This is a genomic window from Yersinia massiliensis, from assembly GCF_003048255.1.
In the GTDB taxonomy this organism is placed as follows: domain Bacteria; phylum Pseudomonadota; class Gammaproteobacteria; order Enterobacterales; family Enterobacteriaceae; genus Yersinia; species Yersinia massiliensis_A.
This window is the reverse complement of record NZ_CP028487.1, coordinates 4,321,700-4,375,506: the sequence shown is the minus strand read 5'-3', so window position 1 is coordinate 4,375,506 and position 53,807 is coordinate 4,321,700. Positions and strand designations below refer to the sequence as shown.

Below are 53,807 nucleotides of genomic sequence, written 5' to 3'. Positions count from 1 at the left end.
CGTCAAAGCCCTGTTAGAAAACGATCCACAGCGTTTCCTTGAAGTTTTTATACTGAAAGGTCGTGATGATCGTCGCCTACAGCCACTTGTCGCTGATTTGGAAGCGGCGGGTTTAGTGATTCAGGTTGCCAGCCGTCAGTGGTTGGATGGGCAGGTTGAAGGCGGCGTCCATCAGGGTATCGTGGCGCGGGTGCGTGAAGGGCGTCAGTATCAAGAAAATGATCTGCCAGCTTTACTAGAAAGCCTAGAGACGCCTTTCCTGTTGGTGCTCGATGGTGTCACTGATCCTCATAATCTGGGGGCATGTTTGCGTAGCGCGGATGCCGCAGGCGTCCATGCGGTTATCGTGCCACGGGATCGCTCCGCACAGCTCAATGCGATTGCTAAGAAAGTGGCCAGCGGTGCAGCAGAAAACGTGCCTTTGATTAAGGTGACGAATCTGGCGCGTACCTTGCGTGTGCTGCAAGATCACAATGTCTGGATTGTGGGGACGGCTGGCGAAGCCGATCACACTCTGTATCAGAGCAAGATGACTGGCCCGATGGCGCTGGTAATGGGCGCAGAAGGTGAAGGTATGCGTCGTTTAACCCGCGAACACTGTGATGAATTGATCAGTATTCCGATGGCAGGAACGGTTTCTTCGTTGAATGTGTCAGTGGCCACCGGTGTCTGCTTATTTGAAGCTGTGCGCCAGAGAGCGCTGAAAGGTTAATTTTTTTCTCTTTATGCTTCGTCAAAAGCCAACATTTATCGATGTTGGCTTTTTTATTTGCGATGTGACGGCGCCATCGCAATTATCTGCGTTAGATAGGGGTTTGATCCCTGTTTGTGATGAGTCTGTCAGCAAAAACTCCCACCTACACCATACTTAATCCTGATTTATGAATGCCGGTTGTACATTCATACCCTGAGTCATTGGCATAACAGGTCGATTAAACCCCCTGTCACTGCTAATCAGAAGGGTAAGTACCGAAATGGAGGAAGGTATGGAGTGGCAGACCCACTTGGTTTTCAATCAACCAGAGCCATTATCGAACAGTAATTTATTTTTATCTGATATGGCATTGCGAGAAGCCGTGATGCGGGAGCATGCGGGTTGGGATGGGGAGGAACTCTCTCTGATTGGGTTACAACTTGGTTCGCAGGAGTCACTGGAATTAGGGCGGTTGGCAAACAATAACCCGCCCGAATTATTACGCTACGATGCCGCCGGTCAGCGGCTAGATCAGGTGCGATTTCACCCCGCGTGGTATGTGTTGATGCAGGAATTGGTTAAGCATCGGGTGCATAACCTACCTTGGCAGGAAGATGCTCGCATCGGCTCTTTTGTGGCTCGAGCGGCACGTTTTATCCTGCATGCTCAAGTTGAGGCCGGAACGTTATGCCCCATCACGATGACATTTGGTGCTATTCCTTTGTTGCAACAATCACTTCCACCGCTTTTTCAAAATTGGCTGCCGCCATTGCTTTCTGATCGCTATGACTCTCATCAGGTCGTTGGTAACCAGAAGCGGGGCTTGCTGATTGGGATGGGCATGACGGAGAAACAGGGAGGCTCTGATGTACTCAGTAATACTACGCGGGCAGAACCGTTGGGCTCACGTGGTCACGGTGAAGCTTATCGTCTGGTGGGGCACAAGTGGTTTTTCTCTGTGCCGCAGAGTGATGCTCATCTGGTACTGGCGCAGGCCGAAGGCGGCTTATCTTGTTTCTTCCTGCCTAAAATATTGCCTGATGGCACCCATAACGCCATTCGATTAGAACGGCTGAAAGATAAGCTGGGTAACCGTTCTAATGCCAGCAGTGAAGTGGAATTTGAAAATGCTAGCGCATGGCTATTGGGTGATGAAGGGGACGGAATCCGCCAAATCTTGAAGATGGGCGGATATACCCGTTTCGATTGCGCATTGGGTAGCCATGGTCTGATGCGACGAGCCTTTTCTGTTGCGCTCTACCATGCTTGGCAGCGGCAAGCATTTGGCAAAGCATTGGTTGAGCAACCTTTAATGCGGCAAGAACTCAGCCGCATGGCATTGCGCCTTGAGGGGCATACCGCGTTACTGATGCGTTTAGCTCGATCATGGGAGAAGCCCAAAGAGGCTCACGAACAGATATTCAGTCGCTTACTGACACCGGCGGCAAAATATCGAGTCTGTGGTCTGGGCAGTGCCTTTGTTGCTGAAGCGATGGAAGTACTTGGCGGGATCGGCTATTGCGAACAAAGTGAACTGCCACGACTTTATCGTGAAATGCCGGTCAACAGCATCTGGGAGGGGTCTGGCAATATCATGTGCCTTGATGTATTGCGTACATTCCGCAAGCTGCCAGCAGCCATCGACATGCTACAACAAGAGTTTTATCCAGTACGTGGGCAGAACCGTTTGTTTGATCGCGCATGGCGGCAATTGCAGCAGCGGTTGAAAGCCCCCAAGGAAGAACAGGGACGAGCACTGACTCAACAACTCTTTGATCTGTGTTGTGCGGCACAATTAATGCGTTTTTCATCGCCTCCTGATTAGACATGAGATAAATACAGGGGTAACCGTGAGATAATTATGGGACTTTAGGGGAAGACTGTGGATTTCGTGGGATACTTTTTGTAAAACGATTACTGTATGTGAAAAGGAGTTAGGCTTACAGTAATCTCCTTTAAAATTCTGCTACCAACTTCAACTGGTAGTATCAGCCGGAAATCCACACCCTACATGGAGAGACTCATGGACAATGATACCTTAGAAACACTGTTGGTGGCCCAGGTTGCTACTTTAGCCCATCAAATTAAACAGGCCAAAGCAGCAAGGGGAACAACAACTACTGATACCTGCGTTGGTGAAGCCGTAAGAATGATTAAGAATCAGCGTCCTGAAATCCTTCGCAAGCTCTGTGAAACTCGCTAGTTTCACAATCGATAAGCATCGTCGCGTCAATCAGCAACACGACCTCGTTTAGCACCTGACGGGCTTGCCCAACTGGCAACCCGCTAAGGTGCTGTTTGATGATGTTTATGGCTAACTTTGAAATTTCCGAATTATCTAAAGCGATACTGCTGTAGCTGGTTTCTGACATGTTTATTTCCTCGTGGATGAATAACCCATGAATATAATGAGCTAAATCGGAAAACAGGGATGGTAAAGCCCTTTAACTATCCATCTTCACCCGAAGCCCCATCCTCAAATAATTTCCCCTGCATCCGATCCAGTTCTTCTCTTTTTACCCGTTTCACAACGCTGTAAATCCACTGAAGCGAAACGCCGAACTTACGGGCCAGTTCGTGATGATTGCGTCCGTCAAACTCCAGGAAGATCTCCCTGTCGCGCTGGCTAACTCTCCAAACCATGCCCATCGGGAAATACACGTTCTGCCCGCCCCAGACCTGCATCATACGGTTGGCCACTGCCTCGCCGATTTGGTCAGCCACGGCGACGTCAATCTCAATGATTTCACGCACCGTGGTAGCTGTATGCTGGGCGAGTTCAACTAGCAATTCAGGCCCTTTACTGCGAAACTGGCTATGGTCGCTCATGATCGTTTCCCCGTTGTCCGGTAATGCCACTTTTTGAGCTTCTCAATAACACTGCTGGCCTGTTCCGAATTCAGCCAGCGCAATCCGTCAACACCTGTTTCCCGTTTAACCCAACGTGCCAGCGAGAGTTCAGAACTGTCACGGATAACGCCTGCTGCAGCCATATCCAGCCAGAGAGCGCGTATTTTTCGGGACTGTGGATGGTCATCCAACGCAATACCAGTTTTAGCATTCCCGCCAGGCTTGACCCTGAATCCTTTCTTTTTCATGGAGTCCAAAACTTTGGTTAGCTGCGGAAGATCCATCCCTTTGGCTGAAGCCCTACCGGTTAGCCCCTGCAACATCTGACGGTAGGTATCTTCGTCCATCTTCAGATCATTACGGGCAATATGAATAAGCTGGATTAATTGTTGTTTAGTCATGGCTGTCGTCTCCAGCAACCAGTTGGCCAATATAATCGACAAAAAGCGGCAAAGTTATTGGCCAGAGCAGGAAGATAACTGACCAGCTTACCCAGCGTTTCGCCCCCTGGTAACGCGAGTAAAAACCCATATAAAGGTGCAAATTAGCGGTACACCAGCCCACAAAGCCATACCAGAACACACCAGATACAATGAACTCTGCCATCATCGTGCCCCCAGTTTCCGCTGTTCCTGTCCGTTTATTGGCTGGTGCAGCCTGATGTTCTCGCCTTCCCTGTAACCAAGGTGGCGGGACATGTCCGCATCACGTGATTTCCCAGCCTCACGGCCCGTGGTTGTGCCTGAATCTGGGTATTTCTGCTCAAGCCAGAGTTTAGCCAGCTCCCGTTCCTCGCGGGACATAGCAAATAAATGAACCTCGCTGCGCACGGCCAGTACCCAGCCTTCGGCAAATTTATCACCTCGACTGGTTTTGGTTTTGTTCTTGATCCTTTTATTCTGCTGCCCGATATAGCTTTTACGTGCCGCTATTAATTGTCTGGCCAGCACCTCCCATGTGTACGAGGCCAGTTCCACACGACCTTTATTACCGTAAAAACCAACGCGGGGGTTAAAGCCGGAATGAATAATAGATTTAACGCCAAATGCCGTTTGGATGATATCCAGCAGGCCCAGCATATAACGTGGGGGATTAACGCTACCTGCAGCCCAGTAGCGACTGATGCTTTCATCAATGTCACTAAGTGCAAGGTCATTTTGGGTAATATTGTATGCCTGCATCAGTTTTTGGGCGCGTTGTAGGGCCAGCGCCGCTTCGTGGGGGTTATCGGATTTAGCCAGCGCCAGCAGTTTTTTTAACTTCTCCAGCACTTTTTCATTATTTTGCTGCATAAGTCACCCCCAGACGTTCGGCAAGGCGTTCCAGCTTTTTCTGCTTATGAAAGTCAATAATCAGCCCCATCCCGTTGAGGCGGAACTGTTCAATCATGATTTCAACGTCAGCCAGTTCGCCAGCTAGGTCAACTTCGTTACCCAGCCCATTCATATTACGAGCAGCGGCAGCGGCCAGTTCGGCAGCTTCTTCTATCAGCTTCAAAGCCTGAGCTTCTGGCCCGAAGGTTTTCAGGGCCAGATTGTAGATCATCGAACGGTTATACAATTTCATGCCTTTCATCTTCTCTTCCCCAAATTAATGGCGTGATACGCCGATAACTTTCACGTGGCCATTCTCAGTTATTTCCAGCTCGTACAGCGGCGGCATTTTTCTCAGGTGGTCACTGGTTGCGTGAAGAACGTAAATGGCCTGATCCAGGCCATTGGTTGCTACGATGGCGTGCGAAGCCATGCTGATTAATTTGATTAATACCTGTCTGATATGAGTGGGTGTTTCACAACCACAGTCGCTGATATATTCCGCGACAATCTCACGGGTGCGTTTTTCGGCCTCTTTAGCGGTAATCATTTCTTTGCCTCGCAAGGGATGAACTCCATGGAAGGGATTTCTACGTAGTAATGCTGGCTGCAGTGAGGGCATACCAACGTGACGAGAACCGCAGGGACACGGTATTTACCGGAGGTAATCACGCTGGCCTCGCTGAACTTAATGGTGGTAATGCCTTTCTGGCAGTTGATACATTTGATGGACATATTTAATTCCTTAAAGCTGTTTTCGGCGTGCAGAAACCCACGGCGCTGACGCCGAAATAAAAGAAAGTGCTAATTAAATTAAATGGCAGAGATATTTAACGGGATATTAATTAGCTCTCCGCTTTCATCTTTTTTTTCCCGAAAATTAATATATGTTTTAGATACGGCAATCTGTAATGATTCAGATATGGCATCCATCGCTTTATTCCAGCGGTCATCCGTAATTTTGACTCGGCGCAAAGAAAGGATGCGTCCAGTATTAAGCTGCCCCTCTTTATCCACCTGGAAGGCATCGCTGATGATAGCCCGAAGGTTATCATTCGCACCTTCCGACCACTCGGTGACACACTCATCAATAAGGTCTTTAGCTATCTGCAATTCCGGCCCAAAGGCCAAAGAATCCTGCACTTTTATGGTAATTTGTAAACTGCCGTCAAAGCTGCTGAAGGACACATTACCTTTAGCTCCACCACGAGTACGTCCGTACTTCTCAGCAACGAGATCAAGCCAGGCATAACATTCATCAAAAGCACGGCGCTTAAAATCGCGTAATTCCGCGCTTTTGACCTTTGCTGCCGCCACTTGCTCTTTGACGAAAGAGTCCATCGCCAGATCGTAATCAGATACGTGTGCAATCGGCACCAAACGGCCTTTGCGGTCTTTCATATATTCTTCTTTATCTACTTCGCTCATTTTTGTTCACCTTGTGGTTAATGTAATGATTCTGACCAGGTAATCCGGCAGCCATGCAGTTCAAATACCCCCTGACGGAAACGGCCAGAGCCGTCGTGACCGAAATGGATATAGCTTGCTTTTCCCTGCTCTAGCAGGCGGAGGCAGTGACCATTTCTGGCTATACGGATAACCGGCTTACTGCCTAAAATCATGATGCTCTGAACGGTGCTGTTCATGGCGTTCAGCGCGGCTATGGCAGACTGCAAATGGTGCATCTGCTGGTTGATATCGGTGATGGATTTCATGGTTACACCCCCTTAACGACATCGGCATTGACCTGCGGAACCCCAATTTCAGCAGCGAGGTTCATGGCGGCTATCACCAAGTTACTGACAGCCAGTGGATACAGCAGGCTGATCATGCTTTTACGGTTGCTACCCAGATTGCTCAAGCGGGTGCGAATGGCGTCCACCGCGCTGGCGTCCATGACGTCGGCCAGCTGCTTCCCAGCCCGCTGCAGTTTGAAGGCCAGAAAATCTTCCAGACTGTTATCCAGCGGTAGCAGCTCAATGACTTCACAACGCTGTACCACTTCGCGCACTTCCATGTTGCGTTCGGACAGTTTTTCCGCCAGTTCAGGCTGGCCAATCAGCACGATGGACAACAACCGTTTAAAACCGGACTCCAACTCAAAGAAGCGCTTGAGATGTTTCAGGGTCGGGATGGGCAGACTGTGGGCCTCCTCAATCACCAGAACGTGGCTGAAACCCGCCTGGCTGCTGTCTTTCAGCACACGGTGCAACTGGCGAAAACGGGCATCCTGGCTGCGTTTAATGTTCTCTAACGGCGCAATGGTGCTGACAATGGCCTCGGCGATAGCCGCCGCCTTCAGGGTTTTCCCTTTCACATCGTTGTCTTCCATAGCGATGATGTAAGGTTCAATGACTACCACTGGCGCATTCTCACGGTTGATGCGTTCAATCAGGTCGCGGCGCAACGTGGATTTACCCGCACCGGACTCACCGATAACCGCCATAAAGCCACCGTGGCGGGCGGTCTGGTACAGAGCCTCACGCACGTAACGAATATCGGGTGTGGTGAACACATCCTCCGCGCCCTGCATGGCATCATCGGCAAACGGGTCTCGGAAAAGACCAAACGCTTTTTTTGTTGCTGGAAATAACACCTGCTTTTTGAGTAACATGTTCTCTTCCTCACTGAGGTTGGTTTTATCGGTAGTGCCCGCTGTACGGGGCGTGACAGCGCCCTGTGCAGCACCAAAACTCTTCGTTGTATCAATCCCCTGACTTTCCAGATAAGACGCCAAACGCTGGCGTACCTCCTCCGGGCGGGTGCGGGGCCACTCGTTATGGTTCACAATCTGGGCCAGCGTGGCCTCGGAAACGGCAACGGCTCTTGCCACCACCGCCTGCGGGATACGGGCCTCTTTCAGTTGGTGCTTCAGTACCAGCATGTTTTCCTCCTCAGTTGCCGTTAACGATGCTGATAACGCTGCTGCGGGCCGGAGTGGTCATAGCGGTCATCACCTCATCCAACACAACTTCCGGTACGCCATTTGGGTACTGTGCTGTTAGCTGGCGATAATGTTCCGGTGTCCAGGTATGACCGTTAGCGCTGAACTTCTCGCGTAGGGCTTTCGCCGCTTCCACATGGGTCAACGGACGCTGCTCAACACGTGGGCCGCGTACTTCTGACACCTGACCGCGTTTAGGCATGTAGGCAGGAAGCGTGGCGTCGTCGATATGTTTGTAAGGGTCAAGCCTGCCGCCGAACGGCAGTGCCTTCGCTTTACGTGCCGCAGCGGCATCAGTGGCGTTATCTGTTTCGGTGACAAGCTGTTCAATCTCTTTTGCTGCTGTCTGGGCTGGGGTGTCTGCCACGGCTTTATGGCTTGCGCCAAACACAGCCGCACTTTCAGCAAAGCCAAATTCGTTCTTTTTAACCTCGTCAACAAGGAAGAACATTTCGTGGCCGCCTTCCCCCGTCAGCACAACCTGTGCGGCATCGGTACGCCATGGATTGCGGGTAATCATCAGCTTTTCGCCAACCATCACGCCCGGTACCGCAGAGACGTCGTACTCGATTCCTCGGAACGGCACCCGTAGCTTTGATGTCACTTTGCGGCTCTCCGGCGCGGCTACCGCGAGTTCGCGGCACACTTCAGCAGTTGGCGCTTTCAACAGTTGGTCGGCGGTGATTTTCAACCAGATATCCGTTCGGGTTTTACGATGGCGGCTGTGAATTGCCGTTGCGTTAAAGTGGCTGCGCCATTTGGCGGCCAGTGCGTTCAGCTCTTCTAGGCTGCTGACCGGCTGGAACTTGAGCCCCGGCTCTAGCTTGCGTTCGATAATGTCTCGGGCTTTTTCTACCTGACCAGTCGCACGGGCGTTATGTGGTTTATGTGCGATCAGATTGATACCCAGTGACCGGCACATGTTTTTAGTCATGCCAGCGGTGTTTGCCGAACCGGGGTCGAGGTAGAGAATTTTCGGCACACCGTGCAACACATCCGCACCACCGCGTTCCTGCATCGCGTTGATGAGAACGGAACAGAGGTTCTCACCTGATTCCGCGCCCATCACGTACTCAACGTAAATCCAGCCGCTGGTGTGGTCGGTAAGCTCATAACTCCACACACGGTCACTGGCGATGCGGGCAATATTGGCAGGCTTGTTCTTATAGAATTTTGCACTGTCCATCACCTGCAATCCCTTGTGGCCGTTGCTCAGGTAATAAAGGGTGCAGAGTGAAGCATCAATCTCCCAGACGTGGTTAGGGTGCAGGCTGGCCATTTCTGAAGACGGGGCTGGGGCGTCCAGTTGTTCTGGGTGCAGGCCGTAGTTACGCAGGGCGCGGCTGATGGTGTCCTCAGACAGCGGAAAGAATTCGCCGGTTTCTTCATCCGTTCTGCCTGCGGTGATAAAGCCATTAGTACGTAGGGTCTCCACCGCATCAGAGATGGAATAAAGACGTTTGCCGTTTTTACGGGTTGCTTCACGCAGAGTCGCAGATATCAGCGCGGCTTCGTCGCGGCTCAGGGCGCTGCGCCCGGCATCAGCGCGTTTTTTACGTTTGTCAGTCACTGAAACCTCCTTTAGCTTGCGCAGTAGCGTTGCGCGGGACAAGCCCAGTTCAATACAGGCTGCGTCATATACTGCACCGCGTTTACCATGCCCCGCGTCACGCGCCGCGCGGGCAACAGAAACCAGTCGTTCAGTCAGGGCGGCGCTCATCGGTTACGCCTCCTGCCGGTTAATCTCAGGTTCTGGCTCAGTCAGCCAGGCTGGAGCAGCATTGCCTGTCGGGGTATCTGGAAGGTCAAAGGTCGAGCGAAGGCTGCGGGCAGCATGTTCCAGCTCACAAATAAGCCCTGTCATAAAGTCTTTCGGCGTATCAATCTGATTTTCTGCGCAATATGCGCACAGCGTTTCAAAGGCGCTGAACAGGCGAACAGTGATGGCTGATTCAGCTTCGGTGGAGAGTGCTGTCACTTCAGCCCGCAGTTTCTTCACCTCTTCATCAGGTTTGGGCGGCTGAATACGGGACTTTTTCTCCAGTTTGGTGGAGAGCACGTCAATCTTTTCATTCTTGTCTGCGAGAACACGCTGCTGTGCTGAGTTGGTTTCGCGGGCTTCGCGCAATGCAGCTTTCAGTTCACGGCTGGTCATGCGATCGATATCGTCAAGTGTCATACCGGCAACAGTGCCACCATCAGCCAATTCGACCAGATCGTCATCATCTTCGGTCATCAACTCGAAGAGTTTTGTTTTTCCCAAAAGCGCAAGCGCTTGCGCTTTTGATTCAAGTTTTGGGGAAAGATATTTGAGTGATGCCTGCATCATTACCTGTGCAGTCCGCTTTGGTAGAAATAACTGAGATTCAACTATTTCAATGAAGTCACCATGTGGTTCATTCTCTTTAAGAATAACAAGCCTTTTGCCCGCTTCCAGCATGGCTTCCGCACTCTGCGCCATGTAAAAACGTGTCTCATGTACGATACGATCTCGTTCATACGGCAGGCCATCACCAAACTGCTGCATGATTTCAAGGCGATGCTCAGTCATGGCATTAATATTGATGTCGAGGTCATCAGTCAGTGGGGTATCTTCAATCAATTCAATTGGTTGTGTTTTGGTACGTCCCATTTCAACTCCTTAGCGACTGCCAGCCATAACGCGCTGGTTAATTTCATTGATGCGATCTTGTGCCCTAGCCATCTCGCTGCTGTGCGCCATGGCGATTTGTAAAAGCTGCACGCCTGGCGCAAAGCGCCCGTTATCAAGTTTCAGGGCTAGCCCTTCTTCGATAAGAGTGTTCAGCGCCCGATTGATATTTGCTGGTGACTCACCGAGTGCTGATGCCAGTTCGCCATTTGAAACGCCGTTCAAAGCATGACCACGCAGCGCTTTAAGTACCCGTAGGATGCGAGAGCCAGAACTGGAGATATTTGTCTTAGTCATGCCACATTCCCCTTTTTGCAATATGTGATAACCTGTTACGCAGGTTAAAATTTCAGGCAGCTTGAGCTGAAGGTTTAAGTCCCAGCTTTACAGCAATTTCATGGGATTTGCCGTAGTGAGCTTTGGCTTGACCATTAAGAACCCGGTAGACCTCATTACGGGTATAGCCATTTTCTTCAGCCCAGCGGGTAAATGTGACCCCACGCTGACGGAAGAGAGTTTTAACTTGTTCTGCAGTCATCGTTGTCTCCTTGGTTGATGCAATGATGTTTGGTTTATATGTGATAGATTATGTGATCAATACATCACATAGTCAAGGTGGTTTTGTGACTAATAAGTCAATATTTGAGCGTCTCAAAGAAGAGCGAAAAAAACTAAAGCTGACTCAGGCCACAGCAGCATTGCTCGCGGGAGTTAAGCGCGAGACGTGGAGTCGATATGAGTCTGGTCTTATGTCACCAGGAATGGAGGTTCTCGCTGCATTAGCTACTGCAGGGGCTAACATTCAATACATTCTGACGGGGGAGTCATCAGGAACAACCCTTTCCAGAGATGAAATGGAGTTACTGCAGCGTTACCGGGAGGCACCTCTTCAGGTCAAAGGGTCGGTGTTATCAGCATTAACGACGGGTTCTTCCAAAGAACGAGCAGAACAGGTAATCCACGGAGATGTTCTCGGGAACGTTATTAAAGGTAATGTGACGATGGGAGCTGGGACAGTAATGAATAAAAACACGAAGAGAAAATGAGCGAACCAAAACAAACAGTTAACGGAGATGTAGGTAACGTTGTCAGCGGTGACGTAACCATTAATAACTACTCTGGTGAAGTTTCAACTGCTACCCAGCAGCCAATTTCGCTGCTACAGAAGCGCGATTTGCACAGGTTGATGGATGAGTTAGTGGACGCTGGTGAAAGCAAGCGAGAAATGTGGTTGCTGCTCCATACCAGACTTAACACCACTACCGTCAACGAGATGACGGCCGCTGATTATCATGGCGCAGTTGAGATCCTTCAGGGGTATGCTCAGCGTATAAAGTACCTCAAAGACTGTAATATTCTGGTTGCCAAAGTAATAAGCATTACTGATCCCGCTTACCGTAAAGATAGAGACAGATATTGCCTGAAGCATTTCGGTACAACTCATCTCAAGGGAATGAGTAAAGAACAGCTTCAGGAAATATTTGGTTATTTTGATGAGTTACTGGATGTTTGTGACGACTGTGAAGTGTTGCCGTTGCCAAAGGATACTGTGCCGCAGCCAGCAAAAACGACGGTTCTAACAAAAAGAAAACCGCTCGTTATCTTAGGGGGCGGAGTTATCATCGTTGCCGCAGCTCTGGTTGGGTTCGTGAGTTATTCTGACAGATGGGCTTCAGCAAAAGAGACCAGAACGAGCGAAGAAAATATTTTTATTGTCGAGACAAATGACAATATAATAAATGCTTCAATTCCCGCTTTGCGCAGTATATTTCCTGGACTAAACAAGTACAAAGCAGATTTCCTCTCAGTTTCAAGTTACAGGCAGAAATCTGGTTGGCGCACAATTGTCTTACCCATCGCTGATGACGCACCAGTTCGAGCCAAGTACAATCTTGACCAAAATAAATGCTATATCAACATATCCCCAGATGGGGATTACGCCAAGGTACTCAATACATCATGTCTAAAACTTCTGATTGATAGTTCAGAAAGTCAGGGCAAAGCACCTAGATATCGTTTGAAATAGCAAAAAAATTGAAGCGAGAATTAGAATATTAGTTCTAAATAGTTAGAGATTTTATATATAACGAATAACAATGAATGGAGTCATAATGAACGAATTTTTAGCTTTAATTGCAGCGGTAGCCATCTGGGTCATCGTGGGTAAACTCTTGTCACGGCATTTTATCCGAAAAGGTCATAAGGTATGGTTGAGCAAAACCAGCGGAACTATTGTTGGTGCAGTAGTTGCGCTGTTTTTCTTAATTTTACTGATTCCAACCCAAGATAACGATAATCCCAAAACAGCAGCGATTGACACAAGTACAGCCCAAACTCATGCACAACCTAAGGAAGGATCTGTTGAATTAGCCCCCAAAGTTGTAAATGAACCAGTAGATATTGAGCCTAAAAAGACCTTAGAAATAACACCTGAAGTCTTCGCCAAACGAATGAATGCTAATCTTAAAGAGACCGGAAGCTTATTTAGACTAAGAGTTCATGTTAAAAGTGGTGAAGTCAATGATACTTTCAATTATACATTCAATGATCATTTAGCCATCGTGGGAACTGTCGATAAGGTAAGTCAAAAACTGTCTGGCATCACCCTAATCACCAGCGGTGATGGTACCACTAAGTCTGGTATAGATGTTATGGCCATTGTTGTATCGGCATACTCTGCAGCATTGGGTGAAAACACAATGAAAACTGGAGAGCCAGCTAAACTAATGATGAAGTTGGTTGAATTGGATAAGAAAGTTTCAGAAGGGGAATCGGCAGTTTCAACAATATTCAATGGCATAAAATTCAGTTTTATGAGTAGTGATACTATTGGTAATTGGTTCACTGCTGAGCCAATTTAACTTTTGAGGGGCAGGCCACAATGCCCCTCAAGTCAAATAATGACAAGTAGACAGTTTTAGAAATTACAAATCACTAATTCTTTCCGAGACGCCGCTTTCCCAGTGACTTTCAGGTTATAGCTAATATCCACCGTCTGAAAATTTAGACCGTTGAATGCACGCCGCATTTCCGGGATATCGTTCACCGAAATAATCATCTTTCCTTTGATGCTATGTGCCAGCTCCGCCATGTGGTCATAGTTTTCCAGCCCAAACTCCACGCCGTAGCCTTCCGTTCCCCAGTATGGAGGGTCGCAGTAAAACAGTGTATGGGGACGGTCATAGCGCTCAATACACTTGTGCCAGTCCAGATGCTCAATCAGCGTTCTAGATAGACGCAGGTGCGCCATCGACAATTCTTCCTCGATGCGCAGCAGGTTAAAGCGCGGTGCACTGGTAGTGGAGATGCCGAAGGTGTGCTCGGCGACTTTGCCGCCAAATGCCTGCTTTTGAAGGTAGTAGAACCGGGCGGCACGCTGGATGTCGGTTAGTGTCTCTTCCGGCGTGTCCTGCAACCATTTATAGATCTGGCGACTCACCAGCGCCCATTTGAACTGCCGGACAAACTCTTCCAGATGGTGTTTTACTACCCTGTATAAGTTCACCAGTTCCCCGTTGATATCGTTAATGACCTCGGTCTTGCTGGGGGTCTTGAGAAAATACAAAGCAGCTGCGCCGCTGAACGGCTCTACATAGCAGGTGTGGGTTGGAAACAGTGGCAAAATATGTTTAGCCAGACGGCGTTTACCGCCGATCCATGGAACGATGGGTAAAGATTGTTGTTTCATCATCCGTAAGCCTTTTGCAATCAGTGAAAATATGGCAGGCTAGTCTGGTCTCGCGAGACTGACTGAACCTTGGTTGGCTCACAGCTGATGTCTGTGGGTTGATGACCAGTCCGGTGTTAGCGCACCGGGCTGGTCGTTCTTTCAAGGCCATCATGCTGTTTTGTCCCATCGCTTCACTATTAACGCTGTTTAAAATCCATTACCCCTGGCATTTGTGATGCTGTCTCCCACACAACAAGGAGACGCACCATGAAAAACCTGAAAAATATTATTCCCTCTGTTAAAAAACCACGCCTGAGTGGGTGGCTACTGACCGCGGTGCTGCTGCTCGGCACCATCGGTCTTGTATCGCCGCAGCAGTTGCCGGTCGTTATCTACAAACTGTCACTCATCACGCTCGCTGCGGTACTCGGCTACTGGCTCGACCGTTCGCTCTTCCCCAAAGCCCGCCCCGGACAGTATCTCAGGCATGACGTTAAGCTGATGGCTGATGGCCGCTACCCAGTACAGACCGGCCTCCACTTGGTCTTTTCTGCCGCGCTGATCCGCCGTGCTCTGATAGTTGCAGCCGTCTGTCTGGCTGTGGCCACGGGACTGTAACGATGAACTGGCCTCAAATCACACTCATCATTCTGCTGGCCTTCGGTCTGGGCGTAACCGCGATTAAGCATGGCGAACCACGCATCGATAAATACAGCTTCTGGTGGCAGCTCGCAGGCCATCTGGTGATGGCTGGGCTGCTCTGGTGCGGTGGTTTCTTCAGCCAAGCCAGAGCCGCGCAGCCTCCGCAGGCGGCCCTGCAGTACCGTGCCGATGTGATCCGTAATGCGCGCCTCGAATGGGGGATGTCAGCGCCGGTAGCCGATTTTGCCGCGCAGCTGCATCAGGAGAGCGGATGGCGACCCTATGCTATATCGCCAGTAGGCGCTCAGGGAATGGCACAGTTTATGCCTGCTACCGCAGACTGGATTAGCCAGCTGGTACCGGGGCTGAACAGCCGGGAGCCGTTTAATCCGGCATGGGCTATCCGGGCGTTGGTCAGCTATGACCGCTGGTTGTGGCAACGCATCAGCGCTGCCGATGACTGTGAGCGGATGGCCATGACGTTGTCGGGCTATAACGGCGGGCTGGGCTGGGTGCAGCGTGATAAGCGTCTGGCCGTGCAGAAGGGGTTGGACGGTGCCCGCTGGTTTGAACATGTTGCCACGGTGAATGCCGGGCGAAGTGCTGCCAACTGGCGGGAGAACCGTCACTACCCGCAGCGCATCCTGCACGAACTGGCCCCGCGCTATCTCATCTGGGGAGGCAGCAGCTGTGTGGACTAGCCTGATAAAAAAATTGCCGTGGCGCGGCATGTTGCTCGCATTTGTCTTAGTGGGGGGGCTGTATGGCTTGTACCACTGGGGTTATCGCGGTGGTCACAATGACGCAAAACGTGACGGGGATGCGGCGATCAGCACGCTGCAGTCAACATTCGATAAGTACAAAGCGGAACAGACAGCGCTTGAGAACGCAGCACTCCGAGTCTGGGCTAAACGCTATCAGGAACAGGTTGCCGCAGGTCATCAGGCAGAGGCTGATTACCTTGAGCAGGTGGCGCAGCTTGAAAACCAGAACCAACAACTTAAAGAGAAAATTGATGATGTCACACAGCGCTGGATTGATGAAAAAGGCAAGAGTCATCCCATTGAGTGCGTGTTTACTCGCGGTTTCGTGCGTCAGTACAACACAGCGCTCGGATATACCGACGCATCCGTCGACACCGGTCATGCAGGCAGCGCTACCGCCGCTATCCCCGGTGCTAGCACAGCGCCCCGGCCTCCTGAAACCGCTGACACCTGGCTACGCGACTCTGGCGTCTCCCAGCGTGACGTCCTCGTCAACATCATCGACAACGCGAAGCAGTGCCGCGTCTGGCGCAATCAGATAAACGGGCTGCTGGACGAACGAGAAGGATTACAGAAATGACGTTGCAGGTTGAATTCTGGACGGTGGTGGGGTTCCTCATCACCTTCATGAGCTTTGTCGGTGGTATCGCAAAGTGGCTGTTCAGCAAGGCAGAGGATCGTCAGGCGGCACGATTCGCCTCGCTTGAGCAGTCATTGCAGCAATCTGCCTCCAACTGGGGCGAGTTGGAAAAAGAATTTATGCGCTTCCGGGCTGAACTGCCCCTGAACTACGTTCGTCGTGAGGATTACATCCGGGGCCAGACGGTCATCGAGGCCAAGCTGGACGCACTCTACAACAAACTGGAAGTGGTACAACAGTACCGTCATACAGGAGGTCACAATGGTTGATATCACCCGCGTGCGCCGGGAATCCCTGCGCTGGAGTCTGCTGGTCGCTCTGAACAAAACCCGTCCGTACACCGCCAGCGAGACACTGCTGCTGGATGTATCCCGCGCCATCTACCCAGACACTACCCATCTTGAACTGCGTCGGGAGCTGGATTATCTGACTGACCGTAAGATGGTTGATCTGGAGAAGAAGCCTTCCGGCGACTGGTTTGCCGATCTGACCCGCCTCGGGGTTGACCTGGTGGAATATACCGTTGAATGCGGCCCCGGCATTGCCCGCCCGGAAAAGTACTGGAGTGAATGATGGCCAGACGCAGCACCATAGATAAACTGCCGGAAAACGTGCGGCGATGGCTTGAGCGGGCGCTGAATGAATCAGGCTTCAGCGGCTATTCCGAGCTGGAGTCTTTGCTGCGTGAGCAGGGTTACGTCATCAGCAAATCGGCAATCCATCGCTATGGTCAAAAAATTGAGCGCCGCTATGGTGCTATCCGTGCAGCTACCGAAGCGGCCCGTATGCTGACCGAGGGGGCGGCTGACGATCAGGATGCGCGTTCGGAAGCCGTCATTGCCTTGATCCAGACCGAGCTGTTCGAGAGCATCGTCCAGTTGCAGGAAGCGGAAGAAGGCGAAGTCGACCCCAAAGAGCGCGTGGCACTGTTGTCGAAGGTGGCAAAGAACGTGGCTACGTTGTCCCGCGCTTCCGTCAATCTGAAGAAGTTTCAGAGCGAAGTCCGTGACCGCGCCCGACAGGTGGCCAGCAACGCCGAGAAGATTGCCCGCAAAGGTGGTCTGTCAGCCGATGCCGTACAGGCGCTGCGACGTGAAATTCTGGGGATTGCCACATGAGTCAGTTTGCACCGGTACTACCCGATACCTCCGGTTATGATGCACCTCCCGTTCTGTTGCCTTATCAGCAGCGCTGGGTTGCTGATACATCGCCATTCAAGGTGATGGAGAAAAGCCGCCGCACCGGTATCACCTGGGCGGAGGCGTCCGATAACGTGCTGACCGCGGCCTCTTCAGCACCAGCCGGTGGTATGAACGTCTATTACATCGCCTATAACCAGGACATGACCGTCGAGTATATCCAGGCCTGCGCCATGTGGGCGCGGGCCTTCAACTATGCCGCCAGCGAGATTGAAGAAGGTTTCTGGGAAGAGGATGAAGACGACAAACATATCAAGACTTACACCATCAAGTTTCCCGACTCCGGCTTCCGTGTTGTCGCGCTCTCCAGCCGTCCATCCAACCTGCGTGGTCGTCAGGGCGTTATTGTTATCGACGAAGCAGCGTTTCACGAGCAACTGAAAGAGCTGCTGAAAGCGGCGATGGCGATGCTGATCTGGGGCGGTAAGGTGCGGGTTATCTCCACCCACGATAGCGATGATAATGAGTTTAATACCACGATCACCGACATCCGTGCCGGACGTCTGGGTGGTAGTGTTCATCGTGTTACTTTCAAAGAAGCTGTGGCGGAGGGATTGTTCCACCGTGTCTGCCTGCGTACCGGGAAAGAATGGTCGGAGGCATCAGAGCAGGCGTGGATGGCATCGGTGTACAAATTCTACGGCACTGGTGCATCCGAAGAGCTTGACTGTATCCCCGCCAACGGTGGTGGCGCATGGTTGTCCCGCGCCCTGATTGAGTCCCGTATGTCACCTGATACGCCGGTGTTGCGTCTTACCTGCTCGGAGGGGTACGAGCTGAAGCCCGATGCTGAGCGCTTCAGTGAAACGCAAGACTGGCTGGATGAGAATCTGAAACCGCTGCTGGAGGCGCTCCCCGCTGATGCCCGCTCGTTTTTAGGGCGTGACTTTGGCCGCAGCGGTGACCTGTCGGTTGATTACCCCTTATTGCAGCAGAAGAACCTGGTACGCCGCGTCCCGTTCGTGATGGAGCTGCGTAATGTGCCGTTCAAGCAGCAGGAGCAAATCACCTGGTACCTGATGGATGGTCTGCCAAACCTGATGGGCGCGGCACTTGATGCCCGTGGTAACGGCTCATATCTGGCGGAATACGCCATGCAGCGCTACGGCTCCAGCCGCGTGAAACAGGTCATGCCCACCGAGAGCTGGTACCGCGAGCATATGCCACCGGTTAAGGCGGCGCTGGAGGATGGCAACCTGATTGATTTGCCGAAGGATGAAGACACGCTGGATGACCTGCGGGCGGTTCAGGTGGTTAATGGCGTTCCCCGCGTACCGGAACAGCGGTCAAAAGCCAAGTCAGACAGTGGCAAACGCCACGGGGATTCGGCTATCTCGCTGGCGCTGGCGTACTTTGCCAGCCGTGAAATTAACAAAGGGCCGGTGAAAGCAAGCTCACGCCGTCGTCGCCAGTCGGCCCGTATGCTGGAGGGTTACTGATGGCCCGTGGACTCTGGGTATCACCCAATGAATTTGTCAGCTTTGCTGAACCGAATAAGACGCTAACGGAGCAGATTGCGTCACGCAGCCGATCCATCGACTTCTTCGGTCTAGGGATGTACCTGCCCAATCCCGACCCTATTCTCAAATCACAGGGACGGGATATTCGCATCTATCGCGAGCTGCGTACCGACCCGCTGGTTGGTGGCTGTATCCGCAGGCGTAAAGCGGCAGTGAAGTCTCTGGAGCGTGGACTTGAACGTGGTCATGCCCCAGAGCGGGTGTTCAGCTTTATTAACGACATGCTCGACGACTTGGATATCTCCCGCATCATCGGCGAGATGACCGATGCCGTGCTCTACGGATATCAGCCCTGCGAAATCATGTGGGGTCGTTCGGTTAAGTCTTGGGCGGTCACCGATATCGTGGGCAAACCCCCCGAGTGGTTCCAGTTCGACAACGATAACCTGCTGCGCTTCCGAGCCAAAGACACTGGGCTGGAGGGCGAACCCGTACCGCTGAATAAGTTCGTGGTACCGCGTCAGGATGCGACCTACGACAACCCGTATGGCTTCCCCGACTTGTCGATGTGCTTCTGGCCGGTAACGTTCAAAAAAGGCGGGATGAAGTTCTGGGTGCGCTTTGCCGAGAAATTCGGGTCGCCGTGGGTTATCGGTAAGCACCCGCGCGGTACGGCACAGAGTGAGATTGACCTGCTGCTGGACTCGATGGAGGCGATGGTGGAAGACGCCGTGGCGGCGATTCCTGATGATTCCTCCATTGAAATCAAAGAGGCTGCAGGCAAGGCCGACAGCAGCGATATTTACCAGAATCTGATTACGCTCGCCCGCAGTGAAATCTCTATTGCCCTGCTGGGGCAGAACCAGACCACCGAGGCGAACAGTAACCGAGCTTCGGCACAGGCCGGGCTGGAAGTCACCAGTGATATCCGCGATGCCGACGCCGAGATTGTGGTGAGCGCAGTCAATCAGGTTATCCGTCAGGCCGTCTCGCTGAACTTTGGCGATGTGGCCAGCCCCGTCTGGAAGATGTGGGAACAAGGAACGGTCGACGACACGCAGGCCACCCGTGATGAGAAACTCAGCCGCGCCGGTGTGGTATTCACACCGCAATACTTCAAGCGCGAGTACCAGCTGCTGGACGGTGATATTGATGAGACGCCGCCGTCAGAACGCCAGAAGAACAACGCGCTGCCGCTGTCGTTCGCCGAGGCGATTGACGCCGATATTCAGGCGCAGCAGAGCCTTGATGATGCGCTGGATATTTTGGTGAACGGCGGCTCGTTAAACGGCGTGCTTGAGCCGGTGCTGGCACCGCTGTTTAAGCAGGTTGAAAGCGGTGTTAATCCTTCGGAGCTGCTGGGTGTGCTGGCCGAACTGTACCCGCAGATGAACGCGGATGACCTGCAGGAACGGCTGGCCCGTATCCTGTTTGTTTCTACACTCTGGGGGCGTCTGCATGAGCGTGACCACAGCTGAACTGGCGTACTGCATGACGTTACCCCCGAAGCGGGCCATCAGTTACCTGAAATCCAAAGGGTATAAAATTACCTGGGACTGGGAGGAGATGTGGCAGGATGCCCATGCCCGTGCGTTCACCGTGGCCAAAGTCACCCGCTTCGATATTCTGGAGGATATTCGAAGCGCTCTGCAGAAGACTCTCGATGAGGGTAAAACTGACCGCTGGTTCCGAAAGGAACTGGAGCCGGAGCTGCAGCGCAAGGGATGGTGGGGGCCGCGTGACACCACCGACCCAGTAACGGGCGAGCCAGTCACTATCCAGCAGGGTAGCCCGTGGCGTCTCGATACCATCTTTCGCACCAATATGTCCGTGCTTTACAGCGCCGGACGCTGGGCCGAACAGATGGAGAACGTCGACGACAGACCGTATTGGATGTATACCGGCATCAACGACAGTCATACCCGCAAGAGCCATCTGGTGCTGCATGGTCTGGTGCTGCGTTATGATGACCCGTTCTGGCAGGCATTCTACCCGCCGAACGGCTGGCGCTGCCGCTGCGGCGTGATTGCCCTGAGTGCAGCCGACGTCCGTGCCCGTGGTCTGAAGGTAGCGGATTCCGGCACCGCCATGGGCTGGGAGCTGAAACTGGTCTCAGAGAAAACTGGCGAGATGCAGAACGTTGCCACCTTCCAGACCGGTACCACGAAAGTGGCTACCGACGTCGGCTGGTCATATGCACCGGGTGCGGCATACCGTCCCGACCTTGCTCGCTATCAGGGCATGCTTAAACCGCTGGCACAGCAGGAACTGAGAGGGTAATGATGGCTTCCGATAATCTGGTCAACATCACTATTAACGATGAATCCCTGCGCCGGAGTCTGCAAGCGCTGGATTTAGCCGCCACAGACTTGGAACCCGCGATGCGTAAAATCGCCGGAACCCTGCTGACGGAAACGCAGTTTAACTTTCTGGATGAGGGCCGTCCGGGATGGATGCCCTCGCTCGCCGCACAGGATCGTGATGGTGAGACGCTGCAACTCACCGGACGACTGATGGGGTCAGTATCAACAGACCATGACGACAGGCAGGCAGCAGTTGGCACTAATGTCGTTTATGGCCCGATCCACCAGTTCGGCGGCAAAACCGGTCGCAATGAGTCCGTAGAGCTTCCGGCCCGCCCGTTCCTGCCGCTGACGGGGGATGGTGAGCTGCAGCATGATGTGGTTATTCCCATCCTTGATACGATTGTTCGTCATCTTGAATCTGCGGCCCGTCGCTGATGTTAACCCTCCGGGGCGGGCGATTTACCGCGTTACCCGACTCGGAGCCTTTATAAAGGTTTACAGCCCCCTCGTTTACGGCTTTAATTACTCCTGCTTCCCTCTCTGACATCTTCCCCTTATTTTTTCTAAAGCAGATTAAAAGCGCTCTTCGCGGCTTTTCCACAAACTGTCTCCGACAACATCATGCGGGGCAGCAAAATGTCAGCCATTCATATTTTCAAAGCCGGTACTCATACCGACATGCACGGCACGAAACTGCCGTTCACGCAAAGCGACCTTGCCGCCTGCGTAAAAGCCTACGATCCGTCCGTCCATGAAGCACCGCTCGTTATTGGTCATCCCAAAACGGAAGACCCGGCGTGGGGCTGGGTGAAATCCCTGTCACTTAGCGGCGCAGACCTGAATGCCGAGCCGGGTCAGGTCGACCCTCAGTTTGCCGAGATGATAGGTTCCGGGCGCTTCAAGAAGGTCTCCGCCTCGTTCTACCTCCCCGACTCACCGAACAACCCGAAACCCGGCACGCTTTACCTTCGCCACGTCGGTTTTCTGGGGGCGCAGCCTCCCTCTATTAAGGGGCTGAAGCAGGTGTCATTTGGCGAGTCAGAAGAAGGTGTCGTCGAGTTTGCCGACTGGGGCGATATCACGAATGCCTCTCTCTGGGGTCGGCTGCGTGACTTTCTGATTGGCCAGTTCGGGCTGGATGAAACCGACAAGGTACTTCCATCATGGCAGGTCGACTCCCTGCGCGAAGAGGCTTACCGCGATACCGGGAAGTCTGAACCGGACTTCAGCGAACCAAACCCTAACCCTCAACAAGAGAATGACGTGATGACCAAAGAAGAAATTGAAGCCCTTCAGGCGGAAAACACCCGACTGAAGGCAGATGCCACTCAGCGAGCCGCGCTGGATGCGAAGAACAAGCAGGAGAAGCTGCACGCTGACAACGTGTCCTACGCTGAAAAGCTGGTAAGCGGCGGTCAACTGGCCCCGGCAGCGAAGCCCGTTGTTGTCGCCATTCTGGATGCGGTCTCTGCTGGCGATAAGCCGGTGGAATTTGCCGAAGGCGACATCCGCACACCGCTTGCCACGGCGTTCAAGACGCTGCTGGATGGCGCTGCACCGGTGCTGAACTTTAGCGAGCACGCAACCAAAGACCGTGTGGATACCGGTATCTCAACGACTTCAGCAGAGTTTGCCGAAGCCGATCCAGAGCGTCTGGCGCTGCATCAGAAAGCGCTGGATTTGTCGAAAAAAGAAGGCATCAGCTACGACGCTGCTGTCTCACGCTGCCTGTAATTAAGGAGAGAGCATGTCTGATTATTTAAAGGGTAAGCGCGTCGTTGATCCGGTGCTGACCAGCATCGCACGCGGTTATAAAAATGCCGCGTTCATCGGCGAGCACATTTTTCCCATTGTCCAGACTGATAAGGAAGGCGTGACCGTGCCAACCTTTGGCAAGTCGGCTTTTGTGGAGTACGACACCGAACGTGCCGTGGGGGCTGACAGTAACATCCTGGTACGCGAGAAAACCGGCAAACTGGACCTGGTGCTTAACGAGCACGACTTGGCTGCCCCGGTGGATTACCGCGAGCAGGCAGAGTCGATGTTTAACGAGGAAGCCAAAGCCATCCGTCGCGTCACCAGTGGCGTTAACCTGAAGCGCGAGTTATATGCTGCCCGTCTGGCGCAGGACAAAAAGGTCTACCCGGCCTCATCCGTTAAAGTCCTGGGAGCCGCTGAACGCTGGTTGGAGGGTAAAGGCAACCCGATTGCCGTGATCGAAGCTGGTATTGATGTGGTACGTAATAAAACCGGTCTGCGCCCGAATCTGATGACCATGGGTGCCAGCGTCATGTCGCTGCTGAAATTCCATCCGGCGATCCAGTCCGCGATTGGGGCCAACGAGCGCAAGCGTATCACCATCGAAATTCTGAAAGACCTTTTCCAGATGGAAGACGTGGTGATTGGCGAACCGGTATCCATGGCCTCCATGAAAGATGCGCAGGATAAGGACAAAACCCCGTCCGATATCTGGGCCGATAACCTGATGCTGCATTATGTCGGCAAACCACAGCCAGGCACCGACAGCGCCGACGAAAACGAGCCATCGTTTGGTTACACCCTGCGTCGTAAGGGCATGCCTGTTGCAGACAAATATCCAGGCGCAGGCGGCAAGGTGAATTACTGCCGTTATACCGATATCTACAAAGTCGCTGTGGTCGGTGGCGATGCCGGGTATCTCATCACCAACATCGTGAAATAAGGAGACAGTCATGGGGACGACTCAACAGATCATTCTGACTACTACCGTGACGGCCAGTGCGGCGCTAACCCAGCAGCGCTTTGTTGGTGCCGATAATGCCCCCTGTCAGGCCGGAGCCGTGGCACTCGGTGTGGCAGAAATCGATGCCGCTGCCGGTGATTTAACGCCGGTTAACGTTCTGGGTATCATCGCCGTCGAAGTCGGTGCGGCTGTCACAAAAGGCCAAAATGTACAGTCCGATGCCAACGCCTGCGCTATTCCCCAGGTCGCTGCATCGGGCGACACTCCAGCAGGTATCTCTGCCGGGATTGCGCTGGATGAGGCGCTGGCCGAAGGCGATGTTATCCGCATCCTGCGTGGGGTGTGACATGTACTGCACCCTGGCGGACTTGCTGGAGCAGATACCGGAGCGGACGCTTATCCAGTTGACCAACGAGGAGATGGATTTTGACACCCCCGCCACGGTTAACGCAGACATAGTGGCGAGTTGTACCCGCTACGCAGGTGAACTGATTGATGCTCACCTGCGTGGGCGTTACACCCTGCCGCTGGCGGAAGTGCCGACCGTTCTGCGGGATATTGCCATCACGCTGTCTCGTTACCGGCTGTATGCCCGCCGCCCGGAAGGTGATCTGCCCGATACCGTCAAGGATGACAATAAGGAGGCCCGTCGGCAGCTTGAGGCTATTCGTGACGGAAAACTCACGCTGGGGCTGCAGTCTACGCAGAAGGATGTGCCCGAGTCCGGTGAAATCCGGGCACGGGCACGACGCCCCACCTTTGGCGGACGTGATGGTTTACTGGAGAAGTACTGATGAACGTTTTGCCTGTCCTTGATGCTGTGCTGGCCCGGTTACGCGAGAAACTGCCGCAACTGCAGGTGGAATATTTCCCGGAGAAACCGGCTGAGTATCGTCTCAATCATTCTGTCGGCGCGTTGTTGGTCAGTTATGCCGGGTCGCGTTTTGACAAACCGAATGATATCGGTGCGGTGATCCAGCCTCAGATTATCCAGCTGTGCGTCACGGTGGTCTTTCGCCAGCTCAATGGCAAAAGGGGGGCGATTGACGTCCTGGATATCATCCGTCGCATTCTTGGTGGCTACACCCCGCCGAACTGCCGTCGCCGTATCTGGCTGACCCGTGAAGTCTTTATCGGGGAGGTCAAAGGGCTATGGCAGTACGCCCTCGACTTTGCAACAGAAAGCGTCTTTATCGAGGACAGCGACTTACCGTCTGGCCCGCTGTTAACCGAAGTGAACTATGAGGAAAGCGAGTGATGAAAGTATACCGTTATTCCGGCCCGGCCAGCGGCGTCACGCTGTCGGACGGAACCGAAACCCTGCTCTGGCCGGGAAAGAACGTCTCCCTGCCGGAGAACCATGAATATGTGAAGGTACTGGTGGCGCTGAAGCACCTGACGCCAGTACCTGAAGAAACCCAAACCGCCAGCACACCCGCACCTCAGTTACCAAAGCGCAAAAACGGTGTCGACAGCGATGTGAAAACGGAGGACACCCATGTCAGCTAACTATCTGCACGGCGTCGAAACCATTGAGGTGGAAAACGGTGCCCGCCCGGTTAAGACGGTGAAATCTGCCGTCATTGGTCTGATTGGCACCGCCCCGTTGGGCGACGTCAATACGTTGGTGCAGTGCCTGTCTGAGAAGGATGCGGCGGCATTTGGCAGTCAGCTTACCGGCTTTACCATTCCCCAGGCGCTGGACGCTATCTACGATCATGGCGCAGGCACCGTTCTGGTGATTAACGTGCTTGATCCGGCTGTACATAAAACCGCTGTGGCCGATGAAGATGTGACGTTCGATAAAGCAACGGGCAAAGCACAACTGGCCAATCCAGTGGTCGCGCAGCTGGTGCTGAAACCGGACAGTGATGGTCAGCCTTACGTTGAGGGTGAAGACTACTCGCTCAATGCGCAGACCGGCGTAGTGACCAGTCTCGGAAAAAACATTGCGGCGGGCGCAACGGCGACGGCCAGCTATCACTATGCTGACCCGACCAAAGTCACCCCAGTTGATATCATCGGGGCTGTTAACGCGGCGGGCAACCGCACGGGCATGAAGTTGCTTAACGACAGCTTCAACCTGTTTGGCTACTTCGCCAAAATCCTGATTGCCCCGGTGTTCTGCACCCAGAACAGCGTCTCAGTAGAGCTTATCGCCATGGCTGAAAAGCTGGGGGCAGTGACCTACATCGACGCGCCGATTGGCACCACCTTTGCGCAGGCACTGACAGGGCGTGGCCCGGAAGGCACTATTAACTTCAATACCAGCTCCGACCGTGTCCGCCTGTGCTATCCGCACGTCAAGGTGTACGACGCGGCCACCAACAGCGAACGGCTGGAGCCACTGAGTCAACGTGCTGCAGGCTTGCGTGCCAAAGTTGACCTAGATAAGGGGTACTGGTGGTCTTCATCCAACCAGGAAATCATGGGTATCACCGGCGTAGAGCGCCAGTTGTCGGCGATGATTGACGACCCGCAGAGCGAGGTAAACCTGCTTAACGAACAGGGTATCACTACGGTCTTTAGCAGCTACGGAAGTGGTCTGCGTCTGTGGGGGAACCGTATGGCTGCATGGCCAACGGTGACGCATATGCGCAACTTTGAGAATGTGCGCCGCACAGGCGATGTGATCAACGAGTCCCTGCGCTATTTCAGTCAGCAGTACATCGATATGCCCATCACCCAGGCGCTGATTGATGCGCTGACGGAATCAGTCAACGCCTATGGACGTAAGCTGATTGGCGACGGTGCGCTACTGGGCTTTAAATGCTGGTTTGATCCCGCCCGTAATGAAGAGACGGAACTGGCTGCCGGTCACCTGTTACTGAGCTACAAATACACGCCGCCACCGCCGCTGGAAAGGCTGACGTTTGAGACCGAGATCACCTCGGAATACCTGTTAACCCTGAAGGGGAATAGCTGATGGCAAAGATTGAGATCAACCGCATCACCAATGCCAACATCTATCTGGATGGCGCTAACCTGCTGGGGCGGGCCGAGGAGGTCAAACTCCCTGACGTGTCCATGACCATGCAGGAGCACAAAGCGCTGGGGATGGTGGGTAAGGTGGAACTCCCGGCAGGCTTCGACAAAATGGAAGGCGAGATCAAGTGGAATAGCTTCTATCGCGATGCGATGTTGTCTGCCGCTAATCCGTATAAATCGCTGGCCCTGCAGTGCCGATCCAGTGTGCAGCGCTACAGCTCACAGGGGCTGATTGATGAAATCCCGCTGGTGACCTTCCTGACTATCATGTTCAAGAAGAACCCGTTGGGCACGTTCAAACAACACGAGAACGCCGAGTTCTCCAGTAGTTTTACCTGCACGTACATCAAGCAGGTACTGGACGGTGAAGAGCTGCTGGAGCTGGACTATCTGGCCAACATCTTCCGCGTCGGCGGTGTTGACCAGTTGACTGACTACCGCATCAATATCGGGGGGTAATCATGGTGGTACCCAAAATTGAGCGTAAAACGATAGACGGCCTGGTGGCGTCGCTGAATTATCAGACCCACCATTTTCCGGGCACCACGCTGACCATTGCCGTCGCACTGATGCCGGATGGCTTTATGGTCAGCAGTGGATTCAGCGCCACGGCACATCCGGGGCTGTTCGACGAGGAGACCGGCAGGAAGGTGGCCATCGCCAAAGCACAGCATAATGCCAGCGAGGCGTTATGGCAGTTTGAGGGGTATAAGTTGAAGTCTTCGCTGGCTGCAGGGAACAAGGATGACCGTTGAGATTGAAGACAAAGGCGGTCACTGCGGTTCTATCGGCATGGGAAATGGTACCTGGTTCACCATTCTGGATATTCCGGGGGTTGAAAACCTTTTTAATACCCGTAAAACCAATGATCCGATTAACTGTACCCGTTCAAAGGCCCGCAAACTGGCTGATTTGATTGAAGCCTGGACGCCACCCGACCACTGGTTCACTGGCATCGGTAAGGCCGAAGGAAAAGCGCTACTCATTGCGTTCCTGCGCAACTGCAAGGGGTTTCGCACTCACTGATATCACAGGGGCTTCGGCCCCTTTCTTCTTAATCCCCTTTAATATCTGTCGCCCTCCCTAACGGACATACTGCTCTGAACTTACACAGGAGCACGAACATGTCACAAACCAAATCTGAAGCCGAACTCTTTATTCTGAAATATCCTTTCACCACAGCGGCTGGTGAATCAATCCCCCAGCTCACCCTTAAACGCCTGACGGTTAAAGACCTCAAGCAGGTTAAAAAAGTCCACAAAGACCCAAATGACTGGGATGAACCGCTGATCTCCCGCAGCACCGGTCTGCTTCCTGAAGACCTGGATAATATGGATTTAGCGGATTATCTGGATCTACAAAAACGATTTCAGCAAGTCACTGGGCTGGGCAAGAGCAACGAAGACGCTGATGCAGGCGCAGGGGCTACTGGCGAGGTGGTTTAGGTTTCAGCCGGGGGAGATTGATGCCCTCGATACTGACGATCTGGAAATGTGGCTGGATCAGGCTGAAGAGCAAATCAAGAGCGAGTACGGCGACAACCAGTAGTTCTTCAGCCCCGAGCAGCCGCACTTCGCGGCTGTTCTTTATGGTTCCCCACCATTTCCCTCCTGTCTTTTTGCTTTCAGAGGATAACTACCGTGGCCAGTGAGTTTTCAGTCGGCGTCATCATTGGCGGCATTGTCGGGAGCAGCTTTCGCTCCGCCGTCAGCGGTACCCGACGCGCCCTTGACTCTCTCGGTGATACGTCACGCCGCCTTCAGGAGCGTCAGAACGCCTTAACCCGTGCAACAGAACGCTATGGCCAGTTGGGTTCTTCCCGGATGCAACGCCTCAACAGCGATCTGCTGCGCGTGAGTCGCACAATGGAGCAGATTGAACGCCAGCAGCGCCGCCTGTCGGCGGTATCGGCCACCAGTGATGCACTGAAATCCAACCGTATGGCGCTCTATGGTCAGGGGGCAGAGACTTACGGCATCGCCCGAACGCTGGGCGCACCGGTCATGAACTCAGTCAAACAATATTCGTCATTCGAGTCTCAGTTACGAGATATCGGTGTCACCGGTGATCTGGATTCAAGGCAGGAACAGGCCATCGGTACAGCCATTCGTCGGGCATCCCTGCAGGTCAATCAGCTCCAGGAATCCCTGCTGGGGGGCGTGGGTCAACTGGTTGCCGATGGCATGAATCCAGAACAGGCAGCGACCTTTGCCGGGATGCTCGGTAAAGCGGCCACGGCTACCAAGGCGGATATGACCGACCTCGCCAAAATGACCTATGCCTTCAGCGATGCGCTGAAAATTACCGATGCGAAAGAGCTGGAGCAGGCGTTTGGGATTGCGGCAACCGGGGCTAAACTCGGCTCGTTTGAACTCAAGGATATGGCGAAAGCGTTACCCGGTATGGCCAAAGCCTTCGCTGCACGTGGAATTTACGGTAAAGACGCCATAACCCAGATTGTCGCCAGTCTGGAAGTGGGTAAAGGCAGCGGCTCAGCGGAAGAAGCTGTCACCAATATGTCCAACTGGCTGGCGGCAATGGGACGCGGAGATACAACACAGAAATACGCTAAGGCTGGCGTGGATTACCAGGGGTCAATGCAAAATTATGTAGCCCAGGGCCTCTCTCAATATGAAGCCTCACTGATGATTGCCAACCGATTTATCGACGGTAAAGGCAAGGCATTCGTACAGCAATGGAAAGCTGCAGGCTCAAGAGGCGATCAGGAAGGTCAGCAAAAGCTGATGGAGTCCTTCGGACTGGCGGAAGTCTTCACCGATATTCAGACCGTCAACCATCTGCTGTCGATGCGTCAGGGTTGGGATAAATACCAGTCTAATAAGCAGGAAATGAATACTCCTTCTGCAATGTCTACGCTGGACAAGGATGCTGCGAAACAAAATGATACGCTCGAAGGGCGCTGGCGCAGAACGCTGATTGGCTTTAACGACTCGGCTATTAGCATCGGTGAATCATTACGCCCAGCGTTGATCCAGTTAGGGGAAACGTTCATCCCATTAATGAACAGCGCTGGAAAATGGATCGCGGCTAATCCGCAACTCGTGAGCGGTACGATTCAGGTAATCGGTGCATTACTTGCGTTCAAGATGGCAACCATCGGCCTCAAGCTCGGACTGAATCTTCTTATCTCACCTTTCGTTAATGTCTGGAAAAACGCCGTGCTCCTTCGGGCCAACTGGTTGCGGCTATCGCTCGCGCTGGGGGAAGGCGGCAAGCTCCGCTGGCTGGTGACCGGCTTCAGTGCTGCTGCCAAAGGAGCCAGAACCCTTGGCGGCGTGCTAGCTGGGGGGCTGGTTCGCGGCATTATGATCGCCGGGCGTGCCGTTCTCTGGATTGGCCGGGCACTGCTGATGAATCCCATCGGCCTGGCTATCACCGCCGTCGCGGCTGCGGCTTACCTTATTTATCGTAACTGGGGGGCTGTCAGCAGTTGGTTCAAACAGCGCTGGGCTGACATTAAAACGGCCTTTAATGGTGGCATCGTAGGGATAGGTAAACTGTTACTCAACTGGTCGCCGGTTGGGCTGCTGTATAAAGCCTTTGCTGGTGCGCTGAAATACCTAGGCATTGATTTGCCTGCGCAATTCACTACCTTCGGTGGCCATCTTATTGACGGTCTGGTAAACGGTATCAAAAATAAATGGAACGACGTTAAATCTACCGTTACTGACCTCGGCGACAACGTCGGTGGCTGGTTCAAGGAAAAACTGGGCATTCATTCGCCGAGTCGCGTGTTTATGGACTTCGGTGACAATATCGCGCAGGGGGCTGCTATCGGCCTACAACGTACCACACCACTGGCCGCACTGGCGGGTCAGCGCCTGGCCACCGAAATGATCCCCGACGTTCCTCGGCTTCCGTCACCAGAAATTATGGCTGCGGGTTATTCTGGGCGTGGAGCAGCTACCGCTGGCGGAACCTCTGGTGGTATTCAAGTCAGCTTTAATCCCCAGTTTTACCTCAGTGGCAAAGAGATTGCCGCACCTGCTGGGCTGACCGGTGCACTGAATATGAGCCTGCATGAGCTAGAGAAAATGCTGGAGCGCCTGTTGGCTCAGAAGCAACGTCGGAGGTACGAATAATGTTTGCGGTACTGGGTGATATTGAGTTTGAGCTGATTACCTACTGGGACGGCTTCGAGGCTACATTCGGTGTCGATTATGCCGAACATGCCCGCATCGAAGGAAAGCCCGGCTTGCAGTTCGTTGGCGATAAGTTGGACGAAATCCAGATCAGTCTGGTCTTCCATCAGCATTATTGTGTACCCGATGTGGAGCTGGCACGTCTGCGAACGGCGATGAAAGCCCATCAGGCGCTGGCGCTGGTCTTCGGCAATGGCGACTATCGCGGCTGGTTCGTCATTACCGACGTGACCGCAACCAGTGAACAAACCGACAGTACCGGAAACGTGTTGGCCGTCAACGCCACCGCGTCGCTGCGGGAGTACATCGGCGACCCTAAGAACCCGCTGCAGCCACCGGCAATACGCGCGCAGGTTCCTGGTATCGGGGCGGTCTCTGGTGCCGTTCCTTCACCTTCCGGCGTGGCTCAGTATGTTCGCGACGGCGTCAATTATGCCAAACAGGCGCAGTCTGTTCTCCAGAGCACCATTAGTGCTGTTCGGGTGGCGCAGAAGATGAAGGATAACCCCGCCGTCGCGCTGACCCGCGTGCCAGGGCTGATGAGTGGACTGGGCAACGTATCCGGGGCGTTAGGTCAAAGTGTTCCGGCATTTAATGCGCTCTCTGAATCCATGCCCGACGCTATCAGTCTGGCCAGAGCCACCAGTGATGCGGCCACGTATGTGCAGCAGGCGCAGTCCTCACTGAACGGCGTTGACGGCAGCAACATCGCAGCGGCGCTTGATGCCGTCTCCGGTCAGCTGAATTCAGCCAGTACCACCTTCACCCGCATGTCGCCGGGATTAAGCACCATGGCAGCTAAAATTCTGGCAAGGAGTGTGTGATGTTTCTTGAACATATCACCCGTGACGGGGAGCGCTGGGATTCTTTGGCATGGCAGTACTATGGCGACCCACTGGGGTATCCCCGGATTATCGCCGCTAATCCGCATGTGGCCATCACGCCGGTGCTCCCCTCCGGGCTATTGTTACTGATCCCTGTTATCGAGGCCACCGATGCCAGTACAGAAGAGGATATTGCTCCATGGCTGAGGTAAACAGCATCACACAGGCTGCGTCAGCGTTGACTGGCGTCAGTGACGTTCTTAGTCCGGTGTTCACCCTGTGGTATCTGCAGAAGAATATCACTAACGATATCGCACCTTATGTCACCCGCGTGACCTACAGCGACAACATCAAAAGCGAGTCCGACACCATTGAGGTTGAGCTGGACGACACCGATGGTCGGTGGCTGGATAAGTGGTATCCGGGCAAGGGTGACACGTTGACGCTAAAGATGGGCTATCAGGGCGAGAAACTGCTGTCCTGCGGTACGTTCTCGATAGACGAGATCGAAGTGAGTTCGCCCGCGTCCGTTGTCGCTATCCGGGGCGTGGCCACATCGGTTAACAACGCCTTACGGACTAAATCCAGTCGCGGCTTTGAGAACACCACGCTGGCAGCCATTGCTGGGCGTATCGCCAAAAAGCATCAGTTGAAGCTGGTTGGCAGCATTGAATCCATCAAAATTGACCGGGTGACGCAATATGCCGAAACGGATGTCGGTTTCCTGCGACGGTTAGCCAGCGAGTATGGCTATGCGGTGAAGGTCGTCAGTGACCAGCTGATTTTCTCCCATCTGGCCACGCTTCGTGGACAGGAGCCCGTTAAGCAACTGAAACCGCAGGATGTCGCCCGCTTTTCCCTGCGCGACACCATCAACCGGGTCTACAAGTCTGCGAAAGTGAAACACCAGAAAAGCAGCAGTAAAAAGTTGATCGTCTATGAGGCTGACGGCGGCACCAGTGAAAGCGATAAACAGACCAAAGGTGGCAAGGTCACGAGCGCCGACTCACTGAAGGTCAACAGCCGCGTCAGCGACACTGATAGCGCAAAAATCAAGGCGGACTCTGCGCTGGCCAGCCATAACGAATATCAGCAGAACGGCTCCCTGACGCTGATGGGGTCGCCCCAACTGACGGCGGGCAATAAAATTGAACTGGTGGATTTTGGTCAGTTATCCGGGCCATGGCTGATAACCACGGCCCGCCATGCGTTTGACCGCAACGGTGGTTATGTGACGGAACTGGATGTGGCACGGGGGCCAGTGACTCAGGGCAAGGCGAAAAAAGGCAACAAGTCCGGCAAGACCCAGACGCTCACCGTCTACAAACCGGACGGCAGCACCTCAACGGTAATAAAGGAGAAGAAAAAATGACAGGTGTTACCCTCCAGACCGGAACAGTCAGTGCTGTCGATGTTGATGGAGTGAAAGCCCGCGTACGGTTGCCGGAGTGCGACAATATGCGGACCAACTGGCTTGACGTCCTTCAGCGCAACACGCAGAACAACAAAGACTACTGGCTCCCAGATGTGGGAGAGCAGGTCAAAGTGCTGCTGGATGAAAATGGGGAGGATGGTGTTATTCTTGGTGCAGTCTATTCAGACGTCGATAAACCACCGTTCAGCGACAAGAACGTGCGAGGTACCAAATTCAGCGACGAGGCTGAGTTCAGCTATAACCGCGCTTCGCACACCCTCACTATCCGGGGGGGCATCGAACACATGGTGATCGAATGTAGCGCTGACGTGATGGTGAAAACGCAAAAAGCTACGATTGATGCACCTCAGACCGAAGTGACCGGTGACATGCTGGTCAGGGGTAAACTGACTTATGAGGGTGGCATGGCAGGCTCTGGCGGCAAAGGTGCTGCCGCGACAATTAAGGGCAACGTCGAGATTATCGGGAACGCCCACTCAACTGGCAGCATGTTGTCAGACGGCGATAACTCCAACCACCATTCCCACTGATTAAGCAAATACCGAACACCATTTTAAAGCCCGTTAATATGATAGAATTTTGCACTATCACCAATTTAACGGGGACTAACATGCGGTTATCAAGATCCTTATGCAAAGTTGTCGGCGATGTCATCGCGAACACTGGGTCTCATGCAGCTTTAGATTCATTATTTCTATCTTCAGGGGCACCGGGAGAGCCACCTGCTGGCTCTCATAGTACAAAATGGAAGGACTGGTTATACCTAGCGGGTCAAGATCCAGAGACAGATAGTTTGTCTGTGCTCGGCGGGGTCATTGAGGAGTTTATGGATCTTCCTCCAAAAAATGGAAGCCCCGAATATCTGGAATGGAAGGAAAAACGGGAAAAAATTGAAGCAGTACTTGAAGAGAATGGTCTGAGGTATTACCGCTTTGGTCGCGTGCTTCCTCAAGGTCATATACACCCAAATAGCATGAATTACGCCGATACAATAACCACTTATCAACAACCGGTGATGCCAGAAAAAGTCGAGATCTTGCTAGAACGGTTAGTTAAAGGACTACAACGCGCAATGCATCCCCTTACTCACAGAAGGAAAGGGAGCCAATCACTATCTTTTAGTAATGAATATGATGTGCAAGATCTTCTTCATGTGTTGCTCAGACCATGGGTTCAGGACATTCGCCCCGAAGAATTTACACCAAGCTATGCAGGATCTAGCACCCGTATGGATTTTTTGTTACCTGCGCATAAATTAGTTCTGGAGACAAAAATTGTTCGAGATCGTAGTCATGCAAAGAAAATAGGTGACGAACTCATTATCGATATTGAGCATTATCGGCGACATATGGACTGCAAAGACCTCTGGTGTGTCATTTACGATCCGAACCAGCTCATTACAAATTCTGAAGGGCTTAAGTCAGACCTTGAAGGTAAAAGAGCCTCTAAGGATGGAGAATTAATTGTCAAAGTATTCGTGCTCTAGTTCGATCTAAACCATAATAATCTCTTATTAAAATCCTTTAATATCGGTGTTCCCGCGCAGGGGCAATACTGCCCCTATGAAAACAACCTCCGTATTCTGGCAACCGGCCCTGCAGGCCCCCGGCGAAATCGTCCAGGGGCTGGATGATATCTGGCAGGCCATCCAAATCATCCTGCGAACACCTCGTGGCAGCAACCCGCATCGCCCGGAGTTCGGCAGTAATCTGCAACTTTATATCGACTGGCCCATCGACCGGGCTATCCCACATGTGGTGCGAGAGTCCGTCGATGCCATTCGGCGCTGGGAGCCTCGCTGCCAGCTTATGTCGGTTAAACCCGCCGTTGACGGCGAACATCTTACGCTCCGGGTGAGCTGGAAAGGCTCAGACGGACAGACCCGGACTCAGGAGCTGCTATGGCGCTGACAGAACCCGACTTTATTGAACGCGACGCCGATAAAATCACGGCTGAAATGATTGCGCAGTACGAAGCCGCAACCGGAAAAACGGTGTATCCCGCTCAGGCCGAGCGGTTGCTGATTGACCTATGGGCATACCGCGAAATGCTGGTCAGGGTGGCAGCGCAGGAAGCGGCCAAACAGAATTTGGTCGCCTTTGCCCGTGAGCCGATGATTGACTACCTCGGTGAACTGGTCGGTGTGTACCGTCTGGCTGCGCAGCCTGCCTCCATCCCGCTCCAGTTCTCCGTGGATGAGACTCTTGTTATCGATGTGCTGATCCCAGCTGGCACCCGCGTCAGTGCCTCCGATAGCATTATTTTTGCCACCGATACGGACGCAGTGCTGAAGGCCGGGTTACTGCTGGTCAACACCACGGCTACCTGTACCGAACCGGGCGTCGCTGGCAACGGCTGGCAACCTGCGCAAGTGAGCCAGTTGCTTGATGAGATTGATAACGTCGACCTGCAGGTAACCAATCTAGCGGCCAGCTCTGGCGGCTCAGAACAAGAAGACAATGACAGGCTGCGCGAGCGCATCAAGCTGGCCCCAGAATCGTTCACGAATGCTGGGAGCCGACAGGCATACCGGTTTCATGCCATGCAGGCGCATCCCAATATCGTCGACGTTGCAGTGCTATCCCCGGTTCCGGGTATCGTGGAACTGTATCCGCTACTCAGTACCGGCCTGCCTGACGACAGCATCCTCACACTGGTTGAGAGCTTTTGTTCAGACGAGAAAGTCAGGCCGCTCACTGATACCGTGCGGGCTAAAACACCTGTACAGGTGGATTACACCATTGAAGCCAACATCACAATTTACCGTGACCAGGATGCCAACTCGATAAAGGACAGCGCCAACAGCGCTATACAGAACTGGGTGGCGTCACGCACCGCTGCGCTGGGCCGCGATATTGTCCCCAGTCAGATTATCAGCGTGCTGTCCGTTGCTGGGGTCTACCAGGTCGAACTGGTAACACCATCGCTGAGAGTCGTTGCTGAAAGCGAGTGGGCAAACTGTACGGCGATCACTCTCAATATGGCTGGGGTATCCGATGGCTGAGCCACTACAACTCCCGCCACCACTTGAGGGTGATATCAGCCTCAGAGCGTTGGGCAGATTGGCTGGGCGGCTGGACAGCATCGACCTGAGCGCGCTGATGGTCTATCTGGTTGATATTGTCGACAGCTCCGCGCTGCCATGGCTGGGCAAGCAGTTTTCGTTGTTCGGCGATGGCTGGGAGCTGGCGGAGTCGGATGATGTACGTCGCACGCTTATCAAATCCGCCATCGAGCTGCACCGCTACAAAGGGACGCCGTGGTCAATCCGGGAGATTATCCGACGTTTCGGCTTCGGGGAGGTGGATCTGATTGAAGGCACGGGTCAGATAGGCTACGACGGCAAACACACTTACAACGGGCTTTTCGTCCATGGAGATGTTGAAGCATGGGCGGTTTATCGCGTCATTCTCAAGCAGCCCATCACTAACGATCAGGCGGCGCTGTTACGCCAGACACTAGCAGCCTTTGCTCCGGCCCGCTGCCATCTGGCGAGCTTAGAGTATCAGTCTGTCGCGATTCGCTACAACAACACCGTCAACTATGACGGCAGTTATAACCACGGGAGCAGTTAAATATGGCAAACCTACCAGAAACCCCGCAGTGGGAAGACGGCGTCTACCAAATCGAGGTCTCTGACCCCGTTCTGGGCGGGCCTGACGGGATATCTAACCGTCAGGCTAAACAGCTGGCCAGCCGCACAACATACCTTAAACAGAAGGTCGAAAAAGGCGGAACAGACCTTACTTCACACATCGCAGCAGCTGACCCTCACCCCCAGTACGCGCCAAAGGCCAGCCCTGTTTTTACCGGAACGCCAACAGCACCCACGCCTGCCGTTAACGACAACAGCAAAAAACTGGTGACGACAGAGTTTGTGGCAAGAGCGATTGCGGCTCTTGCTGGCACAGCGCCAGAGACATTGGATACGCTGAAAGAGTTAGCCGACGCGCTGGGCAATGACCCAAATTTTGCCACCACGATGACCAACGCCTTGGCCGGAAAAATGGATAAAGCCAAAAATGGTGGTGATATTCAAAATGTAGCAACCTTTATCGCAAACCTTGGTTTGGGAACTGCGGCAACCAAAAATGTCGGAACCGGTGCGGGACAAATACCCGATATGAGCGCCTGGTCATTTGTCAAAAATGCCGATAGTAGTAAATGGACGTTGAGCTTGCCCAACGGTTTTTTACTTCAGAAATGCTCCGTTGTCACTCCGGGCGCGGCGGCAACGGTTAATGCCGTTTGGTTAATCCCATTTCCGATTGAGTGCTTGGGCGTGTGGGGGGTAGATGGCTCATCTGGTGTCGCTGATTTATCGTCTACTAACGCAGCTCAATTACCTGCCGGTCGTATTTATACCATGGGCCAAACAACTACCTATGCTCCTGTTGGCGGCTATGGCGGCATTGATATTTACGCAATAGGACATTAAGAATGAAATATTATTTCTCACCCAGCACACTTGGCCTTTACCGTGAAGAAATGAAACCGCGCTATATTGCGGCCGAATCATGGCCTGGTGATGCAATAGAAGTTACGCAGGATATTTATGACCAATACACCAGCACAGCCCCAACAGGGAAAGAAATAGGTGTTGATAACGCCCAGCCTTGTTGGGTCGATATTCAAACGCCACCGCTAACCCCCGACCAACTAGCGGCAAAGGCTCGCGCCCATCGTGATGATTTTATTATGGCGACTGACCCCATGATGGTCAGTGATTACTCGATTGACGATATGCCACTGACGGCCACGCAACGCACTGAATTAGCTACCGCGCGTGCACTTTATCGCGCATGGCCGACAGTGGAAAACTGGCCGCTGATTGAGTTGCCCGAACTGCCGCAATGGTTATTAGTTGAAGCGGTAAATCAAGGTTATCGCGTGCCTGTCTGGCCGCCGGTATTCTAAAATACAAATCTGGGCTTATCGACGCTTGACCGGTACTTTCCGGTAGATGGCCAGAGGGAAGATAACGCAGCAGGATTGTAATTCTTTTGCAAATATTGAAACGTCGCAGCGATGCCATTTATCTCACGGAAATGGGCGCATTTATCGCGCGGCGCATCAGCCTCCACTGGCTGATGCTTGGTGCCGCATGACACTTGACCATCGTGACCAATATATGTTGCCGGAAGCTATCTGCGCATCGCTATTGAGCCGTGCAACGGGATTATCGGTTTAGCCATTTTGATGGGGATTTATTGATATAACAGCGCATTGGCGTACCAAATGCCTGGGTAAATACTGTCGGACATCATAATAATCAAATAGTAGGGCGCGCCGCTGGCGTTAGCCCTACGCTTTATTTCGGCTTCAACATCCATTGGGCTACCAAATACCTGAGCAGAAACTGTGCCTACTTTTTGTAAATTGAGGCTCTGGGCACGAGTGATTTCTTGCGCATAAGGCTGGATTGCGGGTGGAGGAACAGGCGTGACATGAAAAGCACTGCAAGCCGACAGGACGAAAGTCATCAGTAAAAATAACATCGCGCGTTTGATGGTCATATTTGCCTCTTTGTCAGCACGGTGGCACGGTCATGCTTGTGATTTCTCAAGTGTAACGCTGCCAGCTCAAATCGGCGGGGAATATCTTGGAAGAATTTGATTTAAGACTTTAACTCTTCATTTTGGCAGACTGAATATGGGTATATAAAGGGTTTACGCTGCTCGATAAATAAAGGGTTTTCGTCATGATTGAGATGTCGCTAGAAAATATTAACGGTATTGAGGTGATTCACGCTGCACCGGCAGGCAAACGCCAGCAACCACTACCGACCATTTTTTTCTATCATGGCTATACCTCGTCAAAGGAGGTTTATTCTTATTTCGCCTATGCCTTCGCACAAGCAGGCTTTCGCACCATAGCGCCCGATGCTGATATGCACGGGGCGCGTTTTAATGGCGATGAAACTCAGCGGCTATCTCATTTCTGGGAGATTTTAAAATCAAATATCGATGAGCTGCCAGCATTGAAGCAGCATTATCAACAGGCTGGATTAATTGAGGGTCAGCGTATCGGTGTGGCGGGGGCATCCATGGGGGGAATGACCACCTTAGGGGCTTTCGCCCGTTATCCATGGGTGAGTGCAGCAGCCAATTTTATGGGGTCTGGCTACTTTACTTCACTGGCTCACCGCTTGTTTCCCCCTTTAGACGTGGGCAGGGAGGTGAGCCAAGCGGCATTTGAACGGCGTTTGGCCCCACTGGCAGATTATGATTTGACTCATCAGTTAGAAGCCATCGCTGAGCGGCCATTGTTGGTTTGGCACGGAGAAGCTGACGATGTCGTGCCGGCGATTGAGAGTGAGCGTTTGGTTCGTGCTCTGGCCGCCAGCGGGCGTGATAAGCATCTAACTTATCTGACGGAAGCGGGGATTGGCCATAAAATTACCCCGACAGCCCTCAGCGCAGGGGTGAGATTCTTCACAGAGCATTTATAAGTTAGTCAAAGTCATTGGCGTTGCAAGTAGGCAGTAAATGATTCGGGTGACAGAGCGAAGCTAACACCCCTGCTGCTTCAAGTACGAAGGGGATAAAGAAACCCCCGGTAAACCGGGGGAAGGGCATATCACGGACTTCTGTTTTTTATTGGTCGTCTTATTCGCTGGTGCTGTCTTTGTTCTAGGATCTAACGGTAAATCTCTGCATTCACCCGAATCGAACTATTACTCCCCGGCTCATGCATCTGGGTGATGTGGTAGGCGGTTGCACCGCGTTCATCTGCCATTTTACTGATTTGTGCGACGGCATCATCGGGTGAAACAACATTATGATTCAATGAAATTTCGCCAATGCTGACACGTTGTTGCTGCATGGCTTCCTGACGGCTGATTTCTGTGGCTGCAAAACTGTTGGCGGAGAGAAGTAAACTCAATGTGGTTGCGATGATGAATATACGTTTCATAGGTGACTCCAATATCTTATTTACTTATTTTGTATGACTTTCAACTCGCTGTGCCGCTGATTAAGCGGTGGATATCAATAAGTCTAGTCGCTTTTGGTTATATAAAAACAGATGAAAGTTGATGCTCTTAATCAAAAAAAATGAATAAAACTCATGCTGAGTTAATGATTTAATTGAAAGATTTAGCAGACTAATGGATCGATAACCATTGGTTAATTAATGAACAAAAAGTGCGATTTTTATTGAGTAGTGGTCAGAACAAGAATAAATCCCCGCCTTTCCTTGAGTTTCCTGCCGCTGGCAAGTATAGTGACGCGTCATTTTTCAGCCGCACACAAACACGTTCCTTGCCTCCATGGGCCGCGGTTGACCCTATCAGGAGGCTGAATAATCCGTAAGGAGCAATAATCGATGCGTCATTACGAAATCGTTTTTATGGTCCATCCTGACCAAAGCGAACAGGTTCCGGGCATGATCGAGCGCTATAGTGCAACTATCACTAATGCTGCTGGTACGATCCACCGTCTGGAAGACTGGGGCCGCCGTCAACTGGCTTACCCGATCAATAAACTGCACAAAGCTCACTACGTTCTGCTGAACGTTGAAGCCCCGCAGGAAGCGATCGATGAGCTGGAAACAAACTTCCGCTTCAACGACGCCGTTATCCGTAGCATGGTTATGCGCGTTAAGCACGCGGTAACTGAAGCATCACCAATGGTTAAAGCGAAAGACGAACGCCGTGAGCGTCACGACTTCGCGTCAGAAGCCAATGATGATTCCGAAGCTGGGGATTCTGAAGAGTAATTGCCGTGGTGACCACTAATCGTCTGGTACTCTCTGGCACAGTGTGCAAGACCCCAGTTCGAAAGGTCAGTCCTTCTGGTATCCCGCATTGTCAATTTGTGCTTGAGCATCGATCAACACAGCAGGAAGCCGGATTTAGCCGACAAACATGGTGCAGAATGCCCATCGTTGTTAGCGGGCAAACGTCACAAGCATTAACTCACAGTATAACGGTCGGCAGTCAGTTAACCGTTGAAGGCTTCATTAGCTGCCATCAAGGTCGCAATGGGCTAAACAAACTGGTTCTGCATGCCGAGCAGATTGAATTTATAGATTCTGGAGACTAGCCTAATGGCACGTTATTTCCGTCGTCGCAAGTTCTGCCGTTTCACCGCGGAAGGCGTTGTAGAGATTGATTATAAAGACATCGCTACGCTGAAAAACTATATCACTGAAAGTGGTAAAATTGTCCCGAGCCGTATTACCGGTACTCGTGCAAAATTCCAGCGTCAGCTCGCTCGTTGTATCAAGCGCGCTCGCTACCTGTCTTTGTTGCCGTACACTGATCGTCATCAGTAATCGGCCACTGTCCATTAACGACTTTGAGAGGATAAGGTAATGCAAGTTATTCTGCTTGATAAAGTAGCAAACCTGGGCAGCCTGGGTGACCAAGTGAACGTTAAAGCGGGCTACGCTCGTAACTTCCTGGTTCCACAAGGTAAAGCTGTTCCGGCAACTAAGAAAAACGTTGAGTTCTTTGAAGCACGCCGTGCAGAATTAGAAGCCAAATTGGCTGCGGTTCTGGCTGCTGCTGAAGCTCGCGCAACCAAAATTAACGAACTGGGCAGCGTCACTATCGCTTCTAAATCTGGCGATGAAGGCAAACTGTTCGGCTCTATTGGTACTCGTGACATCGCTGACGCTGTTACTGCAGCTGGCGTTGAAGTGAGCAAGAGCGAAGTTCGTCTGCCGAATGGCGTTCTGCGTACCACTGGTGATCATGAAGTTGATTTCCAAGTACACAGCGACGTATTCGCAAAACTGAACGTGATCGTGGTTGCAGAAGCGTAAGTTACGCTGCTGTTAACCTGCTAAAACGCCAGCCTCGTGCTGGCGTTTTGCTTTCTGGCAAACAGGAAATTTATCGTTTATTAGCGGTTCACTCAGAGGCGTTATGAATCAGAATCCTGTGGTAGCATTTCAAACGTGCACTCCTCGGCAGCTACATCTGTGCAGAGGTAAAGCTCAAACAGCGGCGTTTGGTGGTACTTCCAGTGTGGTTTTCCACTGATAGAGACTAGCCATGCTTTATTTTTATAATACATATCCACCCGCTTATCTTGGGTCTCCAAGTTATAAGTGCATTTCTGAAAATTCCCCTGATCAATGAGATTGCCTTTATCCCGATCACTGTCGAGTATCAAAAGCGCCTCACTGAAATCTTGAATGTCGGCTAACGGGGGGATAGGGTCTTGAAGCGTACCAATCCATTCACCGCCTTCCGTGCTTGTCGCCAAATAGGTCCCCCCTATTCGTGAGATAGAATCAATTGCGGGGCAATGCAGCGTCGCAAATACACTCAATGGTGTCAGTAGTAATGCAAAGGATAACTTATATTTCATATCATAATTACTCCCTTTATTTATGAATGCGGCAGTGTCTTTGGATGGCGTTAACCATCCAGAAGACAACCTAATTCGGGAGTAACTGAGTGACAATATCAAAGAAAATTGGGGGCGAGATAGTAGTGGCTATCGGCAACGGTTAACGGTCACGTCGATAGCTGCCATCACTCTGGCGGGTAAACAACACTTCTGTGTTGGCGGTCGTCTCAATGGCCAGTGCGGCGACAGTGCCTTGAGCATCTAACATGATTTTAACTTCTTGCCCTGCTTTCAGATTACTCAGTGGCTTATCGTTACCTTCAACCTGTGCCATTGCAAAAACTTCATTCACTGGCAAATTATTGTCACGGAATAACTGAGCCAGTGTGGTTCCTGACTGAATCTGATAGCTCTGCCAGTTTCCTTGCAAAGTATCAGGCACTACCTGCTGAGGGGCCACCGTTGGCGGTGGCGGAGCATCAAGATTATCCTGTAACTGGGCCTGTAACGGTACGTCAGTGGACGGTGCGCTAACAGGGAAGGAACGATTGGTATTATCGTGTGATACGGGCCATAGCAGCGCTAATAGCAATATGGCGGTGACGATAATGAGCCAGCGACGGTGGAAGAACGGTAATGGCTCCATCCACTGAAATCCGTCCGGCAAATGCCAGATTTTCAGTAGTAACCCTTTGATGCCTTTTTCTGGCGTTGCAGCTGCCACGGTGGCTTCAGGGGGAACAGGATTATTCGCCACCGCATCCTCAACTGAGGACATGTGTTCGGGCGCACTGGTTTCGGACATCAAGGGTTGATCATCGGCTCCTTTAGGGTCCGGCAAGATCTTCTGCCTAAATGTCAGCCAAGTGTGCAGCAATGGCTGATAAATCCGATTACTCTTCCTTCTCCTGGGCGCGATTCTGCCCATGGTGACCTCTCTTCAACAACGTAAAACAAGATAAAATAAAAATGATGGAGGATGAGTCCATAGGCTTCTAAGTGAGTCAATAGCCTTCTAAGTATAGTGCTAACGGCTAATATAGTGGCTAACTGTCTGATGCCAAAAGGCAGAAGATTATCATACCTAAACTGAGTATTTCCCGTTAGCCTGCTGTCATTGTTTCTTTTTCTACGACAAAAGTCATCATTCACGACGCAAGATTTTACCGCGCTCCCCTGCTGCTGTTATGCTTGCGGCTTCGACATGAAAAAGCCACTAAAGGAAAATCCATGACAACCCCTTCTTTTGATAGCGTTGAAGCGCAAGCGAGCTACGGGATTGGTTTACAAATCGGGCAGCAATTGCAAGAGTCCGGGCTGGAAGGTTTATTGCCAGAAGCACTGTTGGCAGGTTTGCGTGATGCGATGGAAGGGAATACACCGACCGTCCCCGTTGACGTTGTGCATCGTGCACTGCGTGAAGTTCATGAGCGCGCCGATCAAGTGCGTGTTGAGCGTCAGCAGGCATTAGTCGAAGAAGGGAAAACCTTCTTGGAAGATAATGCGAAACGTGATGACGTGACCACCACAGAATCTGGTTTGCAGTTCTCTGTGCTGCAAGCGGGTGATGGCCCAATTCCATCCCGTCAGGATCGTGTGCGTGTTCACTATACTGGTCGTTTGGTCGATGGTACGGTGTTTGATAGCTCAGTCGAGCGTGGTCAGCCAGCAGAGTTCCCAGTCAGTGGTGTTATTCCAGGCTGGATCGAAGCGTTATCTATGATGCCAGTCGGCTCTAAATGGAAGTTATACATTCCACACAATCTGGCTTATGGCGAGCGTGGCGCGGGTGCAACTATCCCACCATTTAGTACGCTGATGTTTGAAGTGGAACTGCTGGAAATTCTGTAATTTCTATTCTCTGACATTTCCATCCGCAGTGTTAAGACCAAGGGCGACATCATGTCGCCCTTTTGCATTTAATGCGAAGTTGCCAAGGCGAGTGGTGAAATCATTCACCTTTTAATGCGCGGGGAAACAGTAAATTGTTTTCCAGATGGATATGTTCCATTAGATCAGTGATGAATTCATTGATGCCGGTGTAAAGTGCGCGCCAAGTATTACAAGCACCCTCTGGTGGCGTCACATTTTGCGTCAGTTGCTTTACCACCTCTAACTGCTGCCCAACAGCATCGTGCTCTGCTTCCATCACGAAGATAGGGCCACCGGCTTGAGTACCCATGCCACGTTGAATCATTGGGAACAAAATCTGTTCCTCTTTGTACATATGTTGGGTCAGTTCTTCCAGAATCGCAGTGAGTTCAACGGCTAACCCACGTGGACATGCTGGTTTTTCGCCATGGACGCGTTCAACTTTTTCAGCCATCAGAATCAATTCCGGCAACTGCTCGCGATGGCGGTTATGGTAGCGGTTGATAATAAAATCAATGAAATTAGTGAGCGGCTGTTGCTGCCAATCTTCAGATGAATGTGGTTCATCTTGCAATGCGCTCAACTGGGCTTCCAGCTCATCAATGTCCAGTGCCAGCTTATTGGCGGCCCGTAAAAGGGTTTGCTTACCTCCACAGCAAAAATCGAGCTGATAATGGCGAAATAGTTTTGTAGCCCGTGGAATGGCAATAGCCAACGCACCCAGAGATTGATTGCGGTAATCCATGATGACACCTCAGTGAGTAATTAAAAACCTATAACATGCATAATAAATACATGTTATAGATTGCGATATAACCACGACGAGGTATTAGCGTTCACCACCGCGCCCCGAAAAGCGCAGTGGTGAACCATTACTTAGGTGACAAAATTACTTGTTTTGCAAATCGAGACGGTAAATCTCAAAACCAATTTCATCAGTCCCTTGCGCTGTCATCGGATACTGTGCTTTTTGTTTAATAAATTCAGCAGCTTTGGCACTTGGTGAAGTTTCAAAACGGATATCCAGTGGCTGCTTGCTTTCAAGTGTCGCTAAGCGCCAGTTGTTATCGGCTTGCGGGGTCACTTGCCCGTGCTTTTTGGTTTCAGCACTAATATAAGCGGACAGTACAGAACGATTTTCATCTGGCGAGGCGAAAGCGATATGACTATCGCCTGTCCCTGCAAACTTACCGCTATAAGCGCGATAGTTATTGGTCGCAACCAAGAATATGGCTTTCGGATCGATAGGTTTGCCGTTAAACGTCAGGTTTTTAATACGCTCAGCTTTATCATTGATCAGCGCGCATTCACCGTCATAACGTGCTGGCTGGCTGACATCAATCTCATAATTTACGCCATCGATGACATCGAAATTATAAGTGCGGAAGCCATCCCAGTTGATCAGTGACTGCGGTTTACTGCTGGTGACATCAATTTGATTAAATTGCGCCGCAGAGCATTCCAGCCACTGCTTCACTTCAGCCCCACTGGCTTTCACCACCACTAACGTGTTCGGATAGAGGTATAAATCAGCGGCATTCCGGAAGGTTAACTCACCTTTTTCAACTTCAACAAAACTGGCAGGGTCATTTTTACGGCCACCGGCTTTAAAGGGGGCTGCGGCAGAGAGCACTGGCAATTCAGCCAAATCAGGATCGCCTTGAATAAAGTGTTCGGTATAGGCGCGTTGTGCATTATTCACGATTTGTACGGTGGGATCGTCTTGGATCAGCGCCAGATAGCTATACATATTATCTGATGCTTTCCCGATCGGTTTGCTCACAAAATCACGCGTACCTTGATGGTCTGCCGCTAGCACTTTAACCAAATTTGCATCTTCTGCCGCCAGCGATTTTTGTGCCGCTTTATCGTAAATAGGACGAGCTTCCGCTTTAGCCTGAGTGACCTGCCATGGGCCTTGGTCGTTATTCAGCACAAAATCGACCACACCTAGATGGTCGCCCCACTGGCCCGGCATGACGGCAGGAATACCGTTTAATGTGCCTTGAGCAATATCTGCGCCTTTAATCGCGGCAAAATCTTTACTTGGGAAAACAGCGTGAGCATGACCGAACATGATGGCATCAATGCCCGGCACTTGGCTGAGGTAATAAACGGAGTTTTCAGCCATGGTCTTATACGGATCACTGGACAGCCCTGAATGCGGGATAGCGACGACCAAATCAGCACCTTGCTTGCGCATTTCCGGTACCCATTTTTTAGCCGTTTCAGTGATATCGTTAACCGTGACTTTGCCGCTTAGATTGGCTTTATCCCAAATCATCACTTGTGGAGGCACAAAACCGATATAGCCGATGCGTAAGTTATGGGTTTTCCCTTCACGATCTTTTACTGGCGTATCGACAATCAAATAAGGCTGGAACAGCGGTTTACCGGTCTTCACATCAATCACGTTGGCATTCACATAAGGGAATTTTGCACCTGCGAGTGATTTCTTCAGATAATCTAGCCCATAGTTGAACTCGTGATTACCGATATTACCGACGGCATAATCCAGTGTGTTCATTGCCTTGTAGACAGGATGAATATCACCCGCTTTTAATCCTTTTGCGGCCATATAGTCGCCAAGCGGACTGCCTTGAATCAAATCACCGTTATCCACTAGCACGCTATTCGTTGCTTGCTGTCGGGCTGCTTCAATCAGACTTGCAGTACGTACCAGGCCGAACTTCTCAGTCGGCTTATCTTTGTAGTAATCGAAATCCATCATGTTGCTATGCAAGTCAGTGGTTTCCAGAACGCGCAAGTCAACGGTGGCGGCCTGTGCTGTCGTCATCGATATTGATGTTGCGACTGCAATTAGGCTGGCAAGGAGGGATAACGTCAGCGGACGCTTGATCATGGCTTTCTCCATTAAAAACTATTAGACGTGTATCGCAAAAGAATATGTAAATTTAAATAATTGCTAAAACAAAGTGTGAAGTTTGGCAGATATCAGCGTTAGATACCGCGCATAAGTTCACAGTTGTTACAGGTTAATGCCGCTGATTTTATTGAATGTTCTTCGGAAGTTATGGTGGTTGGGTCGGAGGTTTGTTTGTCGGTGGGTCAATCGCGGCAAAAGAGGATTCAATATTTTTTTAGTATGGCGTTCTAAACTGTAAGTAACGCGATACTCTTCGGATTTGAGGCTGCTTAATCGCAACATTCATGTGTTGGGTATATCGATTTAAAGAATCATTATCATCTGGTGTATTCTGACTTTCAATATTCGACATAATGCAAAATACCAAGGGGGAATAATGTTAGAGCAAATTTGCCAGCTAGCCCGCGAAGCAGGCGTGGCGATTATGGCGGTCTATCAGGGTGAAATGCCCCTTGATGTGGCCCATAAAAAAGATGATTCACCCGTGACTGCTGCTGATCTTGCTGCTCACCAGATTATTAAGGCGAGATTAGCCGTGTTGACGCCTGATATTCCGTTGTTATCAGAGGAAGATCCACCAGTTTGGGCTGAACGTCAGTATTGGCAGCGTTATTGGTTGGTTGACCCACTAGACGGCACGAAAGAGTTTTTGAATCGCAATGGTGAATTCACCGTGAATATTGCGCTGATCGATAAAGGTGAACCTGTGTTGGGCGTGGTATATGCGCCAGTGACCGATGTGATGTATAGCGCAGAAAACGATCGGGCATGGAAAGAGGAGGGGGGGCGTCGTATGGAGATTCAGGTACGTGACGCACTTCCACCGTTAGTGGTTGTGAGTCGCTCACACAGTGATGCTGAGCTGGAAGATTATCTGGCGCAACTGGGTGAGCATCAGACAGTGGCAGTCGGCTCATCACTTAAATTTTGTTTGGTGGCCGAAGGGAAAGCTCAACTGTATCCCCGTTTCGGGCCAACCAATGTGTGGGATACTGCAGCAGGGCATGCCGTGGCTATTGCGGCTGGGGCACAGGTTCACGATTGGCAGGGTAAACCACTATCTTATACCCCACGTGAATCGTTCCTGAACCCCGGCTTTAGAGTCTCGCTCTTCTAGAAGCATACCTAAGTTCTAGACGAATACTAAGTGCGAGAAGAAAATTACTGCTTAACAAGCTGGTGCAGTTGGTCGATAACCTGCTGCACCTCTTCTGGTGTCAGTGCACCATCTTTGACGAAATTCACATTCCCTTGTTGATCCAACACCACAACAGTAGAGCCTTTATCCGCTAAGCCCCATGCCTTTTTGACATTCCCGTTGCTGTCGACCACAAACTGTGACCAAGGGAACTCACGTTTACTGTCTTCAATGCTGTTGCGTACAAACATAGCTGTACCAATGATTGCGTCATCGGTATTGACGATTGTCGTCGTTTGGTAATGTTCGTGTGGCAGATTAGCGTGCTTGATGGCTTCCACGAGGGGCGCATTCAGCTCTTTTGCAGAAGTACGCCCAGCGATGTGTTGAATTACTCGTACTTTGCCGGGCAATTGCGAGCTATTCCAGTTTTTGTAGCTAAACTGATCAGTAGCTTTATCGTAATCCAGTTCGCCTTTATCGCTGACGCCAACGGGCGGCACTCGTTGGTTATTCTGAATGGAGTGGGCGTTGACAAGCAATGGTGTGAGCAGTAGGGACAATATAAGCAGGCTATTTTTTAACATGTGATGTCCTTGTGGATCTTATGGGTAGAGTCGCCTTATCCCTGAAAACAGTACAGGTTAGCTTCCCAATCATAGGTGCAGATCAGTGGTCTGTCCTGTCAGTTGAAAAAAAATATTTCCGACAGTAACCAGATGGTTATTCTGTTTCTAAGTCTAAATTAATCAGTCTAATACTGTAATTTTGTGTAAATCCAGCAGCAATCACTGAGTTAGGGGGAACTTAACCCCATACTCTAGGTCTATTACTCTGCAATTATCTTACGCTACCTGTGATCTTGGTCGCTAAGGCGCCAAAGGGTGTGTATTGGTGTTATGGAGGAAAGTAAAATAATGAGGATCTTCCAACGTTACAATCCGGCAAAAGTCGCGATGTATGTTAAAACGTTATTCCGTGGCCGTCTGTATATCAAAGATATGGGGGCTTTTGAGTTTGATAAAGGCAAGATTTTAATCCCGAAAGTTAAGGATAAACGCCATTTTGAGGTGATGTCTGAAGTGAATCGGCAAGTGATGCGCCTACAGTCTGAAATGGGCTGATTCCCTTCTCTCATTGCAGTGGCCGCAGGTTAGCAACTCTTGCTGTTTGATGGTCACTCTGATTGTTTAGGGAAGAGATAACTCAGCCAAATTGAACTGCGGCCCCTTGATTGGGGCCGCTAATGTTTTAACGATGGCTTGTGACCTAACTTAACTTATGCATCACTGCTTTCGTGTGGGGCTTTTGGCAGAATGGGTGCGGGTTGATCACTCAGCTTGGTGACCAGTAGCTGATCGATTTTGTAGCTATCGATATCTACAACTTCAAATTTGTAGCCTGCATATTTGACGAAATCAGTGCGTTTCGGGATCTTACGCAGCATATACATCATAAAACCGCCGATGGTTTCATAATTGCCTGATTGCGGGAATTCATCGATATGCAGCACGCGCATCACATCTTCAATCGGGGTTCCCCCCTCAATCAACCATGAGCTTTCATCGCGGGCAACAATTTGTTCTTCTTGCCCCTGACCGACTAAATCTCCCATCAGTGTGGTCATCACGTCATTTAGGGTAATGATACCCACCACCAATGCATATTCATTGAGAATGACAGCAAAATCCTCACCGGCTGTTTTAAAACTCTCTAGCGCCTCAGAGAGAGTCAGGGTATCAGGAACAATCAAGGCTGAGCGTATTTGTACGCCGCTACTTAGCACTAAGCTCTGGTTACCCAATACGCGATTCAGCAGGTCTTTGGAGTCAACATAGCCTACCACTTGATCAATATGGCCGTCACAGACCAAGAATTTTGAGTGGGGATGGGTCGAAATTTTCTCTTTTATGCTGTCTTCACTTTCCCGCAGATCGAAATAGATCACGCTTTCACGGGAGGTCATCGAGGATGGAACGGTGCGAGACTCTAGCTCAAAGACATTTTCAATCAGTTCATGCTCTTGCTTTCGTAGTACTCCCGCCAAAGCCCCAGCCTCCACTACGGCATAGATATCATCAGAGGTGATGTCATCATTACGAACCATTGGTAGTTTGAACAAGCGGAAGATCAGGTTTGCCATTCCATTGAAGAACCAAACCAATGGACGACAAATCAGCAGGCAGAAACGCATTGGGTTGACGATCCGAACAGCGACTGCTTCGGGTGAAATCATGCCGATACGTTTCGGGGTTAAGTCAGCAAAGAGAATAAATAGGCTGGTTACCAGTACAAACGAACAAACAAAGCTGACTTGATCGGCAAGTTCAGGCGACATAAACCGTTCAAACACGATTTTAAAAGTAGGTGAGAACGCAGCATCACCCACGATACCCCCGAGAATAGCGACGGCATTCAAACCAATCTGCACGACGGTAAAGAAAATCCCCGGCGTTTCTTGTAATTTTAGAACCCGCGCGGCATTAACATCACCGTCGTCGGCCAGAAGTTTTAATTTAATTTTGCGAGAGGCTGCTAACGAAATCTCTGATAACGAGAAAAAGGCGCTCACCGCAATTAAAAAAAGAATCAGTAAAATACTGTTTAACATAATCTATCCGTGTCGTACCGACGATGCGCCGGCGATCGTAAGGAAGGGCCATACTGTTTAATTGGATTAATTCAATTAGTGCAATGTTGAATTCTAGATAACGGGCAAAAACCGTTTTCGGGCTGCGTGAACAGCCCGAAAAGAGTATAGCAGCAGCGATGAATGCGCCGCCAGCTCTACTAATTGGGCGGCATGCAAACGCCAATTCCCCCCAAGCCACAATATCCATGTGGATTTTTGTACAGATATTGCTGGTGGTCGTCCTCGGCATAGTAAAACGGCAAGGCCGCTGTAATCTCAGTGGTGATCGAACGGTGATCACCTGCTTGTGCCATCGCCTGCTGGAACTGAGCTTTGCTCTCTTGGGCCTGCGCTTCCTGCTCAGGTGTCAGAACATAGATCGCTGAACGATATTGGGTGCCAACATCACCCCCTTGGCGCATTCCTTGAGCAGGGTCGTGATTTTCCCAGAAGATCTGCAATAGCTGCTGATAGCTGATGATGGTGGGATCAAAGACGACGCGAACGACCTCGGCATGGGCGGTACGACCGCTACAAACCTCATGATAAGTCGGATTCGGTGTATAACCTCCGCTGTAGCCAGCCGCGGTGCTATAGACACCCGGTTGTTGCCAAAACAGCCGCTCGACACCCCAGAAGCATCCCATGGCGAAGATGGCAACTTCCATCCCATCAGGGACATGCGTCATTGAGTGACCATTGACCACATGGAGAGTGGCGACCGGCATTGGTGTCAGTCGGCCTGGCAAAGCATTCGCCGCATCGATGACGGCGGATTTATCAAAATTTTGCACCAAAGTAGTCTCCGATGTGTACATTGAATCTTAAGTTTACAGTAAATTGCTAACAAGATGTTTACAGTGAATGGCGATAGACAGTTGTATCTGACTACGAGTTTGCACACAATAAGAACCATCCTGCGTTAATGTAGCGGTTTAAGGGAGAATTTTAGGCGGAACATGCCTAAATCGCGCTTTAAGTGCGGGATGATTGTGTCAGTGATGAAACGTCCGTGAGATGGTTTTTACAGGAATGTATACCCAATAGATTTCAAGATGCTGGGCAGTGCTGATGGTACTGTCAACACACCTGCAACACGAAAGTTGAAGGGGATAAATTAATTAGGAGCGCGCGTGCCACGATACCCAATCCTGTGTTTTTTGTGTGTATTGCTCGCCACACCTCTCGCCTATGCTGCCAATATACGGTTGCAGGTGGAAGGTCTTAGCGGGGACTTAGAGAGAAACGTCAGGGCACGTTTATCCACGATTGGTACTGATGAAGTGACGGCAGATGGCCGTTTCCGCTCGCGAGTGGATGAGGCTATACGCCAAGGTTTGCGCGCTTTAGGCTATTACGACCCCACTATTACGTTCGATTTACAAACGCGTCCAGCGCCTGCTCGGTCTGTTTTGATTGCCAAAGTGGTCCCAGGTGAGCCGGTCTTGATTGCCGGTGTCGATATCGTTTTACAAGGCGGGGCGAAAACAGACCCTGACTATCTGGCATTGGTACGTCGCGATACCCCCAAAATAGGCTCCATCCTGAATCACGGCGATTATGATAATTTCAAAAGCTCGCTGACAGGCTTGGCGCTGCGCCGTGGTTACTTTGACGCCAATATGATCAAAAGCCAATTAGGCGTGGCAGCAGAACTGCGTAAAGCATTCTGGGATATCGATTTCGACAGTGGTGAGCGTTACCGTTTCGGTAAAGTCATTTTCCAAGGCTCACAAATCCGTGAGGATTTCCTGCAAAATTTAGTGCCCTTTCATGAAGGAGAGTATTACACCTCTGATGAATTGGCTGAACTAAACCGCCGTTTGGCAGCGACGAACTGGTTTAACTCGGTGGTGGTTTCGCCCGACTTTCGTGATGCGAGAAAAACCAAAATCCTGCCATTGGATGCTGTCGTCACCCCAAGAACAGAAAACACCATCGAATTGGGGGGCGGTTATGCGACCGACGTTGGCCCGCGCCTAACCGCCAGTTGGCGTAAGCCGTGGGTAAACTCCTATGGGCACAGTCTAACGACCAGCACCACGCTTTCAGCACCTGAACAGACGCTGGATTTTAGCTATCGTATTCCGCTGTTAAAAAATCCCCTTGAGCAATATTACTTGCTGCAAGGGGGCTTTAAGCGCACTGACCTTAATGACACCAATTCAGATACCACCACTCTCAACGTGGCTCGATTCTGGGATCTATCCAGTGGTTGGAAGCGATCAGTTAACCTGCGTTGGAGTCTCGATCACTTTACCCAAGGTAGCGTGACGGACACCACCATGTTGCTGTATCCGGGGGTGAATATTAGCCGTACTCGCCAGCGAGGTGGAGCGATGCCAGTTTGGGGAGATAGCCAAAACTATTCCATTGACTGGTCTGATACCACATGGGGTTCTGATGTTGATTTCGGCATATTCCAAGCGCAGAACGTGTGGATTCGTACTTTGGGTGAGAAAAACCGCTTTGTCGTTCGCGGTAATTTAGGCTGGATCGAAACCAATAACTTTGACCGTGTACCGCCATCGCTGCGCTTCTTTGCTGGGGGGGATCGCAGTATTCGCGGCTATAAGTTCCGTGATATTTCACCACGCGATAGCGAAGGTAAGCTGACCGGTGCTTCTAAGCTGGCCACAGGGACACTGGAGTATCAATACAATGTGACCGGCCGGTGGTGGGGAGCGGTATTCGTCGATTCAGGTGAAGCTG

At 51.5% G+C, this 53,807-nt stretch carries 70 protein-coding genes and 2 pseudogenes (2 of these 72 running past the window's edge); 48 read left to right on the top strand and 24 right to left on the bottom strand.

Annotated features, from left to right (window positions below; all coding sequences use genetic code 11):
• From rlmB to DA391_RS24265, 3 genes and pseudogenes are all read left to right on the top strand, one after another.
• Positions 1-712, top strand: the 3' portion of a protein-coding gene (gene rlmB, locus DA391_RS20345) for a 23S rRNA (guanosine(2251)-2'-O)-methyltransferase RlmB (protein WP_050080925.1). The gene continues 29 nt to the left of window position 1, outside the view; the window shows 712 of its 741 coding nt (coding positions 30-741); its start codon lies off the left edge, out of view; the stop codon is at positions 710-712.
• A gap of 262 nt (positions 713-974) precedes the next feature.
• Positions 975-2,510: pseudogene (locus DA391_RS20340) on the top strand (isovaleryl-CoA dehydrogenase); the annotation flags it as partial.
• A 207-nt stretch (positions 2,511-2,717) separates the two neighbouring features.
• The gene (locus tag DA391_RS24265) at positions 2,718-2,897 is read left to right on the top strand and encodes a hypothetical protein (protein ID WP_159074578.1); all 180 of its coding nucleotides are present in this window, start codon (positions 2,718-2,720) and stop codon (positions 2,895-2,897) included.
• Positions 2,898-3,142: 245 nt separating this feature from the next.
• Here DA391_RS24265 and DA391_RS20330 read toward each other — a convergent pair whose 3' ends face one another.
• From DA391_RS20330 to DA391_RS20265, 14 genes are all read right to left on the bottom strand, one after another.
• On the bottom strand, positions 3,143-3,523 hold the full coding sequence (locus tag DA391_RS20330; protein ID WP_108088151.1) for a Mor transcription activator family protein: 381 nt from the start codon (positions 3,521-3,523) through the stop codon (positions 3,143-3,145).
• Entirely contained in the window at positions 3,520-3,945 is a 426-nt protein-coding gene (locus tag DA391_RS20325; protein WP_108088150.1) for a gp16 family protein, read from the bottom strand. Before DA391_RS20325 ends, DA391_RS20330 begins: the two co-directional genes overlap by 4 nt.
• Entirely contained in the window at positions 3,938-4,153 is a 216-nt protein-coding gene (locus DA391_RS20320) for a hypothetical protein (RefSeq protein ID WP_108088149.1), read from the bottom strand. The genes DA391_RS20325 and DA391_RS20320 overlap by 8 nt, the downstream gene beginning before the upstream one ends.
• Positions 4,150-4,836 carry a DUF2786 domain-containing protein gene (locus DA391_RS20315; RefSeq protein WP_108088148.1) on the bottom strand — a complete coding sequence of 229 codons (687 nt, stop codon included), beginning with the start codon at positions 4,834-4,836 and terminating at the stop codon, positions 4,150-4,152. The genes DA391_RS20320 and DA391_RS20315 overlap by 4 nt, the downstream gene beginning before the upstream one ends.
• Positions 4,823-5,119, bottom strand: coding sequence for a hypothetical protein (locus DA391_RS20310; RefSeq protein ID WP_108088147.1), 297 nt, complete (start codon positions 5,117-5,119; stop codon positions 4,823-4,825). Before DA391_RS20310 ends, DA391_RS20315 begins: the two co-directional genes overlap by 14 nt.
• Before the next feature lie 15 nt (positions 5,120-5,134).
• On the bottom strand, positions 5,135-5,422 hold the full coding sequence (locus DA391_RS20305; protein ID WP_240624765.1) for a hypothetical protein: 288 nt from the start codon (positions 5,420-5,422) through the stop codon (positions 5,135-5,137).
• Complete coding sequence (locus tag DA391_RS20300) at positions 5,404-5,592, bottom strand: hypothetical protein (RefSeq protein ID WP_108088145.1); 189 nt, start codon at positions 5,590-5,592, stop codon at positions 5,404-5,406. The genes DA391_RS20305 and DA391_RS20300 overlap by 19 nt, the downstream gene beginning before the upstream one ends.
• Before the next feature lie 78 nt (positions 5,593-5,670).
• Positions 5,671-6,285, bottom strand: a complete 615-nt coding sequence (locus tag DA391_RS20295) for a DUF3164 family protein (protein WP_108088144.1) — start codon at positions 6,283-6,285, stop codon at positions 5,671-5,673.
• Positions 6,286-6,302: 17 nt separating this feature from the next.
• Positions 6,303-6,572: a hypothetical protein gene (locus DA391_RS20290; protein WP_108088143.1), complete on the bottom strand. Its 270-nt coding sequence runs from the start codon at positions 6,570-6,572 to the stop codon at positions 6,303-6,305.
• 2 nt (positions 6,573-6,574) lie between these two features.
• Positions 6,575-7,741 (bottom strand): ExeA family protein, encoded by a 1,167-nt coding sequence (locus DA391_RS20285; RefSeq protein ID WP_108088142.1) that lies wholly within the window; start codon positions 7,739-7,741, stop codon positions 6,575-6,577.
• 10 nt (positions 7,742-7,751) lie between these two features.
• Positions 7,752-9,521 carry a DDE-type integrase/transposase/recombinase gene (locus DA391_RS20280; protein ID WP_108088141.1) on the bottom strand — a complete coding sequence of 590 codons (1,770 nt, stop codon included), beginning with the start codon at positions 9,519-9,521 and terminating at the stop codon, positions 7,752-7,754.
• A gap of 3 nt (positions 9,522-9,524) precedes the next feature.
• The gene (locus tag DA391_RS20275) at positions 9,525-10,433 is read right to left on the bottom strand and encodes a DUF3102 domain-containing protein (RefSeq protein ID WP_108088140.1); all 909 of its coding nucleotides are present in this window, start codon (positions 10,431-10,433) and stop codon (positions 9,525-9,527) included.
• 9 nt (positions 10,434-10,442) lie between these two features.
• Positions 10,443-10,748, bottom strand: coding sequence for a helix-turn-helix domain-containing protein (locus tag DA391_RS20270; protein WP_108088139.1), 306 nt, complete (start codon positions 10,746-10,748; stop codon positions 10,443-10,445).
• A 52-nt stretch (positions 10,749-10,800) separates the two neighbouring features.
• Complete coding sequence (locus DA391_RS20265; RefSeq protein WP_108088138.1) at positions 10,801-10,989, bottom strand: DNA-binding protein; 189 nt, start codon at positions 10,987-10,989, stop codon at positions 10,801-10,803.
• Positions 10,990-11,011: 22 nt separating this feature from the next.
• Between DA391_RS20265 and DA391_RS20260 the strand changes: the two genes are divergently transcribed.
• From DA391_RS20260 to DA391_RS20250, 3 genes are all read left to right on the top strand, one after another.
• Positions 11,012-11,497 (top strand): helix-turn-helix domain-containing protein, encoded by a 486-nt coding sequence (locus tag DA391_RS20260; protein ID WP_240624763.1) that lies wholly within the window; start codon positions 11,012-11,014, stop codon positions 11,495-11,497.
• Positions 11,494-12,477, top strand: coding sequence for a hypothetical protein (locus DA391_RS20255; protein WP_108088137.1), 984 nt, complete (start codon positions 11,494-11,496; stop codon positions 12,475-12,477). Before DA391_RS20260 ends, DA391_RS20255 begins: the two co-directional genes overlap by 4 nt.
• An 85-nt stretch (positions 12,478-12,562) precedes the next feature.
• Positions 12,563-13,312 carry a hypothetical protein gene (locus tag DA391_RS20250; protein WP_108088136.1) on the top strand — a complete coding sequence of 250 codons (750 nt, stop codon included), beginning with the start codon at positions 12,563-12,565 and terminating at the stop codon, positions 13,310-13,312.
• A 56-nt stretch (positions 13,313-13,368) separates the two neighbouring features.
• Here DA391_RS20250 and DA391_RS20245 read toward each other — a convergent pair whose 3' ends face one another.
• Complete coding sequence (locus tag DA391_RS20245) at positions 13,369-14,139, bottom strand: DNA adenine methylase (RefSeq protein WP_108088312.1); 771 nt, start codon at positions 14,137-14,139, stop codon at positions 13,369-13,371.
• A 249-nt stretch (positions 14,140-14,388) separates the two neighbouring features.
• Between DA391_RS20245 and DA391_RS20240 the strand changes: the two genes are divergently transcribed.
• The 33 genes and pseudogenes from DA391_RS20240 to DA391_RS24760 form a co-directional block, all read left to right on the top strand.
• Entirely contained in the window at positions 14,389-14,739 is a 351-nt protein-coding gene (locus DA391_RS20240) for a putative holin (RefSeq protein ID WP_108088135.1), read from the top strand.
• A 2-nt stretch (positions 14,740-14,741) separates the two neighbouring features.
• The gene (locus tag DA391_RS20235) at positions 14,742-15,464 is read left to right on the top strand and encodes a transglycosylase SLT domain-containing protein (RefSeq protein WP_108088134.1); all 723 of its coding nucleotides are present in this window, start codon (positions 14,742-14,744) and stop codon (positions 15,462-15,464) included.
• On the top strand, positions 15,454-16,107 hold the full coding sequence (locus tag DA391_RS20230) for a hypothetical protein (RefSeq protein ID WP_108088133.1): 654 nt from the start codon (positions 15,454-15,456) through the stop codon (positions 16,105-16,107). The genes DA391_RS20235 and DA391_RS20230 overlap by 11 nt, the downstream gene beginning before the upstream one ends.
• Positions 16,104-16,436 carry a hypothetical protein gene (locus tag DA391_RS20225; RefSeq protein WP_108088132.1) on the top strand — a complete coding sequence of 111 codons (333 nt, stop codon included), beginning with the start codon at positions 16,104-16,106 and terminating at the stop codon, positions 16,434-16,436. The genes DA391_RS20230 and DA391_RS20225 overlap by 4 nt, the downstream gene beginning before the upstream one ends.
• Positions 16,429-16,740 (top strand): hypothetical protein, encoded by a 312-nt coding sequence (locus DA391_RS20220; protein WP_108088131.1) that lies wholly within the window; start codon positions 16,429-16,431, stop codon positions 16,738-16,740. The genes DA391_RS20225 and DA391_RS20220 overlap by 8 nt, the downstream gene beginning before the upstream one ends.
• On the top strand, positions 16,740-17,285 hold the full coding sequence (locus DA391_RS20215; protein ID WP_108088130.1) for a DUF3486 family protein: 546 nt from the start codon (positions 16,740-16,742) through the stop codon (positions 17,283-17,285). The genes DA391_RS20220 and DA391_RS20215 overlap by 1 nt, the downstream gene beginning before the upstream one ends.
• On the top strand, positions 17,282-18,805 hold the full coding sequence (locus DA391_RS20210) for a terminase large subunit domain-containing protein (RefSeq protein ID WP_108088129.1): 1,524 nt from the start codon (positions 17,282-17,284) through the stop codon (positions 18,803-18,805). Before DA391_RS20215 ends, DA391_RS20210 begins: the two co-directional genes overlap by 4 nt.
• On the top strand, positions 18,805-20,304 hold the full coding sequence (locus tag DA391_RS20205) for a DUF935 domain-containing protein (protein ID WP_108088128.1): 1,500 nt from the start codon (positions 18,805-18,807) through the stop codon (positions 20,302-20,304). The genes DA391_RS20210 and DA391_RS20205 overlap by 1 nt, the downstream gene beginning before the upstream one ends.
• Positions 20,285-21,106, top strand: a complete 822-nt coding sequence (locus DA391_RS20200) for a phage minor head protein (protein WP_108088127.1) — start codon at positions 20,285-20,287, stop codon at positions 21,104-21,106. The genes DA391_RS20205 and DA391_RS20200 overlap by 20 nt, the downstream gene beginning before the upstream one ends.
• A gap of 2 nt (positions 21,107-21,108) precedes the next feature.
• Positions 21,109-21,567, top strand: coding sequence for a phage virion morphogenesis protein (locus DA391_RS20195; protein ID WP_108088311.1), 459 nt, complete (start codon positions 21,109-21,111; stop codon positions 21,565-21,567).
• Between the two features lie 201 nt (positions 21,568-21,768).
• The gene (locus DA391_RS20190; protein ID WP_108088126.1) at positions 21,769-22,866 is read left to right on the top strand and encodes a peptidase; all 1,098 of its coding nucleotides are present in this window, start codon (positions 21,769-21,771) and stop codon (positions 22,864-22,866) included.
• Positions 22,867-22,879: 13 nt separating this feature from the next.
• The gene (locus tag DA391_RS20185; protein ID WP_108088125.1) at positions 22,880-23,833 is read left to right on the top strand and encodes a hypothetical protein; all 954 of its coding nucleotides are present in this window, start codon (positions 22,880-22,882) and stop codon (positions 23,831-23,833) included.
• A 10-nt stretch (positions 23,834-23,843) separates the two neighbouring features.
• Complete coding sequence (locus DA391_RS20180) at positions 23,844-24,200, top strand: DUF2190 family protein (protein ID WP_108088124.1); 357 nt, start codon at positions 23,844-23,846, stop codon at positions 24,198-24,200.
• 1 nt (position 24,201) lies between these two features.
• Positions 24,202-24,648, top strand: a complete 447-nt coding sequence (locus DA391_RS20175; RefSeq protein WP_108088123.1) for a gp436 family protein — start codon at positions 24,202-24,204, stop codon at positions 24,646-24,648.
• Complete coding sequence (locus DA391_RS20170; protein ID WP_108088122.1) at positions 24,648-25,112, top strand: Gp37 family protein; 465 nt, start codon at positions 24,648-24,650, stop codon at positions 25,110-25,112. The genes DA391_RS20175 and DA391_RS20170 overlap by 1 nt, the downstream gene beginning before the upstream one ends.
• Positions 25,112-25,363 (top strand): hypothetical protein, encoded by a 252-nt coding sequence (locus DA391_RS20165; protein WP_206186970.1) that lies wholly within the window; start codon positions 25,112-25,114, stop codon positions 25,361-25,363. The genes DA391_RS20170 and DA391_RS20165 overlap by 1 nt, the downstream gene beginning before the upstream one ends.
• The gene (locus tag DA391_RS20160; protein ID WP_108088120.1) at positions 25,353-26,780 is read left to right on the top strand and encodes a phage tail sheath subtilisin-like domain-containing protein; all 1,428 of its coding nucleotides are present in this window, start codon (positions 25,353-25,355) and stop codon (positions 26,778-26,780) included. The genes DA391_RS20165 and DA391_RS20160 overlap by 11 nt, the downstream gene beginning before the upstream one ends.
• The gene (locus DA391_RS20155; protein WP_164079462.1) at positions 26,777-27,301 is read left to right on the top strand and encodes a phage major tail tube protein; all 525 of its coding nucleotides are present in this window, start codon (positions 26,777-26,779) and stop codon (positions 27,299-27,301) included. Before DA391_RS20160 ends, DA391_RS20155 begins: the two co-directional genes overlap by 4 nt.
• Before the next feature lie 2 nt (positions 27,302-27,303).
• Entirely contained in the window at positions 27,304-27,597 is a 294-nt protein-coding gene (locus tag DA391_RS20150; RefSeq protein WP_108088119.1) for a Gp49 family protein, read from the top strand.
• The gene (locus DA391_RS20145; protein WP_108088118.1) at positions 27,587-27,868 is read left to right on the top strand and encodes a hypothetical protein; all 282 of its coding nucleotides are present in this window, start codon (positions 27,587-27,589) and stop codon (positions 27,866-27,868) included. The genes DA391_RS20150 and DA391_RS20145 overlap by 11 nt, the downstream gene beginning before the upstream one ends.
• A 98-nt stretch (positions 27,869-27,966) precedes the next feature.
• On the top strand, positions 27,967-28,287 hold the full coding sequence (locus DA391_RS20140) for a phage tail assembly protein (protein WP_108088117.1): 321 nt from the start codon (positions 27,967-27,969) through the stop codon (positions 28,285-28,287).
• 195 nt (positions 28,288-28,482) lie between these two features.
• Complete coding sequence (locus DA391_RS20130) at positions 28,483-30,945, top strand: phage tail tape measure protein (protein WP_108088116.1); 2,463 nt, start codon at positions 28,483-28,485, stop codon at positions 30,943-30,945.
• Positions 30,945-31,829 carry a phage tail protein gene (locus DA391_RS20125; protein ID WP_108088115.1) on the top strand — a complete coding sequence of 295 codons (885 nt, stop codon included), beginning with the start codon at positions 30,945-30,947 and terminating at the stop codon, positions 31,827-31,829. The genes DA391_RS20130 and DA391_RS20125 overlap by 1 nt, the downstream gene beginning before the upstream one ends.
• Positions 31,829-32,041 (top strand): tail protein X, encoded by a 213-nt coding sequence (locus tag DA391_RS20120; RefSeq protein ID WP_206186969.1) that lies wholly within the window; start codon positions 31,829-31,831, stop codon positions 32,039-32,041. The genes DA391_RS20125 and DA391_RS20120 overlap by 1 nt, the downstream gene beginning before the upstream one ends.
• Positions 32,029-33,201 carry a phage late control D family protein gene (locus DA391_RS20115; protein WP_108088113.1) on the top strand — a complete coding sequence of 391 codons (1,173 nt, stop codon included), beginning with the start codon at positions 32,029-32,031 and terminating at the stop codon, positions 33,199-33,201. The genes DA391_RS20120 and DA391_RS20115 overlap by 13 nt, the downstream gene beginning before the upstream one ends.
• Entirely contained in the window at positions 33,198-33,794 is a 597-nt protein-coding gene (locus DA391_RS20110) for a phage baseplate assembly protein V (RefSeq protein ID WP_108088112.1), read from the top strand. The genes DA391_RS20115 and DA391_RS20110 overlap by 4 nt, the downstream gene beginning before the upstream one ends.
• A gap of 80 nt (positions 33,795-33,874) precedes the next feature.
• Positions 33,875-34,750 carry a transposase gene (locus DA391_RS20105; protein ID WP_108088111.1) on the top strand — a complete coding sequence of 292 codons (876 nt, stop codon included), beginning with the start codon at positions 33,875-33,877 and terminating at the stop codon, positions 34,748-34,750.
• 76 nt (positions 34,751-34,826) lie between these two features.
• Entirely contained in the window at positions 34,827-35,174 is a 348-nt protein-coding gene (locus tag DA391_RS20100) for a GPW/gp25 family protein (protein ID WP_108088110.1), read from the top strand.
• Complete coding sequence (locus DA391_RS20095; protein ID WP_108088109.1) at positions 35,165-36,268, top strand: baseplate assembly protein; 1,104 nt, start codon at positions 35,165-35,167, stop codon at positions 36,266-36,268. The genes DA391_RS20100 and DA391_RS20095 overlap by 10 nt, the downstream gene beginning before the upstream one ends.
• Positions 36,261-36,839, top strand: coding sequence for a phage tail protein I (locus DA391_RS20090; RefSeq protein WP_108088108.1), 579 nt, complete (start codon positions 36,261-36,263; stop codon positions 36,837-36,839). Before DA391_RS20095 ends, DA391_RS20090 begins: the two co-directional genes overlap by 8 nt.
• Positions 36,840-36,841: 2 nt before the next feature.
• Positions 36,842-37,702 carry a phage tail protein gene (locus tag DA391_RS24550; RefSeq protein ID WP_240624761.1) on the top strand — a complete coding sequence of 287 codons (861 nt, stop codon included), beginning with the start codon at positions 36,842-36,844 and terminating at the stop codon, positions 37,700-37,702.
• A 2-nt stretch (positions 37,703-37,704) separates the two neighbouring features.
• A complete protein-coding gene (locus tag DA391_RS20080; RefSeq protein WP_108088107.1) occupies positions 37,705-38,181 on the top strand; it encodes a tail fiber assembly protein in 477 nt (158 codons plus the stop codon).
• A gap of 160 nt (positions 38,182-38,341) precedes the next feature.
• Positions 38,342-38,455, top strand: a pseudogene (locus tag DA391_RS24760) (aidB domain protein); the annotation flags it as partial.
• 16 nt (positions 38,456-38,471) lie between these two features.
• Here the strand turns inward: DA391_RS24760 and bsmA are convergent.
• Positions 38,472-38,780 (bottom strand): biofilm peroxide resistance protein BsmA, encoded by a 309-nt coding sequence (gene bsmA, locus DA391_RS20070; RefSeq protein ID WP_050080923.1) that lies wholly within the window; start codon positions 38,778-38,780, stop codon positions 38,472-38,474.
• 185 nt (positions 38,781-38,965) lie between these two features.
• On the opposite strand from bsmA, the gene yjfP reads away from it, so the two are divergent.
• Positions 38,966-39,715 carry an esterase gene (yjfP, locus tag DA391_RS20065; RefSeq protein WP_050286611.1) on the top strand — a complete coding sequence of 250 codons (750 nt, stop codon included), beginning with the start codon at positions 38,966-38,968 and terminating at the stop codon, positions 39,713-39,715.
• 188 nt (positions 39,716-39,903) lie between these two features.
• On the opposite strand, the gene DA391_RS20060 is transcribed toward yjfP, so the two are convergent.
• Complete coding sequence (locus DA391_RS20060) at positions 39,904-40,179, bottom strand: DUF1471 domain-containing protein (protein ID WP_050080921.1); 276 nt, start codon at positions 40,177-40,179, stop codon at positions 39,904-39,906.
• A 411-nt stretch (positions 40,180-40,590) separates the two neighbouring features.
• On the opposite strand from DA391_RS20060, the gene rpsF reads away from it, so the two are divergent.
• From rpsF to rplI, 4 genes are read left to right on the top strand one after another with little or no spacing between them, the layout of a single operon-like run.
• A complete protein-coding gene (rpsF, locus tag DA391_RS20050) occupies positions 40,591-40,983 on the top strand; it encodes a 30S ribosomal protein S6 (RefSeq protein WP_002210153.1) in 393 nt (130 codons plus the stop codon).
• A gap of 5 nt (positions 40,984-40,988) precedes the next feature.
• The gene (gene priB, locus DA391_RS20045; protein ID WP_048619007.1) at positions 40,989-41,309 is read left to right on the top strand and encodes a primosomal replication protein N; all 321 of its coding nucleotides are present in this window, start codon (positions 40,989-40,991) and stop codon (positions 41,307-41,309) included.
• Positions 41,310-41,313: 4 nt separating this feature from the next.
• Positions 41,314-41,541: a 30S ribosomal protein S18 gene (rpsR, locus tag DA391_RS20040; RefSeq protein WP_005272652.1), complete on the top strand. Its 228-nt coding sequence runs from the start codon at positions 41,314-41,316 to the stop codon at positions 41,539-41,541.
• Between the two features lie 39 nt (positions 41,542-41,580).
• Positions 41,581-42,033: a 50S ribosomal protein L9 gene (rplI, locus tag DA391_RS20035; protein WP_019211334.1), complete on the top strand. Its 453-nt coding sequence runs from the start codon at positions 41,581-41,583 to the stop codon at positions 42,031-42,033.
• A gap of 101 nt (positions 42,034-42,134) precedes the next feature.
• Here rplI and DA391_RS20030 read toward each other — a convergent pair whose 3' ends face one another.
• The gene (locus DA391_RS20030; RefSeq protein WP_108088106.1) at positions 42,135-42,584 is read right to left on the bottom strand and encodes a DUF3757 domain-containing protein; all 450 of its coding nucleotides are present in this window, start codon (positions 42,582-42,584) and stop codon (positions 42,135-42,137) included.
• A 142-nt stretch (positions 42,585-42,726) separates the two neighbouring features.
• Positions 42,727-43,494 (bottom strand): OapA family protein, encoded by a 768-nt coding sequence (locus tag DA391_RS20025; protein ID WP_057642647.1) that lies wholly within the window; start codon positions 43,492-43,494, stop codon positions 42,727-42,729.
• A gap of 302 nt (positions 43,495-43,796) precedes the next feature.
• Between DA391_RS20025 and DA391_RS20020 the strand changes: the two genes are divergently transcribed.
• On the top strand, positions 43,797-44,417 hold the full coding sequence (locus DA391_RS20020; RefSeq protein WP_019211331.1) for a peptidylprolyl isomerase: 621 nt from the start codon (positions 43,797-43,799) through the stop codon (positions 44,415-44,417).
• Positions 44,418-44,517: 100 nt separating this feature from the next.
• Here the strand turns inward: DA391_RS20020 and ytfE are convergent, their stop codons facing one another.
• Complete coding sequence (gene ytfE, locus DA391_RS20015) at positions 44,518-45,183, bottom strand: iron-sulfur cluster repair protein YtfE (protein ID WP_108088105.1); 666 nt, start codon at positions 45,181-45,183, stop codon at positions 44,518-44,520.
• A 144-nt stretch (positions 45,184-45,327) separates the two neighbouring features.
• Complete coding sequence (locus tag DA391_RS20010) at positions 45,328-47,313, bottom strand: bifunctional 2',3'-cyclic-nucleotide 2'-phosphodiesterase/3'-nucleotidase (RefSeq protein ID WP_057642645.1); 1,986 nt, start codon at positions 47,311-47,313, stop codon at positions 45,328-45,330.
• 388 nt (positions 47,314-47,701) lie between these two features.
• On the opposite strand from DA391_RS20010, the gene cysQ reads away from it, so the two are divergent.
• Entirely contained in the window at positions 47,702-48,442 is a 741-nt protein-coding gene (gene cysQ / locus DA391_RS20005) for a 3'(2'),5'-bisphosphate nucleotidase CysQ (protein ID WP_167398187.1), read from the top strand.
• Between the two features lie 44 nt (positions 48,443-48,486).
• On the opposite strand, the gene DA391_RS20000 is transcribed toward cysQ, so the two are convergent.
• The gene (locus DA391_RS20000) at positions 48,487-49,050 is read right to left on the bottom strand and encodes a YtfJ family protein (protein WP_050080915.1); all 564 of its coding nucleotides are present in this window, start codon (positions 49,048-49,050) and stop codon (positions 48,487-48,489) included.
• A 330-nt stretch (positions 49,051-49,380) separates the two neighbouring features.
• Between DA391_RS20000 and DA391_RS19995 the strand changes: the two genes are divergently transcribed.
• The gene (locus DA391_RS19995; RefSeq protein ID WP_050080914.1) at positions 49,381-49,587 is read left to right on the top strand and encodes a DUF1107 domain-containing protein; all 207 of its coding nucleotides are present in this window, start codon (positions 49,381-49,383) and stop codon (positions 49,585-49,587) included.
• 155 nt (positions 49,588-49,742) lie between these two features.
• On the opposite strand, the gene DA391_RS19990 is transcribed toward DA391_RS19995, so the two are convergent.
• On the bottom strand, positions 49,743-51,074 hold the full coding sequence (locus DA391_RS19990; protein WP_019211325.1) for a hemolysin family protein: 1,332 nt from the start codon (positions 51,072-51,074) through the stop codon (positions 49,743-49,745).
• A 179-nt stretch (positions 51,075-51,253) separates the two neighbouring features.
• Positions 51,254-51,889, bottom strand: coding sequence for a peptide-methionine (S)-S-oxide reductase MsrA (msrA, locus tag DA391_RS19985; protein ID WP_108088309.1), 636 nt, complete (start codon positions 51,887-51,889; stop codon positions 51,254-51,256).
• A gap of 339 nt (positions 51,890-52,228) precedes the next feature.
• Between msrA and tamA the strand changes: the two genes are divergently transcribed.
• Positions 52,229-53,807, top strand: partial view of an autotransporter assembly complex protein TamA gene (tamA, locus tag DA391_RS19980; protein WP_050080912.1) — the 5' portion only. 158 nt of this gene lie beyond the right edge of the window; 1,579 of the gene's 1,737 nt are visible here — the first part of the coding sequence; its start codon is at positions 52,229-52,231; its stop codon lies beyond the right edge, outside the window.

What these genes read in the sequence shown, in the direction of transcription:
- DA391_RS24265 (WP_159074578.1), top strand. Translation starts at nt 2,718, where the DNA reads ATGGACAATGATACCTTAGAAACACTGTTGGTGGCCCAGGTTGCTACT.
- DA391_RS20330 (WP_108088151.1), bottom strand. Translation starts at nt 3,523, where the DNA reads ATGAGCGACCATAGCCAGTTTCGCAGTAAAGGGCCTGAATTGCTAGTT.
- DA391_RS20325 (WP_108088150.1), bottom strand. Translation starts at nt 3,945, where the DNA reads ATGACTAAACAACAATTAATCCAGCTTATTCATATTGCCCGTAATGAT.
- DA391_RS20320 (WP_108088149.1), bottom strand. Translation starts at nt 4,153, where the DNA reads ATGATGGCAGAGTTCATTGTATCTGGTGTGTTCTGGTATGGCTTTGTG.
- DA391_RS20315 (WP_108088148.1), bottom strand. Translation starts at nt 4,836, where the DNA reads ATGCAGCAAAATAATGAAAAAGTGCTGGAGAAGTTAAAAAAACTGCTG.
- DA391_RS20310 (WP_108088147.1), bottom strand. Translation starts at nt 5,119, where the DNA reads ATGAAAGGCATGAAATTGTATAACCGTTCGATGATCTACAATCTGGCC.
- DA391_RS20300 (WP_108088145.1), bottom strand. Translation starts at nt 5,592, where the DNA reads ATGTCCATCAAATGTATCAACTGCCAGAAAGGCATTACCACCATTAAG.
- DA391_RS20295 (WP_108088144.1), bottom strand. Translation starts at nt 6,285, where the DNA reads ATGAGCGAAGTAGATAAAGAAGAATATATGAAAGACCGCAAAGGCCGT.
- DA391_RS20290 (WP_108088143.1), bottom strand. Translation starts at nt 6,572, where the DNA reads ATGAAATCCATCACCGATATCAACCAGCAGATGCACCATTTGCAGTCT.
- DA391_RS20285 (WP_108088142.1), bottom strand. Translation starts at nt 7,741, where the DNA reads ATGCTGGTACTGAAGCACCAACTGAAAGAGGCCCGTATCCCGCAGGCG.
- DA391_RS20280 (WP_108088141.1), bottom strand. Translation starts at nt 9,521, where the DNA reads ATGAGCGCCGCCCTGACTGAACGACTGGTTTCTGTTGCCCGCGCGGCG.
- DA391_RS20275 (WP_108088140.1), bottom strand. Translation starts at nt 10,433, where the DNA reads ATGGGACGTACCAAAACACAACCAATTGAATTGATTGAAGATACCCCA.
- DA391_RS20270 (WP_108088139.1), bottom strand. Translation starts at nt 10,748, where the DNA reads ATGACTAAGACAAATATCTCCAGTTCTGGCTCTCGCATCCTACGGGTA.
- DA391_RS20265 (WP_108088138.1), bottom strand. Translation starts at nt 10,989, where the DNA reads ATGACTGCAGAACAAGTTAAAACTCTCTTCCGTCAGCGTGGGGTCACA.
- DA391_RS20260 (WP_240624763.1), top strand. Translation starts at nt 11,012, where the DNA reads ATGATGTTTGGTTTATATGTGATAGATTATGTGATCAATACATCACAT.
- DA391_RS20255 (WP_108088137.1), top strand. Translation starts at nt 11,494, where the DNA reads ATGAGCGAACCAAAACAAACAGTTAACGGAGATGTAGGTAACGTTGTC.
- DA391_RS20250 (WP_108088136.1), top strand. Translation starts at nt 12,563, where the DNA reads ATGAACGAATTTTTAGCTTTAATTGCAGCGGTAGCCATCTGGGTCATC.
- DA391_RS20245 (WP_108088312.1), bottom strand. Translation starts at nt 14,139, where the DNA reads ATGAAACAACAATCTTTACCCATCGTTCCATGGATCGGCGGTAAACGC.
- DA391_RS20240 (WP_108088135.1), top strand. Translation starts at nt 14,389, where the DNA reads ATGAAAAACCTGAAAAATATTATTCCCTCTGTTAAAAAACCACGCCTG.
- DA391_RS20235 (WP_108088134.1), top strand. Translation starts at nt 14,742, where the DNA reads ATGAACTGGCCTCAAATCACACTCATCATTCTGCTGGCCTTCGGTCTG.
- DA391_RS20225 (WP_108088132.1), top strand. Translation starts at nt 16,104, where the DNA reads ATGACGTTGCAGGTTGAATTCTGGACGGTGGTGGGGTTCCTCATCACC.
- DA391_RS20220 (WP_108088131.1), top strand. Translation starts at nt 16,429, where the DNA reads ATGGTTGATATCACCCGCGTGCGCCGGGAATCCCTGCGCTGGAGTCTG.
- DA391_RS20215 (WP_108088130.1), top strand. Translation starts at nt 16,740, where the DNA reads ATGGCCAGACGCAGCACCATAGATAAACTGCCGGAAAACGTGCGGCGA.
- DA391_RS20210 (WP_108088129.1), top strand. Translation starts at nt 17,282, where the DNA reads ATGAGTCAGTTTGCACCGGTACTACCCGATACCTCCGGTTATGATGCA.
- DA391_RS20205 (WP_108088128.1), top strand. Translation starts at nt 18,805, where the DNA reads ATGGCCCGTGGACTCTGGGTATCACCCAATGAATTTGTCAGCTTTGCT.
- DA391_RS20200 (WP_108088127.1), top strand. Translation starts at nt 20,285, where the DNA reads ATGAGCGTGACCACAGCTGAACTGGCGTACTGCATGACGTTACCCCCG.
- DA391_RS20195 (WP_108088311.1), top strand. Translation starts at nt 21,109, where the DNA reads ATGGCTTCCGATAATCTGGTCAACATCACTATTAACGATGAATCCCTG.
- DA391_RS20190 (WP_108088126.1), top strand. Translation starts at nt 21,769, where the DNA reads ATGTCAGCCATTCATATTTTCAAAGCCGGTACTCATACCGACATGCAC.
- DA391_RS20185 (WP_108088125.1), top strand. Translation starts at nt 22,880, where the DNA reads ATGTCTGATTATTTAAAGGGTAAGCGCGTCGTTGATCCGGTGCTGACC.
- DA391_RS20180 (WP_108088124.1), top strand. Translation starts at nt 23,844, where the DNA reads ATGGGGACGACTCAACAGATCATTCTGACTACTACCGTGACGGCCAGT.
- DA391_RS20175 (WP_108088123.1), top strand. Translation starts at nt 24,202, where the DNA reads ATGTACTGCACCCTGGCGGACTTGCTGGAGCAGATACCGGAGCGGACG.
- DA391_RS20170 (WP_108088122.1), top strand. Translation starts at nt 24,648, where the DNA reads ATGAACGTTTTGCCTGTCCTTGATGCTGTGCTGGCCCGGTTACGCGAG.
- DA391_RS20165 (WP_206186970.1), top strand. Translation starts at nt 25,112, where the DNA reads ATGAAAGTATACCGTTATTCCGGCCCGGCCAGCGGCGTCACGCTGTCG.
- DA391_RS20160 (WP_108088120.1), top strand. Translation starts at nt 25,353, where the DNA reads ATGTCAGCTAACTATCTGCACGGCGTCGAAACCATTGAGGTGGAAAAC.
- DA391_RS20150 (WP_108088119.1), top strand. Translation starts at nt 27,304, where the DNA reads ATGGTGGTACCCAAAATTGAGCGTAAAACGATAGACGGCCTGGTGGCG.
- DA391_RS20145 (WP_108088118.1), top strand. Translation starts at nt 27,587, where the DNA reads ATGACCGTTGAGATTGAAGACAAAGGCGGTCACTGCGGTTCTATCGGC.
- DA391_RS20140 (WP_108088117.1), top strand. Translation starts at nt 27,967, where the DNA reads ATGTCACAAACCAAATCTGAAGCCGAACTCTTTATTCTGAAATATCCT.
- DA391_RS20125 (WP_108088115.1), top strand. Translation starts at nt 30,945, where the DNA reads ATGTTTGCGGTACTGGGTGATATTGAGTTTGAGCTGATTACCTACTGG.
- DA391_RS20120 (WP_206186969.1), top strand. Translation starts at nt 31,829, where the DNA reads ATGTTTCTTGAACATATCACCCGTGACGGGGAGCGCTGGGATTCTTTG.
- DA391_RS20115 (WP_108088113.1), top strand. Translation starts at nt 32,029, where the DNA reads ATGGCTGAGGTAAACAGCATCACACAGGCTGCGTCAGCGTTGACTGGC.
- DA391_RS20110 (WP_108088112.1), top strand. Translation starts at nt 33,198, where the DNA reads ATGACAGGTGTTACCCTCCAGACCGGAACAGTCAGTGCTGTCGATGTT.
- DA391_RS20105 (WP_108088111.1), top strand. Translation starts at nt 33,875, where the DNA reads ATGCGGTTATCAAGATCCTTATGCAAAGTTGTCGGCGATGTCATCGCG.
- DA391_RS20100 (WP_108088110.1), top strand. Translation starts at nt 34,827, where the DNA reads ATGAAAACAACCTCCGTATTCTGGCAACCGGCCCTGCAGGCCCCCGGC.
- DA391_RS20095 (WP_108088109.1), top strand. Translation starts at nt 35,165, where the DNA reads ATGGCGCTGACAGAACCCGACTTTATTGAACGCGACGCCGATAAAATC.
- DA391_RS20090 (WP_108088108.1), top strand. Translation starts at nt 36,261, where the DNA reads ATGGCTGAGCCACTACAACTCCCGCCACCACTTGAGGGTGATATCAGC.
- DA391_RS24550 (WP_240624761.1), top strand. Translation starts at nt 36,842, where the DNA reads ATGGCAAACCTACCAGAAACCCCGCAGTGGGAAGACGGCGTCTACCAA.
- DA391_RS20080 (WP_108088107.1), top strand. Translation starts at nt 37,705, where the DNA reads ATGAAATATTATTTCTCACCCAGCACACTTGGCCTTTACCGTGAAGAA.
- bsmA (WP_050080923.1), bottom strand. Translation starts at nt 38,780, where the DNA reads ATGACCATCAAACGCGCGATGTTATTTTTACTGATGACTTTCGTCCTG.
- yjfP (WP_050286611.1), top strand. Translation starts at nt 38,966, where the DNA reads ATGATTGAGATGTCGCTAGAAAATATTAACGGTATTGAGGTGATTCAC.
- DA391_RS20060 (WP_050080921.1), bottom strand. Translation starts at nt 40,179, where the DNA reads ATGAAACGTATATTCATCATCGCAACCACATTGAGTTTACTTCTCTCC.
- rpsF (WP_002210153.1), top strand. Translation starts at nt 40,591, where the DNA reads ATGCGTCATTACGAAATCGTTTTTATGGTCCATCCTGACCAAAGCGAA.
- rpsR (WP_005272652.1), top strand. Translation starts at nt 41,314, where the DNA reads ATGGCACGTTATTTCCGTCGTCGCAAGTTCTGCCGTTTCACCGCGGAA.
- rplI (WP_019211334.1), top strand. Translation starts at nt 41,581, where the DNA reads ATGCAAGTTATTCTGCTTGATAAAGTAGCAAACCTGGGCAGCCTGGGT.
- DA391_RS20030 (WP_108088106.1), bottom strand. Translation starts at nt 42,584, where the DNA reads ATGAAATATAAGTTATCCTTTGCATTACTACTGACACCATTGAGTGTA.
- DA391_RS20025 (WP_057642647.1), bottom strand. Translation starts at nt 43,494, where the DNA reads ATGGGCAGAATCGCGCCCAGGAGAAGGAAGAGTAATCGGATTTATCAG.
- DA391_RS20020 (WP_019211331.1), top strand. Translation starts at nt 43,797, where the DNA reads ATGACAACCCCTTCTTTTGATAGCGTTGAAGCGCAAGCGAGCTACGGG.
- ytfE (WP_108088105.1), bottom strand. Translation starts at nt 45,183, where the DNA reads ATGGATTACCGCAATCAATCTCTGGGTGCGTTGGCTATTGCCATTCCA.
- DA391_RS20010 (WP_057642645.1), bottom strand. Translation starts at nt 47,313, where the DNA reads ATGGAGAAAGCCATGATCAAGCGTCCGCTGACGTTATCCCTCCTTGCC.
- cysQ (WP_167398187.1), top strand. Translation starts at nt 47,702, where the DNA reads ATGTTAGAGCAAATTTGCCAGCTAGCCCGCGAAGCAGGCGTGGCGATT.
- DA391_RS20000 (WP_050080915.1), bottom strand. Translation starts at nt 49,050, where the DNA reads ATGTTAAAAAATAGCCTGCTTATATTGTCCCTACTGCTCACACCATTG.
- DA391_RS19995 (WP_050080914.1), top strand. Translation starts at nt 49,381, where the DNA reads ATGAGGATCTTCCAACGTTACAATCCGGCAAAAGTCGCGATGTATGTT.
- DA391_RS19990 (WP_019211325.1), bottom strand. Translation starts at nt 51,074, where the DNA reads ATGTTAAACAGTATTTTACTGATTCTTTTTTTAATTGCGGTGAGCGCC.